Origin of the sequence: Corallococcus sp. CA053C (assembly GCF_003611675.1) — a bacterium.
Lineage (GTDB): Bacteria > Myxococcota > Myxococcia > Myxococcales > Myxococcaceae > Corallococcus.
Map to the genome: position 1 here is coordinate 1 of NZ_RAWA01000033.1, position 41,961 is coordinate 41,961.

A 41,961-nucleotide genomic window follows, 5' to 3' on the forward strand; every position below is an offset into this window, starting at 1 on the left:
CCTTCCACTCCGCGGTGCGCCTTGCCCGGGGCCCCCCTGTGCCAACGCGTCGGCACGGCTCTTGAAGAGGGGTGTGAGCGTCGGACAGTGGTAGTGGTTCAAGGGTCCAATACAGTCACGAGGGGGAACGCGGATGGGCAAGGCGGCTGGGGCGATGGGGTTGGTCTTCATGGTGGGTACCAGCGTTGTGGGATTGATGGGCGCCACGGTGGGCAGCGGCATCGAGGCGGGCGTGCTGGGCATGGTCGGCCTCGCCCTCTATGGAGGCAGCGCGCTGCTCAACGGCAAGGCGACGGAGCAGGTCGGCGTCGCGAAGCAGGCTTAAGTGCAGGCTGTAGGGCTGTAGGAATCACGGGGCCTCGGGCCCGGACCAGGACGGGGAAGCGAAGCGCGCTTCTCCCCTCCGGCCCGCGGGCCCCCGCTTCACGGCAGGTGCTTCACGGCTGGCGCTTCAGGGCTGACGCCGCTCCGCTTCCGGTGCGTTGCGAGGCTCTACTTCCGTCGGCAGGCGCGGCGCGGCCACCTCGGGCACGGGCGGCGTCGCTGCTTCCGCGACGGGCCGAGGCTCCTCGGGGTGCTCGGCTTCCTGACGGCGCAGGCGCAGGGCGCGGCTCCACAGGGCCACGCCGGCCCACGCGCAGAGGGCCGCCACCGGCACGGCGACGGCCTGCGGCCACCACAGCACCGCGCCCGCGAGCACCAGCGGCACCACGCCCGCGATGAAGACGACCTTGGACTCCGTGCGCCCCAGCTCGCGGTGGTTGGAGACGGCGGCGCCCACCGTATTGCCCAGGCGCATCGCGCCCGCGGCCGCGCGGCTCACGCGGCCGCGCTGGCCGGAGGCGCCCCGCTGGGAGCGGGGAAGCGGACGCGGGTTCGCGGGCACGAGGCGCCGGTCCCTGCCGCCGAGCACGACCTCCGTCGCGTGCTCCAGGTCCTGCATGTACATGGACTCCATCTGCCGGGCGAACTGGGTGTCCTCCACCGCCACGTCGATCTCGGAGTTGCCCAGCCAGCTCGCGGGGTTGAGGTTGGAGGAGCCCACGCGCGCCCACAGCCCGTCCGCCACCGCCGTCTTGGCGTGGAGCATGGTGCCGTTCCATTCATAGACGCGGATGCCCGCCTCCAGCAGGGGGCGGTAGCCGGCCTGGGTGAGGGGGCGCAGCACGGGGATGTCGCTGCTGCCGGGCACCAGCAGGCGCACGTCCACGCCGTCGCGCGAGGCGGCCCGCAGCGCCTGCACATAGGCGGCGGTGCCGACGAAGTACGCGTCCGTGAGCCACAGCCGCTTGCGGGCAAGGGACGCGATGAGCTGATCCACGCGGAACAGGCCCGCGCTCCACGGCACGCCGGCCACCACGCGCAGGGCCACCTCGCCCAGCGCCTCCGGGGCGCGGTCGGACAGACAGGCCTCCTCGTCCAACGCGGGCCCCACGGTGCCCCAGCCCTGGGCGAAGGCGCGCACGAGGTCCGCCACGGCGGGGCCGCGGATCTCCAGGCCGGTGTCGCGCCACGGGGCCACGCCCTTCTCCGGGACGCCCAGCCACTTGTGGCTCACGCACAGGCCGGAGACGAAACCCACCTCGCCGTCCACGGTGAGCGTCTTGCGGTGGTTGCGGCCCAGCCACGCCAGGGGCCGGTCGAACTGGAAGGGATTGAAGCAGCGCACCTCCACGCCCGCGTCGCGCAGCCTCAGCCAGAAGCCGCGGGACGCGTTGCCCTGGCAGCCCAGCCAGTCATAGAGGACGCGCACGCGCACGCCGTCGCGGGCGCGGGCCTCCAGGGCCTGCGCGAAGGAGCGGCCCACCTCGTCGTCCTCGATGATGTAGTTCTCGAAGAGGATGGAGCGGCGGGCCAGGTGGATGGCGGAGAGCCACGCGGGGTAGTTCTCACGCGCGTCGCGCAGCAGGTTCACGCAGTTGCCCGGCACGAGCGGCGCGCCCGCGGCCCGGGAGAAGACCTGCTCCGCCAGCCCGCGCTGGGGCCCGCTGATGCCCGTCGATTTCACGATGGCCATGCCGCGTCTCCTCAGGGCTCGAGCGGAACTCCTCCTCTACTCCAGGGCAGGGCCGTCCGCGAACAAGGTCCTCGCGGTGAGGTGGGTTCCCGGTCAGCCCCTCGCAAGCGACCCGCGAGCAGGGCTGCGCCGGCCCTCCAGGTGACAGCCAGGGCCCGGCGGGCCTGCCTTCCCCCGAGCGACCCGGCTAGCGCCCGCGCCCAGGTCCCCCGTGCTTCCACCGGGCCCGTGCGCAGGGCGAGCCGGCGTGCTCGCGGTGTCACGGGGTAGGGAACGCTGCCCGCTGGGGTCTGCCGTGATCAACCTGTCCACGTACCGGAGGGCACCGACCTTCCGGACGATGCGCTGGAGGGACCCGCGGCCGCGGCGGACACAGGGGCCACGGCCTGGAGGAGGTTGCATGGGGATCGTTCCCGCATCGCTGTCGTTGGGCGCCCAGCCGCTGAGGACCCGGTGTTCGCGGCTCAACGCCACCCGGCTTGCCGGCGCGGTGCTGGGGCCGCAGGCGCTGGTGCTGCGCTATTCGGGCAGCGAGCAGGAGGGCGAGCGCCTCGTCTACCTCAACCCGAGCACGGGGCTGAACGTGGAGCCCTGCCCCGAACCGCTGCTCGCGCCGCCTCCGGGAAAAGCTGGCGGCTGTTGTTGTCGAGTGATCAGGCCCGCTACGGCGGAATGGGCACGCCGCCCATTCCCGACGATGGACGGCTGCCATTACCCGGACAGACCGCGCTCGTACTGACGAGCGAGGAGGAGACGAAGGCGTGAACCCCACTGCCCCTGCCCTGCCCCGCCTGTCATTCGATTGGAAGGATGGCGCCGACTTCGGCGTCGGTGTGCAACACGAGTGGCTGATGACCAACGGCCGCGGGGGCTACGCCTCGTGCACGGTGGTGGGCTGCAACACGCGCCGCTACCACGGCGTGTTCATCCCCACGCTGGAGAAGCTGGGCCGCACGGTGTTGATGGCGCGGCTGGAGCAGACGGCCCTGGTGGAGGGGCAGCACTACCGGCTGACGTCCGAGGAGCACGCGGACGGCACGTCCGTGGAGGACGGCGCCCGCCACCTGCGGCACTTCCACCTGGAGGGGCTCATCCCCGTCTGGGAGTTCGCGCTGGGCAAGGCCCGGCTCAGGCGGCGCTTCGTGATGGTGCACGGCGAGGACACGGTGTTCCTCCAGTGGGAGCACCTGTCCGGCCCGGAAGTGGTCCTGCACCTGCGCCCCTACCCCGTGCTGCGCCCACACGACGGGCCGCTGCTCAAGAGCGTGCCGGAGGCCATCGTCACGCTGTGCGGGCCCTTGGTGGAGCTGCGCAACGGCGAGGACGGGCCGCGGATGCGGATGCGGTTGTATTCAGACGGGCCCACGCCCTTCGTGAGCCTGGAGGAGACGTCCCGGCCGCAGCACCTGCGCGTGGAGAAGGCGCGCGGGTATGACTTCACGGAGGTGCAGCACTCGCCGGGCTATTTCACCGCCACGCTGAAGCCGGGCGGCATGCTTGGCTTTGGCCTCACCACGGAGAGCGCGTCGCACCTGGAGCGGGAGCCGGCCGTGGTGTTCGAGCGCGAGCTGCTGCGGCAGCAGCGGCTGTTGGAGCACGCCCCGGAGCTGGCGCGCACGGGCGTGCCGGCGCGGCTGGTGCTGGCGGCGGATCAATTCATCATCGACCCGCCTAGGCCCGCGGACGCGGCGTGGGCCCGGTCCATGGGCCTGGACGCGCGAAGCGTCATCGCGGGCTACCCGTGGTTCACCGACTGGGGCCGGGACACGATGATCAGCCTGGACGGGCTGACGCTGGCCACCGGGCGCCACCGCGAGGCGGCGGCCATCCTGCGCACGTTCGAGCACTACGTTCGCGACGGCCTCATCCCCAACTACTTCCCGGACGGGGAGAACGACGGCGTCTACCACACGGCGGACGCGACGCTCTGGTTCTTCCACGCGGTGGACCGCTACCTGGAGGAGACCGGGGACGACTCGCTCCTGCGCGACCTGTTCCCCACGCTCAGCGACATCGTGGCGCACCACCAGAAGGGCACGCGCTTCAACATCGGGGTGGATCCAGAGGACGGGCTCTTGCGCCAGGGACAGGAGGGCTACCAGCTCACCTGGATGGACGCGAAGGTGGAGGGCTGGGTGGTGACGCCGCGCCGGGGCAAGGCGGTGGAGATCAACGCGCTGTGGTTCAACGCCCTGCGCCTGATGGCGGGTTGGGCGCATCGCCTGGGCCAGGACGCGGGCCCCTACCAGGCCGCCGCGGAGCGCGCGCAAGCCAGCTTCAACCAGCGCTTCTGGAACGAAGCGGCCGGGTGTCTCTTCGACGTGGTGGACGGAGAGGACGGCCGCGACGACGCGCTCGTGCGGCCCAACCAGGTGTTCGCCATCTCCCTGCGGCACCCGGTGCTGAAGCGCGAGCGGTGGGCTCAGGTGCTGGACGTGGTGCGGCGCGAATTGGTGACGCCCGTGGGGCTGCGCAGCCTCGCGCCCGGCAGCAAGGACTACAAACCGAAGTACGACGGTGACCTGCGGGCACGCGACGCGGCCTACCACCAGGGCACGGTGTGGGGCTGGCTCATCGGGCACTACGTGGACGCGACGCTGAAGGTGACGCCGGACCTGAAGGCGGCGCGCGCGCTGCTGGCGGGCCTGGAGGACCACCTGTCACACGCGGGCATCGGGCAGATCTCGGAGATCTTCGACGCGTCGGAGCCCTACCATCCTCGCGGCTGCTTCGCCCAGGCGTGGAGCGTGGCGGAGGCGTTGCGGGTGTTCAGCAAGACGAATCTCGGGTGACGCCCGGACCTTTTCCACGGAGAGTTGCACGCCATGCGCAATGGACTCGCGACCGTGGCCCTCGCCGCCCTCCTGCTGGGCACCACCCCTGAAGCGAATGGACAGACAGCCCGACCGAAGTCGAACCAGGAAGGAAACCTGGCCCCGGGTCGTGCGGGCGACAGTCAGCAGTCCGTGCCGCGACAGGGTGACATCCCTCCGGGTGCCCCCGTGGAGACGGCGCCGCCCAACGTCCCGGAGTTCAAGCCCGCGTTCCCGGGGCAGACGCGCGCTCCCGCGGTGAAGACGCGCACGCCCGTCGTGGTGACGGAGGTGGCCGCGGGCTTCAACAAGCCCTGGGCCATCGCCTTCCTTCCGGATGGCCGCTTCCTCGTCACGGAGAAGGCCACGGGGTCGCTCTACATCGTCACCGCCGCGGGCAAGAAGTCGCCCACGGTGGCGGGCCTCCCCAAGGTCGATGCGCGGGGACAGGGCGGGCTGCTGGATGTCGAAGTCGGGCCCGACTACGCGAAGAGCGGGCTCATCTACTGGACCTATTACGAGCCGCGGGAGGGCGGCAACGGGCTCGCGGTGGCGCGGGCGCGACTGGTGGACGGCCCCAAGCCACGCATTGAAGGCCTCCAGATAATCTTCCGCATGCAGCCCACGCTCGAGTCGACGCTGCACGCGGGCGGGCGGCTTGTCTTCACGCCGGACGGCAAGCTCTTCGTCACGCTGGGCGAGCGGTCCATCCTCCCGGGCCGCGTCCAGGCACAGGACCTCAAGAGCGACTTCGGCAAGATTGTCCGCATCCACCCGGATGGCTCCATTCCCAAGGACAATCCCTTCGTGGGCCGAAAGGACGCGCGGCCGGAGATCTGGTCCTCCGGACACCGCAACGTCCTCTCCGCGGCGCTGGATTCAAAGCAGCGGCTCTGGACCGTGGAGATGGGACCGCGCGGCGGCGACGAGCTCAACCGCCCCGAGGCCGGCAAGGACTACGGCTGGCCCACGATTGGCTATGGCGAGGAGTACTCGGGTGAACCCATCCACAAGACAACGCAGGCCGCCGGCATGGAGCAGCCTGTCTATTATTGGGACCCGGTGATTTCACCCTCGGGGCTCACCATCTACTCGGGAGCGCTGTTCCCGGAGTGGAAGGGGAACTTCTTCATTGGCGGCCTGTCCAGTCAGGCGCTCGTGCGGCTCGTGGTGAAGGACGACCGCGTGGTGGGCGAGGAGCGCCTGCTCACGGAGCGCAACGAGCGGATCCGCGAAGTGGTCCAGGGACCCGACGGTGCGCTCTACGTGCTCACGGACGACTCGAACGGTCGCCTGTGGAAGCTCACGCCGGGTTGACGTCCAAATTCCCGACGTGACTATAAAGCCCCCTGGGTGGTGGAGGACGTCACCCAGGGGGGGACCCGTGGTCAAACTGCTCAAGCTCATCCACCACGGCAATTGGCCCCTGGCGCTGGGACTCTTGGCGCTTGGCATCTTCATCTCCTGGCTCGTCTCCTCGGCGGAGGAGCGGTCGAAGGACGAGAACTCCACTCCAACGCCCAGGGGACCCACGAAGTCCGCCAACGACACCCTGCTGGGCGCCTTCCAACACACCCCCGCCGAACTGCCGCCTCCGAAGCAGGGGCTCGCCGCGCTGGGGAAGTGGAAGTCCGCGCTGGTGCTCCTCGCCGCGGCACCGATGCTGGCGCTCGGGGTTGCCCTGGCCATGCACCGCGGCGACGGGGGCCACCTCCACGTCGTGGCCGTCAGCGCCAACCCCGAGCAGGATGTCCGTCTGTGGGTGGATCAGGCGCGGGCGGTGCCGACCCTTCACGTCAGCCAGCACCTCGCCTTTCCGGTGTCGAGCGGGCGCCACGTCGTGGAGCTCAGGGACGCGGCGATGGACGAATCCCAGCGCTTCATCATTGACATCCGCGAGGGCGACGCCCTCCTCCTGTCCGTTCATCCGGACCTGTGCGCCGTGCAGATCGACATGTCGACCCTCACCTACGGCCGGCCCACGCGCTCCACGCCGACCGTGATGGGAGGCGTCGACGTGCGGACGCTCCCCGTGGTGGCCCGCTTCATCGACCCGGCGGTCCCCGTGGACATCCCCCAGGACACCTATCTGTCCTTCCAGGAGATGCCGGACGCATTGGAGCCGGGCCGGACGGCCAGCCTGCTGACGCCCCTGCCCTGCTCCCTCGCCCGGGATGACCGGAGCATCTGGGTCGCGGCGCGGCAGCTCTTTCCCGGGCTCGACGACGCGGCCCAACGGGTGGGCTACACGGAGGAGGACCCCACCCGGAGTGAAGTCACGGCGATGGACAACGGGCAGCTGCTCGACCTCTTCCAGCGCCAGCGCCCCTGAGCGCTCGTCGCGCTGGCCTCGCCCACCCCGCCCTGCATAGGGTGCGCCGTCATGGCGACTCTGCGGTACTGGTTGATCAAGAGCGAGCCCTCCGTCTACGCGTACGCGCAGCTGGAAGCGGACGGCAGGACACAGTGGACGGGCGTGCGCAACTTCGAGGCGCGCAACAACCTGCGGGCCATGACGCCCGGGGACCTGTGCCTCTACTACCACTCCAACGAGGACAAGGCCGTCGTGGGCGTCGCGTGCGTGCTCACGAAGCCGGGGCCGGATCCCACCGCGCCCGGTGAGGACTGGGCCTGCGTGGACGTGGGGCCCGTCGTGGCCTTCAGCGCCCCGGTGACGCTGGCCACCATCAAGGCCACGCCCGCGCTCAAGGACTTCCCGCTGCTCACCCGCAGCCGCCTGAGCGTGACGCCCACCCCCGCGGAGCACTTCCAGCTGCTCCTGAAGATGGGCCGCACGAAGCTGCCGAAGACGAAGGCCCGGCCGTGAGCGCCGCGCGCGAGGTCCGCGCCGACTTCGACCGCGCGTCCATCGTGGTGTACCAGGCCTACGCGGACGCCATCGCGGACGTGGCGGTGGCGCAGCAGAAGTTCGGCCCGCCGTTCTCCCTGGGCCGGATGACGTGGATCAAACCCAGCTTCCTGTGGCTGATGGAGCGCTCCAACTGGGGCCGCAAGAGCGGACAGGAGCGCACGCTCGCGGTGCGCATCAAACGCACGGGCTGGGAAGAGGCCCTGGCCGGCGCCGTCCTCACCAGCTACGAGCCCCAGGTGCACGGCTCACAGGACGCGTGGCGCAAGGCGTTCGACGCCGCGCCCGTCATCGTCCAGTGGGATCCGGAGCGCACCCTGAGAGGCGCGGGCCTTCCCCATGACAGCATCCAGGTGGGACTGAGCCGCGCCATCATCCAGCGCTTCGTGGACGAATGGACCGTCTCCATCACGGACCTGACGCCGCTCGTGACGAAGCTGCGCAAGCACCTGGACGACGGCCGCGCGGATCAGGCCACGCGCCTGCTGCCGAAGGAGGCTGTCTATCCGGTGCCGCCGGAGATCGCCCGCCGGCTGGGGATGTAACGGGGGGTTCTCAAAAACAGACGTCGGACGAGGCCACCGCGTCCCGGGAGGACAAGCCCTCCTGGGACGCGATGTTGGAGCAACTGCTTACTTCTTGCTCGCTTCGATGAAGCCGGCAGAGTCCTCGTAGAAGTGGTACTCGAGGATCTTGCCTTCCTTGACGATGATCTTCAGCGCCCAGTCGCTGGCGTAGGGCTTGCCCGTCGAGCGGATGTTGTGCACGAAGGAGCCGCTGGCGTACGCCACGTCGCCCTCGCCGATCAGGTGCTCCACCGAGAACGCCTTCGTGTCGAAGGCCTTGCCCATGTTCGCGACGAACTCCTTCGCGCCGGCCTTGCCGGTGTAGGTGCCGTGCAGCTGCTCACCCTTGCGGTCCGACGCCTTGCGCACCGCGGTGATGGCCGCGTCCTGGTGGAAGGTGTTGACGACGCCGTCGGCGTCGCCCTTGCCAAACGCTTCGAAGAAGCTCTTCAGGACGTCAGCGGAGCTCTTGGTGGTGGTGGTGGCAGCGGCGGTCATGGTCTTGCTCTTGGGGGCGGCGGCAGCAGCGGGCTTGGACTCCGCGGCGGCCTGGGTGGAAAGGGCGAGGGCGAAAACGAGGGCGGTCAGCGAAAGACGTGCCTTCATGGGTATGGCTCCTTGAGGAGTGAGAGGGACGCGCGCTCGGGAACAACCGCTGTCCCGGTCCGTCGCGCGTGGGCGAGAGGTCCCGCTGGGGGTGGGCTCGACTGTCGTCTAGATAAGGGACAACGAACGCCACGAACAATGAGCGAAACGCTCGATTTTCAGTCCAAACGTCTCACGCCCGTAGATGCCTGGGCGGATGGCGCTATGATTGACCCGTACGAGGCCTGAAGCCCGGGGAGGGGTGCGCATGGACGTCCTGGCGAACGTGTTGGGTGTGACCCAGTTGGGAAACACGATGCTCTGCCAGTCGGAGCTGCTGGCGCCGTGGGGGCTGGACATCGACGCCCACACCAAGACGGCCGTCCACCTGGTGCAGCGCGGCGTCTGCTGGCTGCACCTGGAAGGCGGTGAGCCCATGCGGCTGGTGCCGGGAGACCTGGCCCTCGTGGGCTCCGGGGTCCGCCATCGCCTCACCGACTCTCCGCATGGCCCCGTGGAGCCCTGGGAGGAGGCGCTGACGCGGATGAAGGACCGGCTCGCGGCCGAGCCGCCCTCCGCTTCCGCGGACTGCACGTCGCTCTTGTGCGCGGCCTATGAGTTCGAACAGGACGGCCAGCACCCGCTGCTGGCGCTGTTGCCCCAACTCATCCGCCTGCACGTGGACTCGTCCGACGACAGCGGCCAGTTCCAGGCCCTGGTGCGGCTGTTGTCCCACGAGTCCGGCCGCAAGCTGCCGGGCTCCGAGATCGTCATCCCCCGGCTCGTGGACAGCCTGTTCGTCTTCATCGTCCGCGCCTGGCTGGACAGCCAGCCCGTGGGCGCGGGCGGCTGGTTCGGCGCGCTGCGCGACCCGCAGATTGGCCGCGCCCTGTCCCTCATCCACGAGAGCCCGGAGCAGCCGTGGACGGTGGAGAGCCTGGCCGCGCGCGTGGCGCTGTCCCGCGCGGCCTTCGCCCGGCGCTTCGGCGAGCTCGTGGGAGAGCCGCCCCTCAAGTACCTCACGCGCTGGCGGATGAGCCTGGCGGCGAAGATCTTGAAGACGACCCGCGAGTCCGTGGACGAGGTCGCCACGCGCGTCGGCTACGACTCCACCACCGGCTTCGGCAAGGCCTTCCAGCGCCACCTGCGCGTGTCGCCCGGGCGCTACCGCATGGATGCCATGCCCGGACAGGTCGAGCGCCCCCGCCCGATGGCGGAGGGCTGACAAGCCCCCCGCGGCACCGCGCGGCGCTCAGGGAGGCGAGTACTGGAGCCCCATGGCGATGTTGTTCGCCGTCCGGGCTCCCAGCCACTGGCGGGCGGCGTCGAGCCCCAGGCGCAGGTTGTAGCCACTCAGGTGGTAGGAGACGGACAGGTCCACCGCCTTGAGGTTGGACAGCTGCGGCTGCAGGGGGCTGGCGTAGGCCTGCTCCCACCGGAGGCCCACCTGCGTCCGCCCCGGCCCCATCTGGAGGTGCGGCAGGTACGCGCCCGTGATGGCATACGCGCGCCGGTAGGAGCGGTGCTCGTCGTACTCGTAGTAGCCCACGTCGAAGGTGGCCGTGCCCAGGCCGGTCCCCAGCCGCTTCTCCGCGAACAGGTCCGCCGTCACCGCCCAGAGGTTGTCCACCCGCGTGGGCAGGGGCTGCGCCTGCGCCGCTTCCACCGCCAGGGGAAGCACGCTCGCGGCCCCCGCCGGCGCCACGACCGTCGAGACGCGGCCGTCATGCTGGTACTGCATGGCCACGCCCACCGACACGACGTCCTTCTCCCCCAGGTACGACGTGGAGACGAAGTAGCCGGGCTCGCGGTCCAGGAAGCTGAAGCTCACGCGGCCCGTCAGCCGGGGCGCCGCCTGGCCCAGCTCCAGCTGGTGCGCCATCAGGTGGTACTTGAAGAAGCCCTGGCCCACGGAGCCCCAGACGGACAGGCCGGTGTCGCGCCCGAAGGGGCCGTTCTCGCCACCGATGCGGCGGACCCCGTCGTAGATGCCGGGGTAGCTCCAGATGAGGTTGCGGAAGGGGCCGCTCAAGTTGAAGCGATCAAACGGCACCACGAAGCGGCCCGCCCAGATCTGGAACGACTCCGCCAGCTTGAACATGCCCACGGTGTCCAGGATCCGGGGCTGCGCGGTCTCGAAGCTCTGCGCATACGCCACCGCGCTGAACCCATACGAGAACCACGGCGTCAGCTGCCCGCCCACCCCGGGCACCACGAGGATGGAGTCCAGGGAGTAGTCATCCAGCCGGGCCTGACGCCCCACGAGGACGCGGGAGTCCAGCCGCGCCTGGAGGCGGAACACCAGCGGCGGGGGCGTGGGGGGCGCTGGCGCCACGTCCTGCGCGACAGCAGGCTTTGCCTCCGGTTCGGGCGCCGCCAGGGCCCCCAGGGGAAGCCCCAGCACGGCGAGCGCCACCTGGGTGGAAAGGACTCTCACTGCACGATGCATGTTCATGGCGGCGGCGTCTCGCTGGGAGCCCTGAGGGGGCTCAGACCGTCTTGAGCTTCATGACCTGGGTGCCCGCCGTCAGCCCCAGGGAGAAGTAGTCGCGGGTGTGTTCCTTCTCCATGTGGACGCGCAGCGCGTCGCGGTTCTGGAAGATCTCCCAGAGCACGAACCGGCCCGGGTTCTCCAGGTCCTCCAGGATGCGGAACAGGATGCAGCCCGGCTCCTTGACGGTCTCCGCCACCAGCTTGTTGAGCGCGGCCTTGATCTCCACTTCCTTGCCGGGCTTCGCCGTGATGAAGGCTGTCATCTCCACTCGTTCGTCGGACATCGTGTGTTTTCCTTTCGCTGGCCTAGCGGCCAATGCCCTTCATGGCGGCTTCCGGATAGCGCGTCCCCACCACCTGGGTCGCGTCGATGGCCGTGGTGATGCGTTCGGCTTCGGCGGCGCTGAGCGCCAGCGCGCCCGCCGCGAAGTTCTCCCGCAGGTACTTCTCCCGGCGCGTGCCGGGGATGATGTGGATGTGCTCTCCGCGCGACAGCACCCAGGCGAGGGCCAGCTGCGACGTCGTGCACTGCCGCTCGGCGGCGATCTCCTTGAGCTTCTCCAGCAGCGCGGTGTTGCGCTGGAAGTTCTCCCCGGCGAAGCGCGGCATGAACTGCCGCACGTCCCCGCTCTGCTTCACGTCCGAGGCGTTGAGGGACGTGGTGAGCAGCCCGCGGCTGAGCGGGCTGTAGGCCACGAACGCCACGCCCAACTCCTTGCACGTGGGCAGAAGCTCCGCCTCCGGGTCTCGCGACAAGAGCGAGTACTCGGTCTCCAGCGCGGCGATGGGGTGCACCTTGTGCGCCCGGCGCAGCGTTTCCACGCTGACCTCCGACAGGCCCAGGTGGCGCACCTTGCCGGCCTTCACCAGGTCCGCCATGGCCCCCACCGTGTCCTCGATGGGGACGTTCGGGTCCTTGCGGTGCACGTAGTACAGGTCGATGTGGTCCACGCCCAGCCGCTGGAGGCTGCGCTCACAGGCCGCGCGCACATACTCAGGGCTGTTGTCCACGCCGCGCGCCAGGCCGCCCACCGTGTCGCGCACGATGCCGAACTTGGTGGCCAGGAAGACGCGCTCGCGCGGCACCGTCTTCAGGAAGCGCCCCAGCAGCTCCTCGTTGGCACCTCCGCCGTACATATCGGAGGTGTCGAAGTGCCGGTAGCCCAGCTCGTTCGCCAGGGCCAGGATGCGAAGGTTCTCGGTTTCGTCCGACGGGCCGTAGAACTCGCTCATGCCCATGCAGCCCAGGCCCACGCGCGGCAGGCTCGCGCTGCCCAGCTTCCCCAGTGACACCGTGCTCCGGACGTCAGTCATTGTGTTCCCTCTTCACGAAGTTTCTTCCCACGCCCTGCCCGTCGCCTGTCACGTCGCGGTCCGCGCCAGGGCCGGCCGGGGGCTGCTGCCCACCGCGCCCAGCACCAGCGTGCCCAGCGTGGCGGCCCCGGCCGCGGCCATGACACCCCGCCAGCCCCAGCGCTGCCACACCGACCCGAGCGTGTAGCTGCCCAGGCTGCCTCCCGAAAGACAACTCAAGAGGTACAGCGAGGAGGCGGCCCCCATCTGCTGCGGCTGGATGGCGGTGGTCACGTCGTAGAACACCGCCGGCTGACAGGCATACACCCCCGTGTAGAGGACGAGCACGCCCAGCATCACCGCGACCACGTTCTGGAACAGCAGCATGATGCCGAACGAGGCGAGCACCAGCACCACGCCGGTGCGCACCACGCGGCTCGCGCCATAGGCCTGCGCCAGCGCGCCGGCCTTGGGAGCAATCACCGCCCCGCCAATGCCCGCGAGGCTCAGCCAGCCAATCTGACCCACCGTCAGGCCGAACGGAGGACCGACCAGGTAGAACGTCAGCGTCGTCAGCGCGCCCAGGTAGGCGAAGAACAACAGGAAGCCCGCCACGTAGCGGCGCACGATGTGCGGCATCGTCAGCAGCTTGAGCGACCGCACGTACTGCGCCCCCAGCGACGGCTTCTCTCCGGGCAGCGCCGGCAGGGCCCGGGCGCGGAAGAGCGCCGCGGCCAGGAGGATGATGGGGAGGCTGTAGCCCATCATCGCCATGCGCCAGCCGAACATGCCGGTGAGGATGCCCAGCACCGTGCGGCCGATGATGAGGCCCGTCACCGTCGCGCTGAGACACAGGCCCAGGTAGGCGCCCGCCTTCCCCGGCGGCGCGATGCGCGTCATGTACGGGAACATGGGGCTGACCATGCCGGCGGCGAAGGCGCCCATGAACCCCATGCCCAGGTTGAAGAGCAGGAAGCTGGGCGCGGCGCCACACAGCAGCACGCTGCCCGCGAGTCCCAGCGCGCTGATCATGGCCATGCGGGTGAGGTTCACCCGGTCCGTCAGCGGCCCCAGCAGGAAGAACGCCACCGCGTAGGTGAGGCTGCAATAGCTGAACGAGACGCGCACGTCGGTGATGGGAATCCCGAAGTCCGCGCCGATGTGCTGGAAGATGGGCTGCACCATGATGATGGAGCCCAGTGCCAGCAGGATGGCGGTGAACGGCGTCACCACCTGTCCCTTCTGAGTCGTGTCGGTGCTCATCGCGTCCCCCTACCCTCTCGTCTCGAGTCCCTCGAATGGAGCGGGACCGGACTTGAGCTGGGCATGGACATCCCCGCCGAGCCCGTGGTGGCCAATGGCCCCGCCGAAGCTCATCTGGGAGCTGATCCACAGGACGATGACGTCGATGATGCGGTTGGACTGCGGCCCCGGCGGGAACGGGTTGGGCATGCGGGCGGAGTACGTGGCCCGGCCCTCCGCGTCCGCGATGAAGACGTTGGGGATGCCCAGCGGGCCCGGACGCACGGTGTCCTGGGGGCGAATCTCATGCCGGCGCAGCCCCATCACCGTGTAGAGGCTGTGGGGGATCATCCCTTCGAACACGAAGGAGAAGTCCGCGTAGGTGTCTCCCACCTCGATGGTCATCGTCCCCTTGGCCTGGCACCACTGTCCCAGGGTGATGGGCGAGGTGATCTTCCGCCCGTCGATGGGGCGGTAGTCCGGGATGTACGCCTCGTGCAGCGGCAGCGACGGCCGCACCACGCTGTGCGCGTGGGGGAGCTGCTCCGGCGCGAAGACGAGCTTGTAGTTGTTGCACGCCAGCGGCAGCGACACCGTGTGCAACACCTCTTCGCTGGTCGCGAGCTCGTCGGTGGAGAGCTGGCGCACCACCTTGTAGGGGGCGAGCTTCCCGAACTCCGGCACCGGGCTGTCCGCGGCCACCACCGCCGCGGTCCACTTCATCGTCAGGTCTTCCTGGATGACATTGCCAATGACGATGAAGTTCCCATCCTTGTCCATGATTTCACTGGGCGGATAGGGCGGGCCCTGCGTCGTCAGCTTGAGGGCGGAGACGTGTTTCTGGGTAGGCATGGCTTTTGATTCCCTGACTTCAGTTCGCCGAAAGGACCCGCCAGCTGCGCTCGCGCGCGACCTTGAGCATGGCCGGCGAGTCACCCACGACGACGGGGTTGCCCACCTTCTCCATGAAGCAGATGTCCGACACGTGGTCGCCGTAGGCGTAGCAGGCGTCCAGTTGGATGCCCTTGCCCGCGATGTAGCGGGAAATGACCTCCCACTTGCCGTCGCCAATCACCTGCTGGAGCAGCGTGCCGGTGTAGAGGCCATCCTTCACCTCCAGCTCCGAGCACAGCAGCCGGTCCGCGCCGACGTAGGAGCAGATGGGGCCGAGGATGTCCTTGAACGACCCGGAGACGAGCACCAGCTCCGCGCCGCGGGACTTGTGCTCCTTCTGCTCGGAGTACGCCGACGACACGAACAGGTCGCCCCGGTCCATGACCTCCTGGAGCCAGACCTTCGCCGCCGCCTGCAGCTCCGCCTGGGAGATGCCCGCGAACATCTCGTAGAAGCGCTTGTTGAGCGCCGCCCGGTCCGCGGTGGGCGTGTTGGCCTCGTTGATGGCCTGGAATTCCTTGCGCTTCTGGTCCGCTTCCGGCCGCGACGCGTACGGCGTCTTGTACAGGAAGTAATCCATGAACGTGATCATGCTCTTGAAGCGGATCAGCGTCTCATCGATGTCTGAGAAAACGATGTAGTTCTTGCTCATGGCGGCGGAAGTCCTGTTTCAGGCGTCGATTTCGTTGAGAGGAGAGAGGCCAGGCGCGAGCTTGACGAGCGCGAGCCGCGACAGCAGCCCCTCGCGCGCGCTCAAGAGCGCCTTGTCGAAGGCGGCGTACTTCACGAACACCTCCGTGATGCACACGCCGACCTGGAAGAACTCGACCTTGATGTCGAGGAACACCGCGCCCGTCTGGCGCGTGTCACCGCGCTCCGCCACCACCTTCATCGTGATGTCGGTCGGCAGGGGGAAGCCGAAGGTGTGGTACGTGATGTTGTATTCGTTGAGGACGAAGTAGTACGGCCGGCCGATCTGCTCGAGCCAGAACTTCTCCGTCGCCGCCAGCAACATCTGGCGAGACGCCTCGAAGAACACCACGCCCTGGAGGTGGTGGCCGGTGACGTGGTCCCCCATCTCCGCGCAGTCGTCGTCCAGCACCAGGTAGGAGCGGTAGAGGTCCTCCGCCGCGTCCTTGAAGGGGTTGGTGATGATGGTGTTCCGGTCGTAGTGCTTGTGCGTGTACTTGCCGGGGCAGCGGTCGCGGATGCGGGCCTCCTGGATGGAGACGCGGTCGCGCGCGGGGCTCTGCTGGATGCGCTCCTCCAGCACGGCCAGGCGCTCCAGGGACACGCCCTGCCCCACGATGAGGGCGGCGGGCCGCTCCAGGGCGTCCTGCGCGAGCAGGCGCTCCAGATTGGAGACGGTGATCACGCCGGGGTTCTCTCCCGCGAAGGAGACGAACTTGTCACCCACGACATGCAGCGGCAGCGGCGTGACGTGGAGCGGCCGCTCCGTCTGGGTCGGCACCTCGTTGGCGCTCGAGGCCTCGGCCAAATCGGTCAGGGACGCCTTCCGGCGCATTGGATCAACTGTAAACATGCGTTTCCCCCTTCTTCCCCATCTGTCCTGCATCCAACGACTCGGGATGCTTTGCTACGGGCCGCGTCAAGATGCACGTTCACCCGTTTATGTCCTCCACGGGATGACATCGCCCGTGGGACATGACCGGTCCGGCATCGCGTTAAGAGATACAGGAAGCAATTCCTGGCACGCTGTGAAATGAATCACACCCATCTTGTAGACAGCCAGGCAACACGTGAGCCGTGAGCGCCATCCTGCGTCAGCGTACGGATGACATGAACAGGCGAGCATGTTGTCTTTCAAAATGTTTTTTAGTGTCTCGCCGCGATCAAGGGAGCGCCCGGAGGCCGTCTGTCTCCGCGTGGCGCCCGGGATCGGATTCACCTAGAGGGGATGAGAAATGCTTGGGGAAAAGACCGATGTGCAGTGGCTATTGGAGCGCCTGGAGTCCCAGGGCTCGCGGCCTGCTTTGATCTGGGATGGCCAGGAGGTCTCCTATACCGCGCTCGTGGCGCGTGTGAAGGGCTGGCTCGCGGAGCTCCAGAAGCATTCCCTGACGCCGGGCACCTCCGTGGCGCTGCGCGGGGACTACAATCCTGAGACGTGCGCGCTGCTGGTCGCGCTGGTGTTGAACCGCAACATCGCGGTGCCACTGGCCCCCACGGTGAAGACACTGAAGGAGTTCCTGGAGATCGCCGAGTGCGATGCGCTCTTCGAGTTCCAGGGCACGGAGCTCCTGGGCGTGACGCGGCTGTCACCCGCGACGCAGCACCCGCTCAACACCTGGCTCAAGGACCAGGGCGTGCCGGGGCTCATCCTGTTCAGCTCCGGGTCCACGGGCCGCAGCAAGGCGTCGCTGCTCGACTTCGAGAAGATGCTCCGCAAGTTCAAGAAGGCCCGGGCCGGCAGCCGCACCCTCACCTTCCTCTTGTTGGATCACATCGGTGGCATCAACACGATGCTCCACGCGCTCACGTCCGGCGGCACCATCATCCCGCTGACGGAGCGCACGCCGCAGGCGGTCTGCGCCACCATCGAGAAGCACCGCGTCCAGCTGCTGCCCACGACGCCCACGTTCCTGAACATGCTGCTGATGTCGGAGGCGTACCGTCAGCACGACCTGTCGTCGCTGGAGGTCATCACCTACGGCACGGAGCCCATGCCGGCGGCGACGCTCAAGCACCTGCACGAGGTGTTTCCGCAGATCAAGCTCAAGCAGACCTACGGGCTGTCGGAGCTGGGCATCCTCCAGACGAAGTCCAAGGACGACGCGTCCCTCTGGGTGAAGGTGGGCGGCGAGGGCTACGAGCTGAAGGTCATCGACAACATCCTGTGGATCCGCGCCGAGTCCGCGATGGTCGGCTACCTCAACGCGCCCTCGCCCTTCAACGACGAGGGCTGGTTCAACACCGGCGACGCGGTGGAGGTGGATGGCGAGTACATGCGCATCCTCGGCCGCAAGTCGGAGATCATCAACGTGGGCGGGGAGAAGGTCTATCCCGCGGAGGTGGAGAGCGTCCTCCTGCAACTGCCCAACGTGACGGACGCCACGGTCGTCGGGCGTCCCAGCCCCATCACCGGCAACGTCGTCGTCGCCCGCGTCACGGTGCGTGAGCCGGAGGACGTGTCCGCGCTCACCAAGCGGCTGCGCCAGTTCTGCCGCAGCCGGCTGGACGCCTACAAGATTCCGGTGGCCGTCGAGGTGGTGGAGGGACGGCTGCATGGGGACCGGTTCAAGAAGGCCCGGGTCGGCTGACAAGCATTGAGAGGGGGTTCAACGTGTCCACAAACGCAGAGAGTCGTTCCAAGGTCGTCATCGTCAGCGGAGGAAGCCGGGGGCTGGGTCAGGCATTGGTGACCAGCTGTCTGGAGCGCGGCTACACCGTCGCGACGTTCAGCCGCTCGGAGAGCCCGTTCGTCACCGCGCTGCTCTCCAAGGATCCGGAGCATCAGCGTTTCCTCTGGGAGTCGGTGGATGCCACCGACCCCGCCGCGCTGAAGACGTTCGTCAACAAGGTGGCGTCCACCTACGGGCGCGTGGATGCGCTCGTCAACAACGCCGGGGTGGGCATCGACGGCATCCTGACGACGATGCGCACCTCGCAGATCGAGCAGGGCATCGACCTGAACCTGAAGTCCGCCATCTACCTCATCCAGGCGTGCTCCAAGCACATGCTGCAGCAGCAGACCGGCAGCATCATCAACGTCTCCTCCGTCAACGCCGTGCGGGGCCACTCCGGCGTCGCGGTGTACAGCGCGACGAAGGCGGCGCTGGACGGACTGACGCGCAGCCTGGCGCGCGAGTTGGGGCCCAAGCACATCCGCGTGAACTCCGTGGCCCCGGGCTACTTCGAGAGCGAGATGGTCGCGGACCTCACGCCGGAAGCCAAGCAGCGCATCATCCGCCGCACGCCGCTGGGGCGGCTGGGCACGGCGGACGACATGGCGCAGGTCGTCCAGTTCCTGCTGTCACCGCAGGCGTCTTTCATCACCGGTCAAACCATCGTTGTCGACGGGGGAATCACATGCTGAGCCAGGGGCCCAACGCGCAGGAGTTGCAGAAGCTGGTCGTGGAGCACATCGCCTCCATCCTCGAGGAGAAGGCGGCCGAGGAGGGCAAGGTGCCCCAGGTCGCCCGTGAGAACCGGCTGGGCCCGGACCTGGGGCTGTCGTCCCTGGACCTGGCGCAGCTGGTGGCCTCGCTGGAGATCCGCCTGAAGGCGGACCCCTTCCAGGAGCTGGTGCCCATCACCAGCGTCCGCACCGTGGCGGACCTGTGCGCCGCCTACGAGCGGTTCTTCTCCGGAGAGAAGGCCGCGGAAGGCCCGTCCGACGCGCTGCTCGAGAGCAAGCGTCGCGCCGAAGCCCGCCGCAGGTAGTCCCCGCCGTTTCCTGACTTCACCGCCGTCCCCATCGCTCCCTTGCTGCTTCCGGAAGAACCGTCATGAGTTCGTTTGATCATCTCAAAGGCGTCGCAATCATTGGCATGGCGTGCCGCTTCCCGGGCGCCAGGGACCTTGACTCGTTCTGGAAGAACCTGTGCGAAGGCAAGGAGTCCATCTCCTTCTTCAGCCGGGAGGAGCTGGCGGAGGCAGGCGTTCCGGAGCAGGTGCTGGACACGCCCGGCTTCGTCCCCGCCACGCCGTATCTGGAGGACGTGGACAAGTTCGACGCCGGGTTCTTCAGCTACACCGGGCGGGAAGCCACCTTCATGGATCCGCAGCAGCGGCTCTTCCTGGAGGTGGCGTGGGAGTCTTTCGAGAACGCCGGCTACCACCCGGAGTCCATCCGCTCCCCCGTGGGCGTGTTCGCGGGCTCCGGCGGCGTGGTGACCAGCTACCTGGCCGCCTACCAGCAGACCGCGCCGGAGCTGCTGGGGCCCACGGGCAGCGTGCAGCACATCGGCAACGACAAGGACTTCGTCGCCACGCGCGTGTCCTACAAGCTGGACCTGAAGGGGCCCAGCATCAACATCCAGACCGCGTGCTCCACCTCGCTGGTGGCGCTGCACCTGGCCTGCCGCAGCGTGCTGGACGGCGAGTGCGACATGGCGCTCGCGGGCGCGTCCACCATCCGCTTCCCGCACAAGAACGGCTACGTGTACCAGAGCGAGGACATCCTCTCTCCGGACGGGCACTGCCGCGCCTTCGACGAGAAGGCCCAGGGCACCATCTTCGGCAGCGGCGTCGCCGCGGTCCTCCTCAAGCCCCTGCGCGCGGCGATGGAGGACGGCGACACCATCTACGCCGTCATCAAGGGCACGGCCATCAACAACGACGGTGGCCAGAAGGTCAGCTACGGCGCGTCGAGCGTCCCCGGCCAGGCCATGGCGATGCTGGAGGCGATGACGCTGGCGGACGTGTCCCCGGACACGCTCGGCTACGTGGAGTGCCACGCCACCGGCACGACGGTGGGCGACCCGCTGGAGGTCCAGGCGCTCACGCGCGCGTTCCGCACCGGCACCGCGCGCAAGGGCTTCTGCGGCATCGGTTCCGTGAAGACGAACATCGGCCACCTGGAGCAGACGGCCGGCATGGCCGCGCTCATCAAGACGGCGCTGACGCTGCACCACCAGCGCATCCCGCCCACCATCAACTTCCAGAAGGCGAACCCGAAGCTCGGCCTGCCGAGCAGCCCCTTCTTCATCCAGACCGACCTGAGCGACTGGCCCGCCCCTGAAGGCCACCCGCGCCGCGCGGGCGTCAACGGCCTGGGCCTGGGCGGGACCAACGCCTTCGTCGTGCTGGAGGAGGCACCGGTACGTCCGCCGCGGGAGAAGGCCCCCTTCGTCGAGCGCCCGCTCCACACCCTGGCGCTGTCCGCCCGCAACGAGGCGGCGCTCGCCCAGAGCGCGGAGCGGTTCGCCCGGTACCTTTCGGCGCACCCCGACGCGGACCTCGCGGACGTGTGCTTCACCGCGAGCACCAGCCGCACGTTCTTCGAGCACCGCCTGGCGGTGTCCGCGCGCTCCGTGCAGGAGCTGGCGACGCGGCTCGCGACCGCCGCGGGTGATGAGCCCGGCGCGGGCGTGGCGAAGGGCACGGGCAAGCAGCGCCCGGTGGCCTTCCTCTTCACCGGCCAGGGGGCGCAGTACCCGGGCATGGCGGCGGAGCTCTACCGCACGCAGCCCGTCTTCCGCGCTGCGCTGGACGAGTGCGACGCCCTGTCCCGGCCGCACATGGACCGGCCGCTGCTGGGCGTGCTGTTCGCGGAAGGCGACGACGCGAAGCTCGTGAACGAGACGGGCTACACGCAGATCGCCCTCTTCGCGGTGGAGTACGCGCTCGCGGCCCTGTGGGGCTCGTGGGGCGTGAAGCCCGACGTCGTCATGGGACACAGCGTAGGCGAGGTGACGGCGGCCTGCGTGGCGGGCGTCATGAGCCTCGCGGACGCGCTCAAGCTCATCTCCCACCGGGGCCGGCTGATGCAGGGCCTGCCGCGCACGGGCGGCATGGTGGCGGTGTTCGCCTCCGAGGCCCAGGTCCTGGAGCTGATCACGCCCCACGGCGACCTGCTGTCCATCGCTGCCAGCAACGCGCCCCGCAGCACCGTCGTCTCCGGTGACAAGGAGGCCCTGGGCGAGCTGTTCCAGGAGCTGACCCGCCGGGGCATCGACTTCAAGGAGCTGGTCGTCTCGCACGCGTTCCACTCGGCGCTGATGGACCCCATCCTGGATCCGCTCGAGGCCGTGGCAGCGGGCATCCGCTTCCAGAAGCCCAAGCTCAAGGTGGTGTCCAACCTCACGGGCCGCTTCATGGAGGAGGCGCCCACCGCGCGCTACTGGCGCGACCACGCGCGGGGCGCGGTGCGCTTCTCGCAGGGCATGCAGACGCTGCGCGAGGCCGGCTACGAGCTGTTCCTGGAGGTGGGCCCCGGCTCCAGCCTCCTGGGGCTCGGGCGGCAGTGCGTGTCCGAAGGCCCGGCGCAGTGGCTTGCGTCGCTCAGCCGCCAGAAGGGCGACTGGGAGGTGCTGTCGGAGACGCTGCGCGCGCTCTACGTGGGCGGCCACGCGGTGGACTGGGCGGGCTTCGACGCGCCCTTCGCGCGCCAGCGGCTGCCGCTGCCCACCTACCCCTTCCAGCACAAGCGCTACTGGGTGAAGGAGTCCAGCGCCACGGGTCCCGTGCGCCGCGGCAAGGCGTCGCATCCCCTGCTGGGCGAGCGGCTGCGCTCCACGCTGAAGGAGGCCCAGTTCGAGGCCCACTACAGCCTGGACCAGCTGACGTACCTGGATGACCACCGCATCTTCGGCCTGCCGGTGCTGCCCACCACGGCCGCGCTGGAGCTGGTGACGTCGGGCGCCCGCGCCCACTTTGGCGTCACCGACGTGGTGATGGAGCGCTTCCTCTACGGCGCGGCGCTGGTGCTGCCCGAGGACGGCAGCCGCGTCATCCACCTGGTCATCACCCCGCTGGACGAGAAGCGCGCCGCGTTCAAGGTCTCCAGCACCGAAGACCGGCCGGGCGCGCCCTGGGTCCAGCACATCGAAGGCGAGCTGATGCCCAGGCAGGCCGCCATCGGTGAGGACGCGCAGGCGCCGTCCGTGGCGCTCGCGGCCCTGAAGGACCGCTGCGCGAAGGCCATCCCCGTGGAGCGCTTCTATCCGGCGATCCGCGACATGGGCCTGGAGTACGGCCCGGCGTTCCGTGGCATCCAGGAGCTGTGGCAGGGCGAGGGCGAGGCGCTGAGCCGCGTCCGGCTGCCGGAGCACGTGGCGGCGGAGCCCTACGCGTTCCAGCCCGCGTTCCTCGACGCCTGCCTCCACATCTACCCGGCCCTGGCGGACGCCTACGGCGACTTCACCGTGCCGCCGGAGGACCCGCGGCGCACGTTCCTGCCGCTGAGCATGGAGCGCTTCATGTCGCTGGAGACGGGCGTGCGCGAGGCGTGGGTGCACGCGCGGCGCCGTCCAGGTGCCACCGCGGACACGATGGTCATCGACATCAGGCTGCACGCGGAGGATGGGCGCCTGCTCGCGATGATGGAGGGCCTGCAGGTCAAGCGCCTCACGCAGGAGGCCATGCAGCCCGCATCCGTGTCGTCGGGTGATCCCCTGGTGGACTCCATCATCCAGCGGAGCTGGGAGGAGCGCCCCGCGCTCGCCGTGCCCGCCCGCAACAAGGACGCGCTGGCGAACCGCTGGCTCATCTTCGCGGACCGGGGCGGCGTGGGCCGCGCGCTCGCGGAGCAGCTGCGCGCGCTGGGCGAGAAGTGCCACCTGGTGCATCCGGACGTGACGCTCGTGGATGGTGAGCGCCACAAGCCCATCGCGCCGGACGAGCCCAAGCTCTTCCATCGACTCATCCGCGACTACTTCGGCGTCCCGGGCATCTCCTACCGCCACGTCGTCTACCTCTGGGGGCTGGATGCGCCGTCCTCCGAGCGGATGGCGCTGGAGCAGCTCGCGAGCAGCGAGGCGGGCACCGTCGGCAACGCGCTGCTGCTCATCCAGGCCGTCTCGGTGGTGAACTCGGTGACGGGCGCCGCGCCCCGGCTGTGGTTCGCCACGCGCAACGCCCAGGGCCCCACGCCCGGCGTCGGCGCCGTGGAGGTCGCGCAGTCGCCGCTGTGGGCGCTCGGCTCCGCCATGGCCCTGCGCCATGCCGACCTGTGGGGCGGCGTGGTGGACCTGGAGCGTCACGCGGCCGGAGGCACGTCCGATGACGCCGCCGCCCTGCTGGCGGAGATGTGGAACTCGGATGGCGAGGACCAGGTGGTGCTGCGCGGCAGCAAGCGCTTCGCGCCCCGGCTGACCCGGGCCCAGAAGCCCCGGCCGGAGCAGCGCACGCCGCTGTTCAAGGGCGACGCGACCTACCTCATCGCGGGCGGGCTGGGCGCCACCGGACTCCAGCTGGCGGAGTGGATGGTGGCCCAGGGCGGCGTGCGGAACCTGGTGCTGGCGGACGCGAAGCCCCTGGATGACGCGAAGGCGAAGGCCATCGAAGCGCTGACGAAGCGGGGCGCGAAGGTCCACGTGGCCCAGGCGGACCTCACCCAGGAAGCCGACACGCGGCGCGTGTTCGCCGGACTGGAGGGGATGCCGGCGCTCAAGGGCGTCTTCCACTGCGCCTCCGCGCGGCAGGAGGACTTCCTGGACATGATCGTCTGGAAGAAGTTCGCGGCGGGGCTCGCGCCCAGGACGCGGGGCGCGTGGCTGCTGCACGAGCACACGCGGACGCTCAAGCTCGACCACTTCGTCCTCTTCTCCTCCACCCAGAGCTGGCTGGGCTCCGACACCGGCGCGAACGAGGCCGCGGGCGGCGCGTTCATGGAGTCGCTCACCCACCTGCGACGCTCGCAGGGCCTCCCCGCCACGGTCATCCACTGGGGCGCGTGGGAGCTGCCCGGACGGACCCACGCGCAGGGCGCGGCGGCCCATGGCGTCCAGGCGCTCAAGCCCGGACACGCCCTGGAGGCGCTGGACTACCTGCTGCGCCACGACATCGAGCAGGCCGCGGTGACGACCACGGACTGGGCCGTGTGGACCCAGCAGTTCAAGGGCGGCGCTCCGGCGCTGTACTCGTCGCTGGGCAAGGGCGGCACGCAGAAGCGCCGGTCGCAGCGGGCGGGAGAGGATCCGCGCCTGCTCCGGCAGCGCATCCAGGCCGCGTCGGAGGCCGAGCGCCGCGACGTCATCGTGGAGGTGGTGCGCAAGCAGGTGACGGACGTGCTCGGCGCCGACGAGGCCATCGCCACGGATGCACCGCTCGTGGGCTTCGGGCTGGACTCGCTCGTGTCGGTGAACCTGGTCAACCGGCTGGAGCCCGCGCTGGGCGTGCCGGTGCCGCTCGCGAAGCTGCTGCAGGGCGCCAGCATCCAGGCGCTCGTGGACGAGCTGTTCCCCGCATTGCGTCCCGCCGCCAGCAAGGCCGCCTGAGCCTCTTCAGTCCCCCTCCCCGACGAACAACGGAGCACGAGTCATGAGTGGATCAGGGCCCGCACGGTACCTGCTGCTGAACTACATGAAGCTGGAGGTGCGGGACGTGCAGGACGTGGTCTCCGTCCTGCGCCAGCGCCGGCCCACCGACGCGCGGTTGCCCCGCGCCGTCTACCTGCACGAGGGGGGTGACCGGCTGATGGAGTTCGTCGCCCTCCCGGATCCGTCCGGGCTGGGCGACCTGCTGGGCGACGGAGCCTGGCGGGAGGTGGAGGCCGTGGTGCGGCCCCGGCTGACCGTGGACTACCGCCGGCAGCTCCACGAGCTGCGCGACATCGTGAAGGCCACGTCCCCCGTACCGGACGCGGAGCACCTGCAGTTGATGCGCAGTGAGATTGCTCCGGCGGCGCTCCAGGACTACCACGCGTGGCGCCGCGACAGCCTGTTCCCCGCCGTGCGCGGCCACGGCCAGGTGGTGGGCTTCTCCGCCTACCACTCCGTGCTGAGCACGGAGCCGGGAGCCCTGCTCCTCACCCAGCTCGCGTGTCCCTTCGCGAAGTACCTGGAGCAGCCGGAGACGGCCGCCTACCAGGAGCTGCTGAAGCACGCCGCCACGCGCTTCACGCTGGGGGCCCAGCACACGTCGAACTGGACGCGTGTCTGAGCCACCCGGGACTACAGGATGACCGCGTCCGAGCCGCAGTTCTTGCACTGCAGGTGCACGGTCATGTCCCGCACGAAGGCGACGAGCGCGCCCACCGCGTCGTCGCAGTTGAGCTTGCGGTAGATGCGCGTCCAGTAGAGCTTCACGGTCGGGTAGGCGATGCCCAGCTCGGCCGCGATCTCCTTGCTGGTGCGCCCCTTGGACACGAACCGCGTGAAGACCTCGCTCTCGCGCGCGCTCAGCCCCTTCTGCTGGGCGTAGGCGATGGCGATGTCACACAGCCGGTCCCGGGTCCCCGTCGTGCAGCACGGCGTGCGGCGATTCGTCACGGCAGGCGGCTCGGTCACAGTGGTGGCACTGTGCGCCTTCTCCGGTGGTTCGTTTTGAGCCGTCACCATGATCTCCTGAACTGTGCGGTTGGAAGGGGGGATGGGGCCCGTCGCAGGTCTGCTTCCGCCAGCCTCATGAGGGGGTCTGCGGGCTCGGGGTGGAACCGCGCGCTCCAGATGAAGGCACGCTCAACCTACGGTGCCAGCCAAGCCCGATTTCCGGGTCCCGTGTGCCAAAGGAGAAAGTTTCACGCTCCTCGACCATGACATGCGTTTTTCCGTTCATGGACACCCATTCCCCCAATGACTTGACCCGCCGTGAACTATGGGCCAACGCGTCTAACCGCACAAGCATCACGTAAAGTACGATTATCCCGTTCCTTGCCGGGATTTCCGTCCCTCTACGGCGACCTCGGCTCACCGGATCCACGCCAGACGTCTCGGAATCCACGCCACTCGTCTTGCATCACGGGTGGTGCGCCTTCGACGCCATGCAGGCCGTTGGACGACGGCCGCACGGATCACGCCGACGGAGATGATCCGCCCCCTGACGCGAGTTGTTATCTTCTGCCGATGACGGACACCCCCGACCTGGACACCCTGCGGACGGCGCTGGAGCGCGTCGACGAGGACATCCTGGACGCGCTCCAGCGGCGCATGGCCCTGGCGGACGACGTGGCCCGCGCCAAGCTGGCGACGGCCTGGCCCTTCCGGGACCCGCAGCGCGAGGACCTGCTCCTGCGCAAGCTGCGCGGCCGGGCAGCGGAGCGGGGGCTTGATCCCCATGAGGTCGAGCGCCTCTACCGCGTCATCCTGGACATGTCCGTGGCCCGCCAGCAGGCGCTGGTGACGCGGCTGGACACCACCCCGTTGCGGGTGGGCTACCTGGGCGTCGAGGGCTCCTACAGTCACCTGGCCGCGCGCCAGCGCTACGCCCACCGTCAGGGTGGCGTGCTCCTCACGGGCTTCGACTCCGCACGGCACGCGGTGGAGGCCCTGAAGCGCGGCGAGCAGGACCTGCTGTTGATGCCCATCGAGAACACCACCGCGGGCAGCATGAACGAGACGTACGACGTGCTCGCCGCGGGCGACGGCGTCATCACGGGCGAAGTGGTGAGCCAGGTGGATCACCGGCTGCTGGGCGTGAAGGGCGCGAAGCTGGAGGACCTGCGCGAGGTGCTGTCGCATCCGCAGGCGCTGGCGCAATGCGAGGACTACCTGCGCACGCACGTGCCGTGGGCCCGCGCGGTGCTGGGGCCCGACACCGGCGTCGCCGCGCGCACGGTGGCGGACCGCAACGACGTGACGGTGGCCGCCATCGCCAGCGAGTCCGCGGCGAACCGCTTCGGCCTCGTGGTGCTCGCCAGCGACCTGCAGCCCGGCGCGGACTTCACGCGCTTCGTGGAGGTGGGGCGCCAGCCCACGCCGCTCGCACCGGACGTGCCGTGCAAGACGTCCCTGATGGTGGTGCTGGAGCACCGCCCGGGCGCGCTGGGACAGGTGCTGCAACGGCTCACGCAGCGCGGGGTGAACCTCTCCAAGCTGGAGTCGCGCCCCATCCCGGGCGCGCCGTGGCAGTACCGCTTCTACCTGGACGTGGAGGGCCATGCCGCGTCCGCGTCCGTGACGGCGGCGCTGGAGGACCTGCGCCCGCTCACCTCGTCGTTGCGCGTGCTGGGCACGTACCCGCGCGCGGAGCCCATCGATGGGTGACGACGCCCCCCGCATCGCCTTCCAGGGCGAGCGCGGCGCGTATGGGGACGAAGCCGCGCGCGCCTTCTTCGGCGCCTCGGCGGTGCTCATCCCCTGCCCCACCTTCCGCGCCGTCTTCGAGGCCGTGGCCGAGGGCCGCGTGGACGGCGGCGTCGTGCCCATGGAGAGCGCGCTCGCGGGACCGGTGGCGGAGGTGGTGGACCTGCTCCTGGAGTTCACCCCGCGCCTGTCCGGAGAGCTGCGCCTGCGCGTGCGCCACTGCCTGCTGGCGCCACCGGGCCGCCCGCTCGAAGGCCTCACCCGCGCGCTGTCGCATCCGCAGGCACTGGCGCAGTGCGCGGGCTGGCTGAGGAGGCACCACCTGCAGCCGGTGCCGGAGGTGAACACCGCGGTGGCGGCGCGGCGCGTGAGCGAGGAGGCCCCGGCGGGCACGGCGGCCATCGCCAGCCGGGCCGCGGCGGAGCTCTACGGCCTCACCATCGTCGCGGAGGGCATCGAGGACTCGCCGGACAACGCCACCCGCTTCCTCGCGGTGGGCCCGGCCCTGCCGCCACGGACTGGCACCCGGCGGAAGACGTCCCTGGTGCTCACCGTGAACGACGGGCCCGGCGCGCTCGCGGGCGTGCTGGGGGCCTTCGCCGCGCGAGGGGTGAACGTCGCGCGGCTGGAGTCACGCCCGGGCGGCGTCCGCGCCTGGGACTACCGCTGGTGCCTGGACGTGGACGGCGCGCAGGACGTGCCCGAAGTGCGCGCCGCCCTGGATGAGGCCCGGAGCGCGTGTACGTCGCTCCAGGTCCTCGGCAGCTACGCGATCAGCGACTGACCTGCGCGGCCGGGGCCTTGCTGGCCGTCCCGTCGCCGTTCTTCACGGCCTCCGTGTACGCGCCGCGCACGATGGTCGTGTAGCGCTGCAGCGCGCCCAGCTGCTCCAGGCGCAGCGCCTGGGGCCCGTCGCACAGGGCGATCTCCGGGTGCGGGTGGAAGTCCACCAGCACCATGGACGCGCCCGCGATGAGCCCCTGCCCGATGGCGTGGAAGATGTCCGGCAGCCCATCCGGCGGAGCCTCCGCGCGCCCGATGGCGTGCGACGGATCCACGCACACCGGCATGCGCGTCAGCCGGCGAACGACGGGCACGTGCGCGAAGTCCACCATGTTGCGGTGCGGGTCGCCCAGGTGCGTCTTCACGCCGCGCAGGCAGAAGACGATCTTCGGGTTGCCCTCGCTCGCCACGTACTCGCACGCGTTGAGGGACTCCTCCAGCGTGATGCCCATGCCGCGCTTGAAGAGCACCGGGAACGCGCGCTGCTGGCCAATGCTCTTGAGCAGCTCGAAGTTCTGCGCGTTGCGCGTGCCCACCTGGAGCATGACGCCCGTGGGGTTGCCGGCCTGCTTGAGCGCGTCGTTGATCTCGTCGATGTGGCGCGGGTTCGTCACCTCCATCGCGACGACCTTGATGCCGTGCTTGCCCGCGGACTCGAACACCCACGGCAGGCACTTGGCGCCCAGGCCCTGGAACTCATAGGGGTTGGTGCGCGGCTTGTACGCGCCCATGCGCGTGGTGTTGATGCCGCAGCGGTTGAGCGCCGCCATCATCGAATCCACGCTCTCCAGCGAATCCACCGCGCACAGGCCCGCGAAGATGTTCACCGAGCGGTCGTCGAAGGTGACGCCGTTGTATTCAAAGCCCGCCGTGGTGCGCTGGCCGCCGTGCCGGCCGATGATCCGGTACTTCTGCGACACGCGCACCACCTGGCGCACGCCGGGCAGCTGCTGGAAGGGCTCCAGCGGGACCTGCGCGGTGGAGCCCAGCAGGTACAGCTCCGTGATGGTGGACTCGGCGCCCTGGACCACGTGCGCGCGGGGGGTGACGCCCTCGTACTGCGAAGCGAGGTGGAGGACGGCGTTCACGACGGATTCGGGGGAATCCGGCTCGAGCATCACGATCATGCGAAGGGTTCTCCTGAGGAAGGGCGACCGCTCGGCATTCAACACCGTCGCAGCGCCCTTTCCCTCCGCTTTTATTGGAAAATTATGTGAAACAAGCTCAGGAGGAGGCAGGCCTCAGCCGGGTCGCCAGCACTGCGTAGTGCTCCTGCTGGGTAGGGTCACCCAGGTGCTCCCACACGTCCGACAGGGCCTTGGCGGCCTCGACGTAGGCGGGAGACAGCTCGAGCGCCAGCTCGAAGGTCTGTCGGGCCAGCCGGTAGCGGGCCTTGTCCGGCCGCCGGCCCTGCGTCAGCAGCGTGTTACCCAGGTGGTAGACCTCGATGGCGGCGGCCTCCCGGTAGCCGGGGGTGGGGTTGAGTTGGACCGCACGCTCCATCAGGAGGGCGGCGGCCTCGGGCTCCCCCAGGGCCAGCTGGCACAGCGCGGCCTCGCGGTGGGGGTCCGGCGCGGTGGGGTCCAGCTCGATGGCGCGCTGGAAGCCCTTCAGCGCCTCTTCGGTCCGCCCCAGCTGCTTGAGGGCGAAGGCCTTCCCGGTGAGCGCGGGGAAGTGGCTTGGATCCACGGCGAGGACCTGGTCGAAGGACTGGACCGCGGCCTCGTGGTCGCCGGCCATGGAGCGGTGGGCGCCTTCGTTGAACGCCGCGAACAACAACGACCTGGACATCGATCCCCCACGGGACAGGGTGGCGTGGGGCCGCGCGTCCGCACGCGGCCCGAAAGGCGCAAGCCTGTCACCGGGGGTGTCCGCCCTGCAAAGGCGCGCCCCCTCCCCGGCTGATGGCACCCATCGCGTTTGCCGCTGTTTTGTCCCTGTCCGGACCCTGCCGTCCTGCGCTACGCCGCAGGTTCCAGGCGCACCACCCACCGGGGACACCACCATGCACGTGTTCGAGATCGTCATCGCGCTGCTGCTGGGCGGCGCGGGGCTGGCGGCGCTGTCCCGGCGGATCGGCACGCCCTATCCGGCCATGGTGGCGCTCGCGGGGGCCGTGCTGGCGCTGGTGCCGGGGACGCCGGAGCTGGTGTTGGATCCGGAGCTGGCGCTCACGCTCTTCGTCGCGCCGGTGCTGCTGGACGCGGCGTTCGACGCCTCCCCGCGAGACCTGCGCGCGAACTGGAGGCCGGTGGCGAGCCTGGCCCTGGGCGCCGTGGTGCTCACGGTCATCGCGGTGGCGGTGGCCGTGCATTGGATGGTGCCATCCATGCCGTGGGCCGCGGCCATCGCGCTGGGTGCCATCGTCGCGCCTCCGGACGCGGCGGCGGCCACGGCGGTGCTGAAGCAGCTGCGGCCCCCGCACCGGCTGCTCGTCATCCTCGAAGGCGAGAGCTTGTTCAACGACGCGAGCGCGCTGCTCATCTACCGGCTCGCGCTGGGGGCCACGGCCGCAGGCGGCATCGTGGGTTGGGGCGCGGTGCCGATGCTGCTCGTCGTCACGGTGGGCAGCCTGCTGCTGGGGTACGTGCTCGCGCGGTTCACCCTCTTCGCGAACCGGTTCATCGACGACGTGGCCACGGCCGCCATCGTGCAGTTCGGCAGCACGTTCGCAGTGTGGATCCTCGCGGAGCGGCTGCACCTGTCCGGCATCCTCACCACGGTCGTCTACGCGATGACGGCCTCGCGGACCGCGTCCAGCCTGGTCCCCGCGCGGATCCGCATCCCGACGTACGCGGTGTGGGAGGTGGCCGTGTTCGTGTTGAACGTGCTCGCGTTCATCCTCGTGGGCTTCCAGCTCAAGTCCATCGTCGAGCGCTTCGACCGGCCCACCTGGCTGGAATACACCTGGGTCGCGGCGGTGGTGACCGTCACCGCGATCCTCGCGCGCATCGCCTGGGTGATGGGCGTGACGGCGCTTCGCCGGTGGCGGCAGAAGCCTGTCTCCGAGGCGTCCCCGGGCGCCGCCAACGCGGATGCGCTCTCGCCGCATGCCTCCATGCTGGTGGGGTGGTGCGGGATGCGGGGCATCGTGACGCTCGCGGCGGCGCTCGCGCTGCCGACGGGAGGTGAGGGCGTCGCGCCGTTCCCCTTCCGCGACCTCATCCTCTTCACCGCCTTCTCGGTGGTGTTGGGCACGCTCGTGTTGCAGGGCATGACGCTGCGGCCGCTGATGTCGCGCCTGGAGCTGGGCGACGACGACGAGGTCGAACACGAGGTGAGGGTCGCCCGGGTCGCGATGCTCCGTTCAGCGCTGGCGGCGATGGACACCTCGCCGTCCGGCACGGAGATGGCCACGCTCGTGCGGCGGCGCTACGAGCTGCAACTGCGGAGGGCGAAGCAGGTGCTGGAGGGACACGCGGGCGAAGGCTCCGGGCCCCGTCCGGACAGCGTGACGACGCCGTGGGGGCCGCCCTCCGCAGACGCGGAGCTGGTGCGCACCGCGATGTCCGCCGAACGCCAGCGCCTGCTGGAGCTGCGCGCGAATGGAACCATCGGCGATGCCGCGTTCCAGCAGGTGGAGCAGGAGCTGGACTGGTCGGAGCTCGACCTGCAACAACTGCTGCGCGCGGAGGCGGCCGACCTCTGAAAGCGCCCCGCCCTACGGTGCCTTGCGAAGCGTGACGGAGATCTGCCGCAAGGTCTCGGGTAGCGCCAGCCGCGCGTCACGAGCGCCCTGCGAAGGCAGACGTCGCGCGGCCTCCAGGATGGCGGCGACATCGAGGGGGCTGTTTCCGGTCACGAGGATGAAGCGCTCGAAGCCGGGCGCATCGTCCAGCGCATAGGCCTGGGACAGGGGCACCGCGCCGCCGGGCTGGAGCGCGGTGGAGTCGCCGGGATGCGCGGGGAAGTGCAGCGTGACGACCCCGCGTCCATCGAGCGACACCACCACCCCATGCGATTGATCCGCCGCGAGGTAGCTCAGCTGCAACACGTCCCCCGCCCGGGCGAGGGCACCGTCGGAGAGCAGCTCCGCCTCCCCTGCCCCCTGGCGATGGATCCGCAGTCGGGCATCGCCCTTGATCCGCACCGCCTCTCCCAGCACCGACGCAACGGGAGGCGGTGACACGAAGCGCGAGCCGTCCCACACGAGCACCGCCAGCATCGCCGCCACGGGAGCCCCGAGCGCGAACCACCGGCCCCCACTCGCCCACGCGGGCGAAGGCGGAGCCGCGTGGCGCTTCAAGGCCTGTCCCCGACGGCGGCGCTCGACCTCGGCCGCGACCCGCGCGGGTGGATACGTCTCCAGGATGCGGCGGGTGTCCGTGCGCAGCGCGTCCAGCCACGCCCGGGCGTCCGGGTCCCGCGCCAGCAGCGCTTCCACCTCCGCGCGGTCGTGGGGCGACAGCTCCTCCAGGAGGAATCGCTCCAGCTGCCAGCCGGGCAGGCTGCCACGAAGCGGCAGGTCATCCTCCGGTCGCAAGGTGTCGTCCACGTGGGTCTCCTCGTCGCACGAGCAACCCAACACCGCGCGTTGGAGGGAGTGTCACCCCCGCGCCTCTTCCTCCAGGGCCGCGACGAAGCCGGTCGTGAAGTCCGGGTAGCGCGGCGTCCAGCCCAGGGCCTCCAGCTTCGCGGCGACGATGGACCGGTCTCCGCGCAGGGACTCGTGGAGCGACTCCAGGGGCACGCGGGGCGGCATGGGAAGGCCCAGGTGCTCGCTGAGCCAGACCGCCGTCTCCTCCTGCGTCGCGGGGCGCCGGTCCGCCACGCAATACACTTCGCCCGGAGCGCCGCGTTCGAGCACCACGCGCACGGCCTCCACCAGATCATCCACGTGGACGCGGGACACCCGGCCCCCACCCGATTCAGGAATGCGCAGCGTGCCCGCCTTCATCCGGCCTGCGGTGTTGCGCCCGGGACCGTAGATGCCCGCGATGCGCAGCACGCTCGCGCCCACCGGCAGGAAGCGCGCCTCCGCCTCCAGCCGGCCCCGAGCCGAAGCCGAAGTCGGGTCCACGGGCGTCGTCTCATCCACCCGCCCGCGCGCGGCGCCATACACCCCCGTGGACGACAGGTAGACGAGCCGCGCAGGCCGCGCCCGCGACAGCACCTGCGCGAAGTGCGCATCCAGCCCGGCATCCGGAGGCACGGAGTCGACGACATGCGCGTCCCCGGCCCGCGACAGCGCATCGTCGAGCGACAACACCCGCACGCCTGCGCCCTCCAGCAGCGCGCGGCGCGAGGCCTCGCGCGTGGTGGCGATCACCTCGCGGCCGGACCGGGCCTCCACCAGGGCCCACCGGGTGAGCGTGTAGCCACAGCCGAGCAGGACGAGCGGAGCGGTCATGGCCCCCGCGATACCGGGCAACCCCCGTCGCACGCAAGCAAACGGCCCTCCTTCCGTCATCCGGAAGGAGGGCCGTGGTGCTTCGCGATGAGGCAGGAGGCGCGGCGCTAGAACTCGGCGCTCGCGCGAGGATCGATGATGCCGCACTCCTTGATCTTGTAGAGCAGCGCCTTGTAGCTGATGCGCAGCTTGCCGGCGGCGCGGCGCTTGTTCCACGCGGTGCGCTGGAGCATGGACAGGATGGCCTCACGCTCGGCGAGCATCGCGGCGTGCTTGCCAATGTCCTTGAGCGACAGCTCCCCGGTCGGAGGCGGCGGAGGCGGCGGCTGCGGCGCGTCGAACGGGTTGGCGTAGCGCTGCGGCGGAGGCGCCACCGCGTTGAACGGATTGGCGTCCGACACCACGGCCACCGGCACGGGCGTCATCGAGGTGCCGCGCGCGGGCATCTCCAGCACCTGCACGCCCGAGTTCGAATTCGAGTTCGAGGAAGCGCCATGCGGCTGCGACGGCGGGGACGCGAAGACGCGCGCGGACTCCTCGTGATGAGCGTAGCGCGACGGCGGAGGGCTGAAGTCGTCACCGCCGAAGGACGTGGGCAGCGACGGGGCGCTCGCCGGCGTCCGGCCACCGCCGCGGATCTCGTCCAGCACCAGCGAGGGGTCCTTCAGCACGCACAGGCGACGAACCATGTTCTCCAGCTCGCGCACGTTGCCCGGCCACTCGTAGCTGGTGAAGGCTTGGAGCACCTCGTTGGGCAGCTCGGAGATGCCCTCCATGAAGCCCTTGCCGTACTTCTTCAGGAAGTGGTCGGTGAGCGGCACCACGTCCTCACGGCGCTCGCGCAGGGGCGGCAGGCGGATGGCCACGACGTTGAGGCGGTAGTAGAGGTCCTCGCGGAAGTTGCCGAGCGCGATCTCCTTCTCCAGGTCGCGGTTCGTCGCCACCACCACGCGGCTGTCCACGCGGACGCTCTTCTTGCCACCGACGCGGAAGAACTCCTCGTCCTGCAGCACCTGGAGCAGCTTCGCCTGGAGGCGGATGGCCATCTCGCCAATCTCGTCCAGGAAGATGGTGCCCTGATCCGCCAGCTCGAACTTGCCCGGCTTCTCCGCCGTGGCGCCCGTGAAGGCACCGCGCTCGTGGCCGAACAGCTCGCTCTCCAGCAGCTCGCCCGGCAGCGCCGCGCAGTTCACCTTGATGAAGGGACGGCCGTGGCGCTGGCTGCGCGCATGGATCTCCCGCGCAATCACTTCCTTGCCCGTGCCGGACTCGCCGAGCAGCAGCACCGGCACGTCCGTGTCCGCGATGCGCTCCACCAGCGCGCGGGCCCGGCGCATGGCCGGCGACGTGGAGATGAGCACGCGGGCCTCCGCCGCGGCCTCCGCGCGCGTCAGCACCACGCGGGGCGCGGGCGCGGCGGTCTGCCGCTCCGGCACGCGGGTCCCCAGGGCACGCGCGAGCACGTCCTGCAGCTCGTCGTTGCCAAAGGGCTTCGCCAGATAGTCGGAGGCGCCCATCTTCAGGGCCCGCACCGCGTCGTCCGCGCCGGACAGCGCGCTCAGCACGATGACCGGGGCGTTGCCGCCGTTGCCCCGGTAGCGGCGCAATACCTCCAGGCCGCTCATCTCCGGCATCACCACATCCAGGAGGACCGCATCGAAGGAGCCACCGGAGAGCATCTCCAGGGCCTGCGAACCACTCGACGCACACCGCACCTGGTAACCCGAGCTGCCCAACAGCTCGGACAGGAACGTGCGCACCGACTCTTCGTCATCGACCACCAGCACCGCGATCCGATCCATCCCCACGCCTCCGCTCGCCCTGTGCATCAAACCCTCGTGATCAGCATCAAATCGACAACAGCCGGGCCGGACCGGCCGCCCGCCGAATCTCGCGTGTACGCCTCAAGGTCTGCAGTGCCGCGCTCAGCAGCTGGGTGGGAGCCCCCACCGTGTCCGGGAAGCTCACCGCTCCCAGCTCCAGCGCCGTGCGCACCACGCGCCCCTCCATCTGGAACCTCGCCGCCTCGAACCGGGCCTCCACCCGCGCGAGCACCTCGGGCACCGACTCCGCGGGCGTCCCCGGCAGCAGCATGGCGAACTCACTGTCCCCCACCCGCGCCACCGCATCCGCCTCGCGCACCGTCTGCCCCAGCACCACCGCGCTGTAGACGAGCAGCCGCTCCGCCATCGCCTTGCCGTGCTCCTTGCGCACCGCGCTCCACCCGCTCACCTCCGCCGCCACCACGGAGAAGCTGCCGCCGTAGCGCTCGGTGCGGCGGGCCTCCAGCCCGATGAGGGCCAGCAGGAAGGGCCGGTTGTAGAGCCCCGTCACCGGATCATGGAGCGCCAGCGCCGTGCCGGCCTCCTCACCCGCCGCCGCGCGCTCCACCGCCTGCTTCAGCTTCATCTGCGCGTGCAGCTTCATGGACAGCTCCGCGCCGTCCACCGTGCGCGCCACCACGTCCACGCACTGCCCCTTCTCCACGCAGAAGCGCCAGGCGTCCCGGTCGTGCGAATCCACCAGGTACATCATGGGGACCGTGCCCCGGCTCACCTGCCGCAGCCGCCGCGCCGTCTGCAGCGCGCCGTAGTCCGGCGGCTGGGCGGCGAGCAGCACCGCGTCCGGACGGATCACCTCGAAGAGCGGCACCGCCGCGTCGAAGCGCGTCAGCGGCACCACGCGGAAACCCGCCTCGCCCAGGAGCGCCCGGGTGCGCTCCAGGTCCTCCGCCCGCGGCTCCACCAGCAACACCGTAGGAGGCTGCCCCGACTTTCCTGTCCGCTTGTGCTTCAAGCTCACCGCCGTGCCCTCCTTTCCAGCATTTTCTTCCCCACCACCCCTCCCGACCGCCCAGATTTACAGCCCCGTCACTCCCTTGCCCTTCGTATCCCCCCGGATTTCTTGGAGAAGGGCACTAAGTTACCCATCCTGGCCCACGGTTTTAGCAATGGGTGTGCCATTCATCACCCCACGCAGGCGGGCCTCCAGGACCTCGGCGTCCACGCGGTGCTTGAAGACGGGCTCGCCCTCGATGAGGACCACCGGGATGTCGTAACGCCAGGTCTCGAACAACTCAGGGCTCTGGCGGATGTCCGTGATGTAGAGCTCGAAGGGCAGTCGTGCCCGCACTTCCTCCACCACCGCGAGCGCCTTCTCACAGAGGGAGCAACTGGGTTTCGAGTAGATATCGACACGCATGCGTTGCAGGATGGGCGCTCGATGCGCGGCGTGTCTGGTGATTTTTCGACGATGCCCCTCAAGGACCTGGTCGTCCACCTCGGGAATCGCCGGGCCACCGGCACCCTGAACGTGGAGCGGGGAGACGTGCGCAAGCAATTGCTGCTGCGCGAAGGTCACGTCATCACCGCCAGCTCCAACCAGCCGCGCGAGTACTTCGGTCAGTTCCTCATCAACATGGGGCACCTGACGGAGGACCAGCTGGAGCGAGCGTTCGCCACCCAGGCGGAGACGCACATCCTGTTGGGGAAGATCCTCATCATGACGGGCTCCGTGACGGAGACCACCGTGCGCACCACGCTCTCCCACAAGTTCCGGGAGATGCTGCTGGACGCCTTCACCTGGGAGGAAGGCGGCTTCGACTTCCGCGCCACGGACGAGGCCCCGGAGCTGGAGGGGCTGGACGTCAGCGTGGACCTGCTGGACGTGCACCGCGAGGGCGAGTTCCGCGAGACGGCGTGGCAGGCCATCCGCGCGGTGTTCCCCTCCGGCGCGGTGCGGCTGGAGGTCAACGAGCGCAAGCTGACGGACCTCAAGGCGGGCAGCATGGACGACCGCATCGTCCAGCTCGCGCGCGAGGGGCACAGCATCGACGGCATCGCGCTCGCGCTGCACGCCACCGACTTCTTCCTCTACCAGCGGCTCTACGCGCTCTACCGGCAGGATGCGGTGAAGGTGTCGGACCTGGCCCCGCTGCCCGCTCCGGAGCGCGGCGCGCCCACCGTGGTGGTGGTGGAAGAGGACGACGACGACGACGCGGCCGGAGGCGTCATCGGCTCCGAGTCCTCGTCGGACGAGGTGCTCCAGGCCGCGCAGCTCTTCCTCGACGCGGGCAACCTGCGCGACGGCGAGGCGCTGGCCCGCCGGGCGCATGAGATTGCCCCGACCGAGCACACCCAGAAGCTGCTGCGCGACGCGGAGGCCCGGCTGCTCGCGGACCTGCGCAAGGCGCTGATGGAGCCCTCGCGGGTGCCGACGCTGCTGGTGGCGGCGCCGCACTTGAAGACGCTGCCCCTGTCCTCGCCGGAGCGCTACCTGCTGTCGCGCATCGACGGGAAGCGGGACGTGGCGGCCATCGTGCACGTCTCGCCGCTGCAGGAATTGGAAGCGCTGAAGTTCTTCCAGGGCTTCGTGGACACGGGGCTCGTGAAGCTCACCTCGCGCCCCCTGTCCTGAACGTCCTGAAGGCCGCTGCCCGCCCGCGGCGTCAGTGCTTGCCGGCGGCGCCGGCCGGGGCCGTCACTTCCACGGGCGCGGGGATGCGCTCCAGCGCAAGCCGCAGGGCCTCGCGGCCCAGGTAGGAGCCACGGATGCGCCACTTGGGCTCGTTGACGATGAGCGCGGCCACGGCGACGCGCGGGTGGTCCTTGGGCGCGAAGCCCACGAACCACGAGTAGTCGCGGAAGGGCTCGCGGTCCGCGAGCGTGCCCGTCTTGCCCACGGCGTCCGGCACCTGGAAGCCGCGCTCGCGGAAGACATGGCGCGCGGTGCCGTGGGTGACGGTCTCCTCCAGCATGCGCGTGAGGGCGTGCGCGGTGGTGGGGGTGAGCACGGGCTCCGGCTCCGGCACCGGCATGAAGGACTCGGGCTCCACCAGCACCGGATCCACCCAGCGGCCCTCGTTCGCGGCCACCGCGGCCAGCAGCGCGCCGTGCAGCGGCGACAGGTACACGTCCCCGAAGCCCGCGCCGGTGTTGGCCAGCGCGAAGCCGTCCTCCGGGATGTACGCCAGCGACACGTCCAGGGGCTGGGCGAACGGAATCTCGCGGTTGAAGCGCATGCGCGCCGCCATCCGCTTGAGGGCGTCCGCGCTCAGGTGCTTGTTCGTCATCTTCGCGAAGATGACGTTGGCGCTCTTGCCCATGGCCAGCGCGAGCGAATAGCAGGCGCCGTCGCGGTCGCTGTCCTCCAGCTGCCGCTCCGACAGGCTGCGCTTGCCGCCGTGGAAGCACGCCTCGGTGTCGGGGGTCACGCCGGCCTCCAGGAGCGCGCTGCCGGTGACGATCTTGAAGATGCTCGCGGCGGGGAACACCGCGCGCACGGGCAGCCCACGCAGCTCCGGCTTCGCCTCCGAGTGCTCCGCCATCGCCAGGACGCGGCCCGTGGAGGGCTCCAGCACCACCGCGGCGCCGTAGGGCACCTGGTAGTTCTGCATGATCTTCGTGAGCGACGCCTGGAGGCCCGGATCAATCGTGAGCACCTGATCCGGCGCGCTCTTGCCGCCCTTCACCACCAGCTTGCCGCCCTCCAGCTTCGCGCGCGCCACCAGGTCCTGCGCGCGCGGCAGGCCCTGCAGCTTGCCGAACGGAGGCGCCTTCTCCCGCGAGGGCACCGGCTGCGGCGGCACCATGCCGGGCTCGAACGTGAGGTCCCCCTTCGCCGTGAGCGCCTCCGCCAGCGCGCGCGCATCGACAGGGGGCGCATCCGCCGGCGGCGGCGCGGGAGCGGCCTCGGCCTCCACCCGCTCCACCAGCGCGCGGGCTCCCACGGGGCCCGCGTCGGTGGCCACCGCCTCCACGGCCGTCGCCAGCGTCCGGGCGTCCGCGTCGGAAAGTGCGGCGGGAGTCGTCACGGACGGCGCGGAGCCCGCGTCGGGGCCCGGCGCCGAAGCGCCCAGCAACAGCGAGAGGGGAAGCAGCGGCAGGGCGGCGAGGAGGCGGCGAATCGTCATGCTACGGGGCTCTCCTTGGGGGGCAGGGAGCAAGCCGTCGAATCCTAGTCGCTGAGGGCCCGCTGTCCACGGCCTGCTCCCTCGACTGCTCGCTATGTCGGGGAGAAACCTGGGAAGGGGCCTGGAGGTCCAGTAGGGTCCTGTGCACCTTGGACGGACTCAAAGAGATGGTGGTGATCTGGGCAGCGGAGCTGCGCCGGGCCGTGCGCAGTGGGCGCGCGCTCGTGCTGCTCGGGCTCTACAGCATGTTCTCCGCGCTGGTGCTGCTCGTCGTGGGCTTCGTGACCCGCGAGCTGCAGGCCCAGGTGAACGACAAGCTGACGGAGGTCGGCGCGGACGCGGAGGCCACCGCGCGCGCCGCGGACGAGCTGCACCGCGGGGTGCTGGGCTTCCTCACCAGCAACGACACCGCGATGATGGAGGCCCTGGCGCAGGTGCCCATCGTGGTGCTCGTCGTCTTCAAGATCACCCTCTTCTTCCTGCCGGCCTACATCGCGCTGATGGGCTTCGACCAGGTGAGCGGCGAGGTGGGCCCGCGCTCCATCCGCTACCTCACCGTGCGGGCGCGCCGCTCGTCGGTGCTGCTGGGCAAGTTCCTCTCCCAGGCCACGCTGCTGCTGGCGCTGGTGCTGGTCATCGACCTGGCCATCTTCGTCTACGCGCGCATCCTCAACCCCGACTTCGGCTTCGGGGTGCTGGTGCTGAACCTGCTGAAGTTCTGGACCGCCACGATCGTCTTCTCGCTGGCGTACGTGGCCCTCACCACCCTGTGCTCCAGCCTCTTCCGCAGCCCGGCCGTAAGCCTCGTCTTCAACTTCATCCTGCTGTTCGTCTTCTGGCTGATGGACTCCGTGGCGCGCGCCTCGAGCGACACCAACCTCCTGCGCTTCCTGCGCTACCTGTCCCCGTCCAACTACTCGGGCAACCTGCTGCACCCGAAGCTCGCCGAGTTCGCCGGAAGCGGCGCGGCCTATGCCGCCTTCGCGGCCATCTTCCTGGTGGGCGCCTACGGCGTCCTGCGCGCGAGGGACCTGTGAGCGACCTGGCCATTGAACTGACCCGCGTCTCCAAGCACTTCGGCCCCAAGGTCGCCGTCAACGCGGTGAGCCTCCAGGTGCGCCAGGGCGACGTGTTCGGCCTCATCGGTCCCAACGGAGCCGGCAAGACGACGACGTTCTCCATGATGTGCGGCTACCTCTACCCCACGGAGGGCTCGCTCCAGGTGATGGGCGTGTCGCCCACCACGCCGGGCGCCCTCAAGGGCCGCGTGGGCGCGCTGCCCCAGGACGCGGTGCTGCCGCCGGGCTGGGAGGTGGGCGCGCTGCTGACGTACTGGGCCCGCCTGTCCGCCCTGCCCCAGCCCGAACACGAGGCGCGCGGCGCCCTGGAGAAGGTGGGGCTGATGGAGGCCTGGAAGGTCCAGACGCAGGCGCTCAGCCACGGCATGGCCAAGCGGGCCGCCATGGCCCAGGCACTCATGGGTAGCCCGCCCCTCGTGCTCCTGGACGAGCCCACCGCGGGGCTCGATCCACGCATCGCCGCGCAGGTGCGTCAGCTCATCAAGGACATGAAGGGCACGCAGACCGTCGTCGTCTCCAGCCACAACCTCCAGGAGCTGGAGGAGCTGTGCGACGCGGCCGCCATCCTCGACAAGGGCTCCCTCGCGCAGGCCGGCACCATGTCCGAGCTCACCGGACAGGGCGCCGAGTTCCGCGTCCAGATCGCCCGGGGCGACGTCATCATCCCGGAGATCAACGCCCTGCCCGGCGTCACCGACGCGCGCATGGAGGGCCCGGACGTGCTGCGCGTGCGCTTCGACGGTCAGGCCCAGAAGGCCGAAGAGGTCATCAGCCGCACCGTCGGCCACCTCCTCCAGCATCAGGTGCTGATCCTCGGCGTCAGCCGGGGCCGCCGCCTGGAGGACCGCGTCCTCCAGCTCCTGTAGGCCCGCGGCCTACGAGCGCTCACCCCGCCTTGCGCACCCAGCCCACATAGTGGGCGCCCTGGCGCTCCATCCGGACGAGGATGTTGCCGGTGGCCTCGCACCACGCGGGCAGGTCCGCCTCCAGCCCGCGGTCGGTGGAGATCAGCTCCACCAGCGTCCCGGGCGCCAGCCGCCGCATCGCCTTGGCGATCTCCAGGATGGGCACCGGGCACAGCGCCCCGGACGTATCCACTCGCACACCGGCTTCCATGGCCTCGCATCCTGACATGGGCGCCGAACGGCCGTGGGCACGTCATCAGAGGGAATTTCAATCCACACCGCGTCGTTGTCCGCCCCTTCGGGGCCTCTGGATGTGGCGGACGCAGGCGGTGGTAGCGGCTTGCGTGTCTGGAAATCCCTCTGTTAAGTACCCCGCCCTTTCCCTACCCAGACACCCGCTTGGGCCCCCGGAGTCGGACCTATGGCGCAGGAGCATTCCCAACCCATGAAGCCCAATGTCATCGTGGCCCTGTTGGTGGGCCTGGTGCTCGGGTTCGTTGGCGGCCGTGCCGCC

General features: G+C 69.9%; 38 protein-coding genes. 19 read left to right on the plus strand and 19 right to left on the minus strand.

The window, feature by feature from the left end:
* Window positions 1-154 precede the first annotated feature (154 nt).
* Complete coding sequence (locus D7V97_RS06815) at window positions 155-325, plus strand: hypothetical protein (protein WP_233582552.1); 171 nt, start codon at window positions 155-157, stop codon at window positions 323-325.
* Window positions 326-451: 126 nt separating this feature from the next.
* Here the strand turns inward: D7V97_RS06815 and D7V97_RS06820 are convergent, their stop codons facing one another.
* Window positions 452-2,017, minus strand: coding sequence for a phospholipase D-like domain-containing protein (locus D7V97_RS06820; RefSeq protein WP_120609785.1), 1,566 nt, complete (start codon window positions 2,015-2,017; stop codon window positions 452-454).
* 400 nt (window positions 2,018-2,417) lie between these two features.
* On the opposite strand from D7V97_RS06820, the gene D7V97_RS44025 reads away from it, so the two are divergent.
* The 6 genes from D7V97_RS44025 to D7V97_RS06845 all read left to right on the plus strand — a co-directional run bounded on the left by D7V97_RS44025 (window position 2,418) and on the right by D7V97_RS06845 (window position 8,244).
* Window positions 2,418-2,756 (plus strand): hypothetical protein, encoded by a 339-nt coding sequence (locus D7V97_RS44025; protein WP_147444714.1) that lies wholly within the window; start codon window positions 2,418-2,420, stop codon window positions 2,754-2,756.
* A gap of 22 nt (window positions 2,757-2,778) precedes the next feature.
* Complete coding sequence (locus tag D7V97_RS06825; RefSeq protein WP_120609786.1) at window positions 2,779-4,809, plus strand: amylo-alpha-1,6-glucosidase; 2,031 nt, start codon at window positions 2,779-2,781, stop codon at window positions 4,807-4,809.
* Window positions 4,810-4,842: 33 nt separating this feature from the next.
* The gene (locus D7V97_RS06830) at window positions 4,843-6,147 is read left to right on the plus strand and encodes a PQQ-dependent sugar dehydrogenase (RefSeq protein WP_120609787.1); all 1,305 of its coding nucleotides are present in this window, start codon (window positions 4,843-4,845) and stop codon (window positions 6,145-6,147) included.
* Between the two features lie 67 nt (window positions 6,148-6,214).
* Window positions 6,215-7,162: a hypothetical protein gene (locus tag D7V97_RS06835; RefSeq protein WP_120609788.1), complete on the plus strand. Its 948-nt coding sequence runs from the start codon at window positions 6,215-6,217 to the stop codon at window positions 7,160-7,162.
* 51 nt (window positions 7,163-7,213) lie between these two features.
* Entirely contained in the window at window positions 7,214-7,657 is a 444-nt protein-coding gene (locus D7V97_RS06840; RefSeq protein ID WP_120609789.1) for an EVE domain-containing protein, read from the plus strand.
* A complete protein-coding gene (locus D7V97_RS06845) occupies window positions 7,654-8,244 on the plus strand; it encodes a DUF4291 domain-containing protein (RefSeq protein ID WP_120609790.1) in 591 nt (196 codons plus the stop codon). The genes D7V97_RS06840 and D7V97_RS06845 overlap by 4 nt, the downstream gene beginning before the upstream one ends.
* 87 nt (window positions 8,245-8,331) lie before the next feature.
* Here the strand turns inward: D7V97_RS06845 and D7V97_RS06850 are convergent, their stop codons facing one another.
* Window positions 8,332-8,871, minus strand: coding sequence for a nuclear transport factor 2 family protein (locus tag D7V97_RS06850; RefSeq protein WP_199728726.1), 540 nt, complete (start codon window positions 8,869-8,871; stop codon window positions 8,332-8,334).
* 247 nt (window positions 8,872-9,118) lie between these two features.
* Between D7V97_RS06850 and D7V97_RS06855 the strand changes: the two genes are divergently transcribed.
* Window positions 9,119-10,075: an AraC family transcriptional regulator gene (locus D7V97_RS06855; protein ID WP_147444715.1), complete on the plus strand. Its 957-nt coding sequence runs from the start codon at window positions 9,119-9,121 to the stop codon at window positions 10,073-10,075.
* Between the two features lie 27 nt (window positions 10,076-10,102).
* Here the strand turns inward: D7V97_RS06855 and D7V97_RS06860 are convergent, their stop codons facing one another.
* Genes D7V97_RS06860 through D7V97_RS06890 form a run of 7 tightly spaced genes read right to left on the minus strand, consistent with a single transcriptional unit; the run spans window position 10,103 to window position 16,270 of the window.
* Window positions 10,103-11,287 (minus strand): hypothetical protein, encoded by a 1,185-nt coding sequence (locus tag D7V97_RS06860; RefSeq protein ID WP_147444716.1) that lies wholly within the window; start codon window positions 11,285-11,287, stop codon window positions 10,103-10,105.
* Window positions 11,288-11,339: 52 nt separating this feature from the next.
* Window positions 11,340-11,627, minus strand: a complete 288-nt coding sequence (locus D7V97_RS06865; RefSeq protein WP_120609793.1) for a putative quinol monooxygenase — start codon at window positions 11,625-11,627, stop codon at window positions 11,340-11,342.
* 22 nt (window positions 11,628-11,649) lie between these two features.
* Window positions 11,650-12,657 (minus strand): aldo/keto reductase, encoded by a 1,008-nt coding sequence (locus D7V97_RS06870; protein ID WP_120609794.1) that lies wholly within the window; start codon window positions 12,655-12,657, stop codon window positions 11,650-11,652.
* A 48-nt stretch (window positions 12,658-12,705) separates the two neighbouring features.
* Window positions 12,706-13,899 carry an MFS transporter gene (locus D7V97_RS06875; protein WP_120609795.1) on the minus strand — a complete coding sequence of 398 codons (1,194 nt, stop codon included), beginning with the start codon at window positions 13,897-13,899 and terminating at the stop codon, window positions 12,706-12,708.
* Between the two features lie 9 nt (window positions 13,900-13,908).
* A complete protein-coding gene (locus tag D7V97_RS06880; RefSeq protein WP_120609796.1) occupies window positions 13,909-14,730 on the minus strand; it encodes a hypothetical protein in 822 nt (273 codons plus the stop codon).
* 19 nt (window positions 14,731-14,749) lie between these two features.
* Window positions 14,750-15,424, minus strand: a complete 675-nt coding sequence (locus tag D7V97_RS06885; protein WP_120609797.1) for an HAD family phosphatase — start codon at window positions 15,422-15,424, stop codon at window positions 14,750-14,752.
* Between the two features lie 18 nt (window positions 15,425-15,442).
* Entirely contained in the window at window positions 15,443-16,270 is an 828-nt protein-coding gene (locus tag D7V97_RS06890; RefSeq protein ID WP_147444717.1) for an AfsA-related hotdog domain-containing protein, read from the minus strand.
* Between the two features lie 427 nt (window positions 16,271-16,697).
* Here D7V97_RS06890 and D7V97_RS06895 point away from each other — a divergent pair, with 427 nt between their 5' ends.
* From D7V97_RS06895 to D7V97_RS06915, 5 genes are all read left to right on the plus strand, one after another.
* Complete coding sequence (locus tag D7V97_RS06895; RefSeq protein ID WP_120609799.1) at window positions 16,698-18,053, plus strand: class I adenylate-forming enzyme family protein; 1,356 nt, start codon at window positions 16,698-16,700, stop codon at window positions 18,051-18,053.
* Window positions 18,054-18,076: 23 nt separating this feature from the next.
* Entirely contained in the window at window positions 18,077-18,829 is a 753-nt protein-coding gene (locus D7V97_RS06900) for an SDR family NAD(P)-dependent oxidoreductase (protein ID WP_120609800.1), read from the plus strand.
* The gene (locus D7V97_RS44565) at window positions 18,823-19,176 is read left to right on the plus strand and encodes a hypothetical protein (protein WP_158623297.1); all 354 of its coding nucleotides are present in this window, start codon (window positions 18,823-18,825) and stop codon (window positions 19,174-19,176) included. The genes D7V97_RS06900 and D7V97_RS44565 overlap by 7 nt, the downstream gene beginning before the upstream one ends.
* A 65-nt stretch (window positions 19,177-19,241) precedes the next feature.
* A complete protein-coding gene (locus tag D7V97_RS06910; protein ID WP_120609801.1) occupies window positions 19,242-24,674 on the plus strand; it encodes a type I polyketide synthase in 5,433 nt (1,810 codons plus the stop codon).
* Between the two features lie 43 nt (window positions 24,675-24,717).
* Window positions 24,718-25,338 carry a hypothetical protein gene (locus tag D7V97_RS06915; RefSeq protein WP_120609802.1) on the plus strand — a complete coding sequence of 207 codons (621 nt, stop codon included), beginning with the start codon at window positions 24,718-24,720 and terminating at the stop codon, window positions 25,336-25,338.
* Window positions 25,339-25,349: 11 nt separating this feature from the next.
* Here D7V97_RS06915 and D7V97_RS06920 read toward each other — a convergent pair whose 3' ends face one another.
* Window positions 25,350-25,736, minus strand: a complete 387-nt coding sequence (locus tag D7V97_RS06920) for a LuxR C-terminal-related transcriptional regulator (protein WP_120609803.1) — start codon at window positions 25,734-25,736, stop codon at window positions 25,350-25,352.
* 504 nt (window positions 25,737-26,240) lie between these two features.
* On the opposite strand from D7V97_RS06920, the gene pheA reads away from it, so the two are divergent.
* Together pheA and D7V97_RS06930 are read left to right on the plus strand one after the other, a co-directional pair.
* Window positions 26,241-27,380 carry a prephenate dehydratase gene (pheA, locus tag D7V97_RS06925; RefSeq protein WP_120609804.1) on the plus strand — a complete coding sequence of 380 codons (1,140 nt, stop codon included), beginning with the start codon at window positions 26,241-26,243 and terminating at the stop codon, window positions 27,378-27,380.
* The gene (locus D7V97_RS06930) at window positions 27,373-28,203 is read left to right on the plus strand and encodes a prephenate dehydratase domain-containing protein (RefSeq protein ID WP_120609805.1); all 831 of its coding nucleotides are present in this window, start codon (window positions 27,373-27,375) and stop codon (window positions 28,201-28,203) included. Before pheA ends, D7V97_RS06930 begins: the two co-directional genes overlap by 8 nt.
* Here the strand turns inward: D7V97_RS06930 and D7V97_RS06935 are convergent.
* Both D7V97_RS06935 and D7V97_RS06940 read right to left on the minus strand, forming a co-directional pair.
* Window positions 28,193-29,329, minus strand: coding sequence for a 3-deoxy-7-phosphoheptulonate synthase (locus D7V97_RS06935; protein WP_120609806.1), 1,137 nt, complete (start codon window positions 29,327-29,329; stop codon window positions 28,193-28,195). The two genes, D7V97_RS06930 and D7V97_RS06935, sit on opposite strands and share 11 nt — an antisense overlap.
* 97 nt (window positions 29,330-29,426) lie before the next feature.
* Window positions 29,427-29,993 (minus strand): tetratricopeptide repeat protein, encoded by a 567-nt coding sequence (locus tag D7V97_RS06940; RefSeq protein ID WP_120609807.1) that lies wholly within the window; start codon window positions 29,991-29,993, stop codon window positions 29,427-29,429.
* A 214-nt stretch (window positions 29,994-30,207) separates the two neighbouring features.
* On the opposite strand from D7V97_RS06940, the gene D7V97_RS06945 reads away from it, so the two are divergent.
* Window positions 30,208-31,851, plus strand: a complete 1,644-nt coding sequence (locus D7V97_RS06945; protein ID WP_120609808.1) for a Na+/H+ antiporter — start codon at window positions 30,208-30,210, stop codon at window positions 31,849-31,851.
* A 12-nt stretch (window positions 31,852-31,863) separates the two neighbouring features.
* Here D7V97_RS06945 and D7V97_RS06950 read toward each other — a convergent pair whose 3' ends face one another.
* The 5 genes from D7V97_RS06950 to D7V97_RS06970 form a co-directional block, all read right to left on the minus strand.
* Window positions 31,864-32,697 (minus strand): ActD protein, encoded by an 834-nt coding sequence (locus D7V97_RS06950; RefSeq protein ID WP_147444718.1) that lies wholly within the window; start codon window positions 32,695-32,697, stop codon window positions 31,864-31,866.
* 51 nt (window positions 32,698-32,748) lie between these two features.
* Window positions 32,749-33,552, minus strand: a complete 804-nt coding sequence (locus D7V97_RS06955) for an NAD-dependent epimerase/dehydratase family protein (RefSeq protein ID WP_120609810.1) — start codon at window positions 33,550-33,552, stop codon at window positions 32,749-32,751.
* A gap of 107 nt (window positions 33,553-33,659) precedes the next feature.
* A complete protein-coding gene (locus D7V97_RS06960; RefSeq protein ID WP_120609811.1) occupies window positions 33,660-35,354 on the minus strand; it encodes a sigma 54-interacting transcriptional regulator in 1,695 nt (564 codons plus the stop codon).
* 46 nt (window positions 35,355-35,400) lie between these two features.
* Complete coding sequence (locus D7V97_RS06965; protein WP_199728727.1) at window positions 35,401-36,354, minus strand: diguanylate cyclase; 954 nt, start codon at window positions 36,352-36,354, stop codon at window positions 35,401-35,403.
* Between the two features lie 120 nt (window positions 36,355-36,474).
* Window positions 36,475-36,753: a glutaredoxin family protein gene (locus D7V97_RS06970; protein ID WP_120609813.1), complete on the minus strand. Its 279-nt coding sequence runs from the start codon at window positions 36,751-36,753 to the stop codon at window positions 36,475-36,477.
* Between the two features lie 21 nt (window positions 36,754-36,774).
* Here D7V97_RS06970 and D7V97_RS06975 point away from each other — a divergent pair, with 21 nt between their 5' ends.
* Entirely contained in the window at window positions 36,775-37,968 is a 1,194-nt protein-coding gene (locus D7V97_RS06975; RefSeq protein ID WP_120609814.1) for a DUF4388 domain-containing protein, read from the plus strand.
* Between the two features lie 31 nt (window positions 37,969-37,999).
* Here the strand turns inward: D7V97_RS06975 and D7V97_RS06980 are convergent, their stop codons facing one another.
* Window positions 38,000-39,463 carry a penicillin-binding transpeptidase domain-containing protein gene (locus D7V97_RS06980; protein ID WP_120609815.1) on the minus strand — a complete coding sequence of 488 codons (1,464 nt, stop codon included), beginning with the start codon at window positions 39,461-39,463 and terminating at the stop codon, window positions 38,000-38,002.
* 167 nt (window positions 39,464-39,630) lie between these two features.
* Here D7V97_RS06980 and D7V97_RS06985 point away from each other — a divergent pair, with 167 nt between their 5' ends.
* Both D7V97_RS06985 and D7V97_RS06990 read left to right on the plus strand, forming a co-directional pair.
* A complete protein-coding gene (locus tag D7V97_RS06985) occupies window positions 39,631-40,500 on the plus strand; it encodes an ABC transporter permease (protein WP_120609816.1) in 870 nt (289 codons plus the stop codon).
* A complete protein-coding gene (locus D7V97_RS06990; protein ID WP_120609817.1) occupies window positions 40,497-41,408 on the plus strand; it encodes an ABC transporter ATP-binding protein in 912 nt (303 codons plus the stop codon). Before D7V97_RS06985 ends, D7V97_RS06990 begins: the two co-directional genes overlap by 4 nt.
* 19 nt (window positions 41,409-41,427) lie before the next feature.
* Here the strand turns inward: D7V97_RS06990 and D7V97_RS06995 are convergent, their stop codons facing one another.
* Entirely contained in the window at window positions 41,428-41,658 is a 231-nt protein-coding gene (locus D7V97_RS06995; RefSeq protein WP_120609818.1) for a sulfurtransferase TusA family protein, read from the minus strand.
* Window positions 41,659-41,961 lie beyond the last annotated feature (303 nt).

What these genes read in the sequence shown, in the direction of transcription:
- D7V97_RS06815 (WP_233582552.1), top strand. Translation starts at nt 155, where the DNA reads ATGGGGTTGGTCTTCATGGTGGGTACCAGCGTTGTGGGATTGATGGGC.
- D7V97_RS06820 (WP_120609785.1), bottom strand. Translation starts at nt 2,017, where the DNA reads ATGGCCATCGTGAAATCGACGGGCATCAGCGGGCCCCAGCGCGGGCTG.
- D7V97_RS44025 (WP_147444714.1), top strand. Translation starts at nt 2,418, where the DNA reads ATGGGGATCGTTCCCGCATCGCTGTCGTTGGGCGCCCAGCCGCTGAGG.
- D7V97_RS06830 (WP_120609787.1), top strand. Translation starts at nt 4,843, where the DNA reads ATGCGCAATGGACTCGCGACCGTGGCCCTCGCCGCCCTCCTGCTGGGC.
- D7V97_RS06840 (WP_120609789.1), top strand. Translation starts at nt 7,214, where the DNA reads ATGGCGACTCTGCGGTACTGGTTGATCAAGAGCGAGCCCTCCGTCTAC.
- D7V97_RS06850 (WP_199728726.1), bottom strand. Translation starts at nt 8,871, where the DNA reads ATGAAGGCACGTCTTTCGCTGACCGCCCTCGTTTTCGCCCTCGCCCTT.
- D7V97_RS06855 (WP_147444715.1), top strand. Translation starts at nt 9,119, where the DNA reads ATGGACGTCCTGGCGAACGTGTTGGGTGTGACCCAGTTGGGAAACACG.
- D7V97_RS06865 (WP_120609793.1), bottom strand. Translation starts at nt 11,627, where the DNA reads ATGTCCGACGAACGAGTGGAGATGACAGCCTTCATCACGGCGAAGCCC.
- D7V97_RS06870 (WP_120609794.1), bottom strand. Translation starts at nt 12,657, where the DNA reads ATGACTGACGTCCGGAGCACGGTGTCACTGGGGAAGCTGGGCAGCGCG.
- D7V97_RS06875 (WP_120609795.1), bottom strand. Translation starts at nt 13,899, where the DNA reads ATGAGCACCGACACGACTCAGAAGGGACAGGTGGTGACGCCGTTCACC.
- D7V97_RS06880 (WP_120609796.1), bottom strand. Translation starts at nt 14,730, where the DNA reads ATGCCTACCCAGAAACACGTCTCCGCCCTCAAGCTGACGACGCAGGGC.
- D7V97_RS06885 (WP_120609797.1), bottom strand. Translation starts at nt 15,424, where the DNA reads ATGAGCAAGAACTACATCGTTTTCTCAGACATCGATGAGACGCTGATC.
- D7V97_RS06895 (WP_120609799.1), top strand. Translation starts at nt 16,698, where the DNA reads ATGCTTGGGGAAAAGACCGATGTGCAGTGGCTATTGGAGCGCCTGGAG.
- D7V97_RS44565 (WP_158623297.1), top strand. Translation starts at nt 18,823, where the DNA reads ATGCTGAGCCAGGGGCCCAACGCGCAGGAGTTGCAGAAGCTGGTCGTG.
- D7V97_RS06910 (WP_120609801.1), top strand. Translation starts at nt 19,242, where the DNA reads ATGAGTTCGTTTGATCATCTCAAAGGCGTCGCAATCATTGGCATGGCG.
- D7V97_RS06915 (WP_120609802.1), top strand. Translation starts at nt 24,718, where the DNA reads ATGAGTGGATCAGGGCCCGCACGGTACCTGCTGCTGAACTACATGAAG.
- D7V97_RS06920 (WP_120609803.1), bottom strand. Translation starts at nt 25,736, where the DNA reads ATGGTGACGGCTCAAAACGAACCACCGGAGAAGGCGCACAGTGCCACC.
- pheA (WP_120609804.1), top strand. Translation starts at nt 26,241, where the DNA reads ATGACGGACACCCCCGACCTGGACACCCTGCGGACGGCGCTGGAGCGC.
- D7V97_RS06930 (WP_120609805.1), top strand. Translation starts at nt 27,373, where the DNA reads ATGGGTGACGACGCCCCCCGCATCGCCTTCCAGGGCGAGCGCGGCGCG.
- D7V97_RS06935 (WP_120609806.1), bottom strand. Translation starts at nt 29,329, where the DNA reads ATGATCGTGATGCTCGAGCCGGATTCCCCCGAATCCGTCGTGAACGCC.
- D7V97_RS06940 (WP_120609807.1), bottom strand. Translation starts at nt 29,993, where the DNA reads ATGTCCAGGTCGTTGTTGTTCGCGGCGTTCAACGAAGGCGCCCACCGC.
- D7V97_RS06945 (WP_120609808.1), top strand. Translation starts at nt 30,208, where the DNA reads ATGCACGTGTTCGAGATCGTCATCGCGCTGCTGCTGGGCGGCGCGGGG.
- D7V97_RS06955 (WP_120609810.1), bottom strand. Translation starts at nt 33,552, where the DNA reads ATGACCGCTCCGCTCGTCCTGCTCGGCTGTGGCTACACGCTCACCCGG.
- D7V97_RS06960 (WP_120609811.1), bottom strand. Translation starts at nt 35,354, where the DNA reads ATGGATCGGATCGCGGTGCTGGTGGTCGATGACGAAGAGTCGGTGCGC.
- D7V97_RS06970 (WP_120609813.1), bottom strand. Translation starts at nt 36,753, where the DNA reads ATGCGTGTCGATATCTACTCGAAACCCAGTTGCTCCCTCTGTGAGAAG.
- D7V97_RS06975 (WP_120609814.1), top strand. Translation starts at nt 36,775, where the DNA reads ATGCGCGGCGTGTCTGGTGATTTTTCGACGATGCCCCTCAAGGACCTG.
- D7V97_RS06980 (WP_120609815.1), bottom strand. Translation starts at nt 39,463, where the DNA reads ATGACGATTCGCCGCCTCCTCGCCGCCCTGCCGCTGCTTCCCCTCTCG.
- D7V97_RS06985 (WP_120609816.1), top strand. Translation starts at nt 39,631, where the DNA reads ATGGTGGTGATCTGGGCAGCGGAGCTGCGCCGGGCCGTGCGCAGTGGG.
- D7V97_RS06995 (WP_120609818.1), bottom strand. Translation starts at nt 41,658, where the DNA reads ATGGAAGCCGGTGTGCGAGTGGATACGTCCGGGGCGCTGTGCCCGGTG.